This is a genomic window from Amycolatopsis sp. NPDC004368, from assembly GCF_053602515.1.
Window position 1 is genome coordinate 1 of sequence record NZ_JBSGDT010000035.1, and the last position, 55560, is coordinate 55560.

General features: G+C 68.6%; 58 protein-coding genes, 3 tRNA genes and 1 pseudogene (1 of these 62 only partly in view). 27 read left to right on the plus strand and 35 right to left on the minus strand.

Going from position 1 to position 55560, the window contains the following annotated elements; genetic code table 11:
• Positions 1-118 precede the first annotated feature (118 nt).
• Both ACWEOE_RS33820 and rpoB read right to left on the minus strand, forming a co-directional pair.
• Entirely contained in the window at positions 119-4030 is a 3912-nt protein-coding gene (locus tag ACWEOE_RS33820; RefSeq protein WP_452016438.1) for a DNA-directed RNA polymerase subunit beta', read from the minus strand.
• Between the two features lie 89 nt (positions 4031-4119).
• A complete protein-coding gene (rpoB, locus tag ACWEOE_RS33825; RefSeq protein ID WP_452016440.1) occupies positions 4120-7623 on the minus strand; it encodes a DNA-directed RNA polymerase subunit beta in 3504 nt (1167 codons plus the stop codon).
• Between the two features lie 723 nt (positions 7624-8346).
• On the opposite strand from rpoB, the gene aroQ reads away from it, so the two are divergent.
• On the plus strand, positions 8347-8970 hold the full coding sequence (gene aroQ / locus ACWEOE_RS33830; RefSeq protein ID WP_452016442.1) for a gamma subclass chorismate mutase AroQ: 624 nt from the start codon (positions 8347-8349) through the stop codon (positions 8968-8970).
• Between the two features lie 79 nt (positions 8971-9049).
• Here aroQ and ACWEOE_RS33835 read toward each other — a convergent pair whose 3' ends face one another.
• From ACWEOE_RS33835 to rplJ, 13 genes are all read right to left on the minus strand, one after another.
• Positions 9050-10114 carry a hypothetical protein gene (locus ACWEOE_RS33835; protein ID WP_452016444.1) on the minus strand — a complete coding sequence of 355 codons (1065 nt, stop codon included), beginning with the start codon at positions 10112-10114 and terminating at the stop codon, positions 9050-9052.
• 27 nt (positions 10115-10141) lie between these two features.
• Entirely contained in the window at positions 10142-10783 is a 642-nt protein-coding gene (locus ACWEOE_RS33840) for a hypothetical protein (protein ID WP_452016446.1), read from the minus strand.
• Positions 10784-10826: 43 nt separating this feature from the next.
• Positions 10827-12092 (minus strand): MCE family protein, encoded by a 1266-nt coding sequence (locus ACWEOE_RS33845; protein ID WP_452016448.1) that lies wholly within the window; start codon positions 12090-12092, stop codon positions 10827-10829.
• Positions 12092-13318, minus strand: coding sequence for an MCE family protein (locus ACWEOE_RS33850; RefSeq protein WP_452016450.1), 1227 nt, complete (start codon positions 13316-13318; stop codon positions 12092-12094). The genes ACWEOE_RS33845 and ACWEOE_RS33850 overlap by 1 nt, the downstream gene beginning before the upstream one ends.
• Positions 13319-13320: 2 nt before the next feature.
• Entirely contained in the window at positions 13321-14499 is a 1179-nt protein-coding gene (locus ACWEOE_RS33855; protein ID WP_452016452.1) for an MCE family protein, read from the minus strand.
• The gene (locus ACWEOE_RS33860; RefSeq protein WP_452016454.1) at positions 14496-15482 is read right to left on the minus strand and encodes an MCE family protein; all 987 of its coding nucleotides are present in this window, start codon (positions 15480-15482) and stop codon (positions 14496-14498) included. The genes ACWEOE_RS33855 and ACWEOE_RS33860 overlap by 4 nt, the downstream gene beginning before the upstream one ends.
• The gene (locus ACWEOE_RS33865; protein ID WP_452016456.1) at positions 15479-16510 is read right to left on the minus strand and encodes an MCE family protein; all 1032 of its coding nucleotides are present in this window, start codon (positions 16508-16510) and stop codon (positions 15479-15481) included. The genes ACWEOE_RS33860 and ACWEOE_RS33865 overlap by 4 nt, the downstream gene beginning before the upstream one ends.
• Positions 16507-17838, minus strand: coding sequence for an MCE family protein (locus ACWEOE_RS33870; protein ID WP_452016458.1), 1332 nt, complete (start codon positions 17836-17838; stop codon positions 16507-16509). The genes ACWEOE_RS33865 and ACWEOE_RS33870 overlap by 4 nt, the downstream gene beginning before the upstream one ends.
• Entirely contained in the window at positions 17835-18671 is an 837-nt protein-coding gene (locus ACWEOE_RS33875) for an MlaE family ABC transporter permease (RefSeq protein ID WP_220246059.1), read from the minus strand. Before ACWEOE_RS33875 ends, ACWEOE_RS33870 begins: the two co-directional genes overlap by 4 nt.
• A 1-nt stretch (position 18672) precedes the next feature.
• Positions 18673-19425, minus strand: a complete 753-nt coding sequence (locus ACWEOE_RS33880) for an MlaE family ABC transporter permease (protein ID WP_452016589.1) — start codon at positions 19423-19425, stop codon at positions 18673-18675.
• A gap of 38 nt (positions 19426-19463) precedes the next feature.
• Positions 19464-20672, minus strand: coding sequence for an ABC transporter ATP-binding protein (locus ACWEOE_RS33885; protein ID WP_452016460.1), 1209 nt, complete (start codon positions 20670-20672; stop codon positions 19464-19466).
• 388 nt (positions 20673-21060) lie between these two features.
• On the minus strand, positions 21061-21450 hold the full coding sequence (rplL, locus tag ACWEOE_RS33890; protein ID WP_452016462.1) for a 50S ribosomal protein L7/L12: 390 nt from the start codon (positions 21448-21450) through the stop codon (positions 21061-21063).
• A gap of 49 nt (positions 21451-21499) precedes the next feature.
• Entirely contained in the window at positions 21500-22054 is a 555-nt protein-coding gene (gene rplJ, locus ACWEOE_RS33895; protein ID WP_452016464.1) for a 50S ribosomal protein L10, read from the minus strand.
• Positions 22055-22382: 328 nt separating this feature from the next.
• Between rplJ and ACWEOE_RS33900 the strand changes: the two genes are divergently transcribed.
• Positions 22383-23336 carry a hypothetical protein gene (locus ACWEOE_RS33900; protein WP_452016466.1) on the plus strand — a complete coding sequence of 318 codons (954 nt, stop codon included), beginning with the start codon at positions 22383-22385 and terminating at the stop codon, positions 23334-23336.
• 401 nt (positions 23337-23737) lie between these two features.
• On the opposite strand, the gene ACWEOE_RS33905 is transcribed toward ACWEOE_RS33900, so the two are convergent.
• The 6 genes from ACWEOE_RS33905 to ACWEOE_RS33930 all read right to left on the minus strand — a co-directional run bounded on the left by ACWEOE_RS33905 (position 23738) and on the right by ACWEOE_RS33930 (position 27459).
• Positions 23738-24550, minus strand: coding sequence for an alpha/beta fold hydrolase (locus ACWEOE_RS33905; RefSeq protein ID WP_452016468.1), 813 nt, complete (start codon positions 24548-24550; stop codon positions 23738-23740).
• A gap of 69 nt (positions 24551-24619) precedes the next feature.
• On the minus strand, positions 24620-25339 hold the full coding sequence (rplA, locus tag ACWEOE_RS33910) for a 50S ribosomal protein L1 (protein ID WP_452016470.1): 720 nt from the start codon (positions 25337-25339) through the stop codon (positions 24620-24622).
• A gap of 86 nt (positions 25340-25425) precedes the next feature.
• Complete coding sequence (gene rplK / locus ACWEOE_RS33915; protein WP_204091731.1) at positions 25426-25860, minus strand: 50S ribosomal protein L11; 435 nt, start codon at positions 25858-25860, stop codon at positions 25426-25428.
• Positions 25861-25940: 80 nt separating this feature from the next.
• Positions 25941-26837 carry a transcription termination/antitermination protein NusG gene (gene nusG, locus ACWEOE_RS33920; protein WP_452016472.1) on the minus strand — a complete coding sequence of 299 codons (897 nt, stop codon included), beginning with the start codon at positions 26835-26837 and terminating at the stop codon, positions 25941-25943.
• Positions 26838-26916: 79 nt separating this feature from the next.
• Positions 26917-27354 (minus strand): preprotein translocase subunit SecE, encoded by a 438-nt coding sequence (gene secE / locus ACWEOE_RS33925; protein ID WP_452016474.1) that lies wholly within the window; start codon positions 27352-27354, stop codon positions 26917-26919.
• A 32-nt stretch (positions 27355-27386) separates the two neighbouring features.
• Positions 27387-27459: transfer RNA gene (locus ACWEOE_RS33930), tRNA-Trp, on the minus strand.
• A 459-nt stretch (positions 27460-27918) separates the two neighbouring features.
• Between ACWEOE_RS33930 and ACWEOE_RS33935 the strand changes: the two genes are divergently transcribed.
• From ACWEOE_RS33935 to ACWEOE_RS33945, 3 genes are all read left to right on the plus strand, one after another.
• Entirely contained in the window at positions 27919-28824 is a 906-nt protein-coding gene (locus ACWEOE_RS33935) for a TIGR03619 family F420-dependent LLM class oxidoreductase (RefSeq protein ID WP_452016476.1), read from the plus strand.
• Positions 28825-28878: 54 nt separating this feature from the next.
• Positions 28879-29781 (plus strand): SGNH/GDSL hydrolase family protein, encoded by a 903-nt coding sequence (locus ACWEOE_RS33940; protein WP_452016478.1) that lies wholly within the window; start codon positions 28879-28881, stop codon positions 29779-29781.
• Positions 29782-29918: 137 nt separating this feature from the next.
• A complete protein-coding gene (locus ACWEOE_RS33945; protein ID WP_452016480.1) occupies positions 29919-30359 on the plus strand; it encodes a hypothetical protein in 441 nt (146 codons plus the stop codon).
• Here the strand turns inward: ACWEOE_RS33945 and ACWEOE_RS33950 are convergent.
• From ACWEOE_RS33950 to ACWEOE_RS33975, 6 genes are all read right to left on the minus strand, one after another.
• Positions 30346-30744 carry a MaoC family dehydratase gene (locus ACWEOE_RS33950; RefSeq protein WP_452016482.1) on the minus strand — a complete coding sequence of 133 codons (399 nt, stop codon included), beginning with the start codon at positions 30742-30744 and terminating at the stop codon, positions 30346-30348. The two genes, ACWEOE_RS33945 and ACWEOE_RS33950, sit on opposite strands and share 14 nt — an antisense overlap.
• Positions 30741-31190 (minus strand): MaoC family dehydratase N-terminal domain-containing protein, encoded by a 450-nt coding sequence (locus ACWEOE_RS33955; protein WP_452016484.1) that lies wholly within the window; start codon positions 31188-31190, stop codon positions 30741-30743. The genes ACWEOE_RS33950 and ACWEOE_RS33955 overlap by 4 nt, the downstream gene beginning before the upstream one ends.
• Positions 31191-31303: 113 nt before the next feature.
• Complete coding sequence (gene rpmG / locus ACWEOE_RS33960) at positions 31304-31468, minus strand: 50S ribosomal protein L33 (RefSeq protein ID WP_020668467.1); 165 nt, start codon at positions 31466-31468, stop codon at positions 31304-31306.
• Between the two features lie 167 nt (positions 31469-31635).
• Positions 31636-31708: transfer RNA gene (locus ACWEOE_RS33965), tRNA-Met, on the minus strand.
• A 148-nt stretch (positions 31709-31856) separates the two neighbouring features.
• A tRNA-Thr gene (locus tag ACWEOE_RS33970) sits at positions 31857-31929 on the minus strand.
• A 78-nt stretch (positions 31930-32007) separates the two neighbouring features.
• Complete coding sequence (locus tag ACWEOE_RS33975; RefSeq protein ID WP_452016486.1) at positions 32008-34641, minus strand: putative bifunctional diguanylate cyclase/phosphodiesterase; 2634 nt, start codon at positions 34639-34641, stop codon at positions 32008-32010.
• 252 nt (positions 34642-34893) lie between these two features.
• Here ACWEOE_RS33975 and ACWEOE_RS33980 point away from each other — a divergent pair, with 252 nt between their 5' ends.
• From ACWEOE_RS33980 to lon, 3 genes are all read left to right on the plus strand, one after another.
• Entirely contained in the window at positions 34894-35832 is a 939-nt protein-coding gene (locus tag ACWEOE_RS33980; RefSeq protein WP_452016488.1) for a GNAT family N-acetyltransferase, read from the plus strand.
• Between the two features lie 79 nt (positions 35833-35911).
• Complete coding sequence (locus ACWEOE_RS33985) at positions 35912-36760, plus strand: SAM-dependent methyltransferase (RefSeq protein WP_452016490.1); 849 nt, start codon at positions 35912-35914, stop codon at positions 36758-36760.
• A gap of 121 nt (positions 36761-36881) precedes the next feature.
• Positions 36882-39284, plus strand: coding sequence for an endopeptidase La (gene lon, locus ACWEOE_RS33990; protein WP_452016492.1), 2403 nt, complete (start codon positions 36882-36884; stop codon positions 39282-39284).
• An 87-nt stretch (positions 39285-39371) separates the two neighbouring features.
• Here the strand turns inward: lon and ACWEOE_RS33995 are convergent, their stop codons facing one another.
• Positions 39372-39629 carry a hypothetical protein gene (locus tag ACWEOE_RS33995; protein ID WP_452016494.1) on the minus strand — a complete coding sequence of 86 codons (258 nt, stop codon included), beginning with the start codon at positions 39627-39629 and terminating at the stop codon, positions 39372-39374.
• A gap of 101 nt (positions 39630-39730) precedes the next feature.
• Here ACWEOE_RS33995 and ACWEOE_RS34000 point away from each other — a divergent pair, with 101 nt between their 5' ends.
• The gene (locus tag ACWEOE_RS34000; protein WP_452016496.1) at positions 39731-40513 is read left to right on the plus strand and encodes a hypothetical protein; all 783 of its coding nucleotides are present in this window, start codon (positions 39731-39733) and stop codon (positions 40511-40513) included.
• Between the two features lie 70 nt (positions 40514-40583).
• Here the strand turns inward: ACWEOE_RS34000 and ACWEOE_RS34005 are convergent, their stop codons facing one another.
• From ACWEOE_RS34005 to ACWEOE_RS34020, 4 genes are all read right to left on the minus strand, one after another.
• Positions 40584-41249 (minus strand): hypothetical protein, encoded by a 666-nt coding sequence (locus ACWEOE_RS34005; RefSeq protein ID WP_452016498.1) that lies wholly within the window; start codon positions 41247-41249, stop codon positions 40584-40586.
• Between the two features lie 257 nt (positions 41250-41506).
• Positions 41507-41782 carry an HNH endonuclease gene (locus ACWEOE_RS34010; protein ID WP_452016591.1) on the minus strand — a complete coding sequence of 92 codons (276 nt, stop codon included), beginning with the start codon at positions 41780-41782 and terminating at the stop codon, positions 41507-41509.
• Positions 41667-42197 (minus strand): YDG/SRA domain-containing protein, encoded by a 531-nt coding sequence (locus ACWEOE_RS34015; RefSeq protein WP_452016500.1) that lies wholly within the window; start codon positions 42195-42197, stop codon positions 41667-41669. The genes ACWEOE_RS34010 and ACWEOE_RS34015 overlap by 116 nt, the downstream gene beginning before the upstream one ends.
• Positions 42148-42363 (minus strand): YDG/SRA domain-containing protein, encoded by a 216-nt coding sequence (locus tag ACWEOE_RS34020; protein WP_452016502.1) that lies wholly within the window; start codon positions 42361-42363, stop codon positions 42148-42150. The genes ACWEOE_RS34015 and ACWEOE_RS34020 overlap by 50 nt, the downstream gene beginning before the upstream one ends.
• 222 nt (positions 42364-42585) lie before the next feature.
• Between ACWEOE_RS34020 and ACWEOE_RS34025 the strand changes: the two genes are divergently transcribed.
• Positions 42586-43821, plus strand: coding sequence for a hypothetical protein (locus ACWEOE_RS34025; protein WP_452016503.1), 1236 nt, complete (start codon positions 42586-42588; stop codon positions 43819-43821).
• Between the two features lie 77 nt (positions 43822-43898).
• Positions 43899-44438, plus strand: coding sequence for an HD domain-containing protein (locus ACWEOE_RS34030; RefSeq protein ID WP_452016505.1), 540 nt, complete (start codon positions 43899-43901; stop codon positions 44436-44438).
• Here ACWEOE_RS34030 and ACWEOE_RS34035 read toward each other — a convergent pair.
• Positions 44435-44911, minus strand: coding sequence for an NUDIX domain-containing protein (locus tag ACWEOE_RS34035; protein ID WP_452016507.1), 477 nt, complete (start codon positions 44909-44911; stop codon positions 44435-44437). The genes ACWEOE_RS34030 and ACWEOE_RS34035 overlap by 4 nt on opposite strands.
• A gap of 5 nt (positions 44912-44916) precedes the next feature.
• The gene (locus ACWEOE_RS34040) at positions 44917-45654 is read right to left on the minus strand and encodes a helix-turn-helix domain-containing protein (protein WP_452016509.1); all 738 of its coding nucleotides are present in this window, start codon (positions 45652-45654) and stop codon (positions 44917-44919) included.
• Between the two features lie 173 nt (positions 45655-45827).
• Here ACWEOE_RS34040 and ACWEOE_RS34045 point away from each other — a divergent pair, with 173 nt between their 5' ends.
• On the plus strand, positions 45828-46031 hold the full coding sequence (locus ACWEOE_RS34045) for a hypothetical protein (RefSeq protein WP_452016511.1): 204 nt from the start codon (positions 45828-45830) through the stop codon (positions 46029-46031).
• Here ACWEOE_RS34045 and ACWEOE_RS34050 read toward each other — a convergent pair.
• Positions 46024-46347, minus strand: a complete 324-nt coding sequence (locus ACWEOE_RS34050; RefSeq protein WP_452016513.1) for a GntR family transcriptional regulator — start codon at positions 46345-46347, stop codon at positions 46024-46026. The genes ACWEOE_RS34045 and ACWEOE_RS34050 overlap by 8 nt on opposite strands.
• Positions 46348-46459: 112 nt before the next feature.
• Between ACWEOE_RS34050 and ACWEOE_RS34055 the strand changes: the two genes are divergently transcribed.
• The 15 genes and pseudogenes from ACWEOE_RS34055 to ACWEOE_RS34125 all read left to right on the plus strand — a co-directional run.
• Positions 46460-46753: a hypothetical protein gene (locus ACWEOE_RS34055; protein ID WP_452016515.1), complete on the plus strand. Its 294-nt coding sequence runs from the start codon at positions 46460-46462 to the stop codon at positions 46751-46753.
• Between the two features lie 59 nt (positions 46754-46812).
• The gene (locus ACWEOE_RS34060) at positions 46813-47145 is read left to right on the plus strand and encodes a hypothetical protein (RefSeq protein ID WP_452016517.1); all 333 of its coding nucleotides are present in this window, start codon (positions 46813-46815) and stop codon (positions 47143-47145) included.
• Positions 47146-47157: 12 nt separating this feature from the next.
• A complete protein-coding gene (locus ACWEOE_RS34065) occupies positions 47158-47565 on the plus strand; it encodes a hypothetical protein (protein WP_452016519.1) in 408 nt (135 codons plus the stop codon).
• Positions 47562-47990 (plus strand): RRQRL motif-containing zinc-binding protein, encoded by a 429-nt coding sequence (locus ACWEOE_RS34070; RefSeq protein WP_452016521.1) that lies wholly within the window; start codon positions 47562-47564, stop codon positions 47988-47990. The genes ACWEOE_RS34065 and ACWEOE_RS34070 overlap by 4 nt, the downstream gene beginning before the upstream one ends.
• 91 nt (positions 47991-48081) lie before the next feature.
• Positions 48082-48465 carry a hypothetical protein gene (locus ACWEOE_RS34075; RefSeq protein WP_452016523.1) on the plus strand — a complete coding sequence of 128 codons (384 nt, stop codon included), beginning with the start codon at positions 48082-48084 and terminating at the stop codon, positions 48463-48465.
• Positions 48462-48704 (plus strand): hypothetical protein, encoded by a 243-nt coding sequence (locus tag ACWEOE_RS34080; RefSeq protein WP_452016525.1) that lies wholly within the window; start codon positions 48462-48464, stop codon positions 48702-48704. The genes ACWEOE_RS34075 and ACWEOE_RS34080 overlap by 4 nt, the downstream gene beginning before the upstream one ends.
• On the plus strand, positions 48697-48957 hold the full coding sequence (locus ACWEOE_RS34085) for a hypothetical protein (RefSeq protein WP_452016527.1): 261 nt from the start codon (positions 48697-48699) through the stop codon (positions 48955-48957). The genes ACWEOE_RS34080 and ACWEOE_RS34085 overlap by 8 nt, the downstream gene beginning before the upstream one ends.
• A gap of 15 nt (positions 48958-48972) precedes the next feature.
• A complete protein-coding gene (locus ACWEOE_RS34090) occupies positions 48973-49263 on the plus strand; it encodes a hypothetical protein (RefSeq protein WP_452016529.1) in 291 nt (96 codons plus the stop codon).
• Positions 49263-50387 (plus strand): hypothetical protein, encoded by a 1125-nt coding sequence (locus tag ACWEOE_RS34095; RefSeq protein ID WP_452016531.1) that lies wholly within the window; start codon positions 49263-49265, stop codon positions 50385-50387. Before ACWEOE_RS34090 ends, ACWEOE_RS34095 begins: the two co-directional genes overlap by 1 nt.
• Before the next feature lie 17 nt (positions 50388-50404).
• Positions 50405-52603 (plus strand): FtsK/SpoIIIE domain-containing protein, encoded by a 2199-nt coding sequence (locus ACWEOE_RS34100; RefSeq protein WP_452016533.1) that lies wholly within the window; start codon positions 50405-50407, stop codon positions 52601-52603.
• A gap of 236 nt (positions 52604-52839) precedes the next feature.
• Positions 52840-53316, plus strand: coding sequence for an NUDIX domain-containing protein (locus ACWEOE_RS34105; RefSeq protein ID WP_452016535.1), 477 nt, complete (start codon positions 52840-52842; stop codon positions 53314-53316).
• Positions 53313-53477: a hypothetical protein gene (locus ACWEOE_RS34110; protein ID WP_452016537.1), complete on the plus strand. Its 165-nt coding sequence runs from the start codon at positions 53313-53315 to the stop codon at positions 53475-53477. The genes ACWEOE_RS34105 and ACWEOE_RS34110 overlap by 4 nt, the downstream gene beginning before the upstream one ends.
• Positions 53474-54349 (plus strand): bifunctional DNA primase/polymerase, encoded by an 876-nt coding sequence (locus ACWEOE_RS34115; protein ID WP_452016539.1) that lies wholly within the window; start codon positions 53474-53476, stop codon positions 54347-54349. Before ACWEOE_RS34110 ends, ACWEOE_RS34115 begins: the two co-directional genes overlap by 4 nt.
• Positions 54349-54870: pseudogene (locus tag ACWEOE_RS34120) on the plus strand (DNA cytosine methyltransferase); the annotation flags it as partial. The gene ACWEOE_RS34115 and the pseudogene ACWEOE_RS34120, both read left to right, overlap by 1 nt.
• A 474-nt stretch (positions 54871-55344) precedes the next feature.
• Positions 55345-55560 carry the 5' portion of a hypothetical protein gene (locus ACWEOE_RS34125; protein ID WP_452016595.1) on the plus strand. Its footprint extends 45 nt past the window's final position, so 216 of the gene's 261 nt are visible here — the first part of the coding sequence; the start codon lies at positions 55345-55347; its stop codon lies off the right edge, out of view.

Below are 55560 nucleotides of genomic sequence, written 5' to 3' on the forward strand. Positions count from 1 at the left end.
GCGAACTACGTCCATCCATACAACTGCTCCCCGGAAGCCGGAACTGAATTTCTCAGTCCAACTTCCGGGGAGCAGTTCAGGGAACGGGGGCCTTCTCAGCTACTGGCTACGAAACGGCTCAGCGGAAGTCGCGGCCGAAGTCGTAGTCGTCGAGCGGAACGGCAGCGCCGGTGCCCGACCCGAAGACGTCCGGCGTGTAGTAGCCGTCGTCGTAGGACGGGATGGCGTACGCCGCGACGCGCGCCTCCTCGGTCGGCTGGACCTGGATGTTCCGGTACTTGTTGATGCCGGTACCGGCCGGGATCAGCTTACCGATGATCACGTTCTCCTTGAGGCCCACGAGCTTGTCCGAGCGGCCGTTGATGGCCGCGTCGGTCAGGACCCGCGTGGTCTCCTGGAACGAGGCCGCCGACAGCCACGAGTCCGTGGTCAGCGAGGCCTTCGTGATCCCCATCAGCACCGGGCGACCCGAAGCCGGCTCGCCACCCTCGGCGACCGCGGCGCGGTTCGTCGCCTCGAACTTCGTGCGCTCGGGCAGCTCGCCCGGCAGGAAGTCCGTGGCACCGGAGTCGATGATCGTCACGCGGCGCAGCATCTGCCGCACGATGACCTCGATGTGCTTGTCGTGGATCGACACACCCTGAGCGCGGTACACCTTCTGGACCTCGTCGGTGAGGTGCATCTGCGCCTCACGCGGGCCCATCACGCGGAGCACCTCGTGCGGGTCGGGCGTGCCCTCGAGCAGCTGCTGCCCCACGTTGACGTGGTCACCGTCGCCCAGCGGACCGTTCGGGGTGTTGGCGAGCCGCTGCCGCTTGGACAGCTTGTCGAAGACGATCTCCTCCGACCCGTCGTCCGGGATCAGGGTGATCTTCCAGAACCGCTCGCTCTCCTCGATCCGCACACGGCCGTCGACGTCCGCGATCGGCGCCTTGCCCTTCGGGACCCGGGCCTCGAAGAGCTCGGTCACACGGGGCAGACCGGTCGTGATGTCGTCACCGGCGACACCACCCTGGTGGAACGTACGCATCGTCAGCTGCGTACCCGGCTCACCGATCGACTGGGCGGCGACGATGCCGACGGCCTCGCCGACGTCGACGAGCTGGCCCGTCGCCATCGAGCGGCCGTAGCAGGTCGCGCACACACCGACCGCCGACTCACAGGTCAGGACCGAGCGGACCTTGACCTTCGAGATGCCGCTGGAGAGCAGCTTCTCGATGGCCGGGTCGCCCACGTCGTCACCCGCGTTGAGCACGACGTTGCCCTTGGCGTCCACCGCGTCCGTCGCGAGGTTCCGCGCGTACACGCTGGTCTCCACGTGCTGGTCGCGGATCACCTTGCCGTCGCCGACGTCCTCGCCGACGACCATCATGATGCCGCGCGTGGTGCCGCAGTCGACCTCGCGGACGATGACGTCCTGCGACACGTCCACCAGACGACGGGTCAGGTAACCCGAGTCGGCGGTACGGAGCGCCGTGTCCGCCAGACCCTTCCGGGCACCGTGCGTCGCGATGAAGTACTCCGCCACCGACAGGCCTTCACGGAAGTTGGCCTTGATCGGACGCGGGATGTACTCACCCTTCGGGTTCGACACCAGGCCACGCATACCGGCCAGCGACCGGACCTGCGTCATGTTGCCCGCCGCACCCGACTTCACGATCATGGCGATCGGGTTGTCGTCCGGCAGCGCCGTCTCCATGATCTTGTGGACTTCTTCGGTGGCCTGCGTCCACACCTTGACGAGCTCGTTGTTGCGCTCGGTGTGGGACAGCTGACCACGCTGGTACCGCTTCTCGACCTGGTCGGCCTTGCCCTCGTACTCGTCGAGAATAGCCTTCTTGCCCTCGGGCACGAGCACGTCGGAGATGGCCACCGTGACGCCCGAGCGGGTCGCCCAGAAGAAGCCGGCGTCCTTGAGCTTGTCCAGCGTCTGCGCCACCTGCGTCATCGAGTACCGCTCGGCGAGGTCGTTCACGATCGCGGCCTGACGCTTCTTCGGCATCGGCTCGTTCACGAACGGGTAGTCCGCCGGGAGCAGGTCGTTGAACAGCACGCGGCCCAGGGTCGTCTCGGCCAGCCACATCTTGCCCGGCTCCCAGCCCGCCTCGGCCAGGCGCGCTTCGTCGGCCTTGGCCGGCTGGCGGTCCGTGACGCGGATCTTGATGGGAGCGTGCAGGCTCAGCGCCTTGCGGTCGAACGCCATGATCGCCTCGGCCGGCGAGGAGTACGCGTTGCCCGCGCCCTCGGCGTTCTCGTTGAGGCGCGTCAGGTGGAACAGGCCCGTGACCATGTCCAGACGCGGCATGGCCAGCGGGCGGCCCGACGCCGGCGACAGGATGTTGTTCGCCGACAGCATCAGGATCCGGGCCTCGGCCTGCGCCTCGGCCGACAGCGGCAGGTGCACCGCCATCTGGTCACCGTCGAAGTCCGCGTTGAACGCCTCGCAGACCAGCGGGTGCAGCTGGATGGCCTTGCCTTCCACCAGCTGCGGCTCGAAGGCCTGGATGCCGAGGCGGTGCAGGGTCGGCGCGCGGTTCAGCATCACCGGGTGGCCGGTGATGACCTCTTCGAGCACGTCCCACACCTGCGGGCGCGAACGCTCCACCATCCGCTTGGCGGACTTGATGTTCTGGGCGTGGTTCAGGTCGACCAGCCGCTTCATGACGAACGGCTTGAACAGCTCGAGCGCCATGTCCTTCGGCAGACCGCACTGGTGCAGCTTCAGCTGCGGACCGACGATGATGACCGAACGGCCCGAGTAGTCCACGCGCTTGCCGAGCAGGTTCTGGCGGAACCGGCCCTGCTTGCCCTTGAGCAGGTCGGACAGCGACTTCAGCGGCCGGTTGCCCGGGCCGGTGACGGGACGACCGCGGCGGCCGTTGTCGAACAGCGCGTCGACGGCCTCCTGCAGCATCCGCTTCTCGTTGTTGACGATGATCTCGGGCGCGCCGAGGTCGATCAGTCGCTTGAGGCGGTTGTTGCGGTTGATCACGCGGCGGTACAGGTCGTTCAGGTCCGACGTCGCGAAGCGGCCACCGTCGAGCTGCACCATCGGGCGCAGGTCCGGCGGGATGACCGGCACGGCGTCGAGCACCATGCCGCGCGGGTCGTTGCCGGTGGCCTGGAAGGCGGCCACGACCTTGAGGCGCTTGAGCGCGCGAAGCTTCTTCTGGCCCTTGCCGTTGCGGATGGTGTCGCGCAGGCTGTCGGCTTCCGCGGCCACGTCGAACTCGGTGGCCAGCTTCTGGATGGCCTCCGCGCCCATGCCGCCGGTGAAGTACTCGCCGTAGCGGTCGACCAGCTCGCGGTAGAGCAGCTCGTCGGCGATCAGCTGGCGGGTGTCGAGCTTCGTGAAGGTCGTCCAGACCTCCTCGAGGCGGTCGAGCTCGCGGCCGGCGCGGTCGCGCAGCTGACGCATCTCGCGCTCGCCGCCCTCCTTGACCTTGCGGCGCACGTCGGACTTGGCGCCCTCCGCCTCCAGCTCGGCCAGGTCGGCTTCCAGCTTCTGCGCGCGAGCCTCGATGTCCGCGTCACGCTTCGTCTCGAGGTTCTTGCGCTCGACGCCGATCTCGTTCTCGAGGGTCGGCAGGTCGTTGTGGCGCAGCTCCGTGTTCACGCCCGTGATGACGTAAGCAGCGAAGTAGATGATCTTCTCGAGGTCCTTCGGCGCCAGGTCCAGCAGGTAGCCCAGGCGGGAAGGAACACCCTTGAAGTACCAGATGTGGGTGACCGGCGCGGCCAGCTCGATGTGGCCCATCCGCTCACGGCGCACCTTGGCGCGGGTCACCTCGACGCCGCAGCGCTCACAGATGATGCCCTTGAAGCGCACGCGCTTGTACTTGCCGCAGTAGCACTCCCAGTCCCGGGTCGGGCCGAAGATCTTCTCGCAGAAAAGACCGTCCTTCTCGGGCTTGAGAGTCCGGTAGTTGATGGTCTCCGGCTTCTTGACCTCGCCGTAGGACCACTGACGGATGTCGTCAGCAGTGGCCAGGCCAATGCGGAGCTCATCGAAGAAATTGACGTCCAGCACGTCTAAGTCCCCTTGGGGTTGATTCGGCTAGATGAGGGGTCGGCGGGCGAGGCGGGACCCACGGGAGGCAGGTCCCGCCTCAGCTCCGGTCAGTGCACGACGTCGTCCACCGAGGGCGACTCGTTGCGGGACAGGTTGATGCCGAGGTTGGCCGCGGCGCGCTCGAGGTCCTCGTCGTCGGAGTCGCGCATCTCGATGGCCGCACCGTCGCTGGAGAGCACCTCGACGTTGAGGCACAGCGACTGGAGCTCCTTCAGGAGCACCTTGAACGACTCCGGGATGCCCGGCTCGGGGATGTTCTCCCCCTTGACGATGGCCTCGTACACCTTCACGCGGCCGACCACGTCGTCCGACTTGATCGTGAGCAGCTCCTGCAGCGTGTAGGCAGCGCCGTACGCCTGCATCGCCCAGCACTCCATCTCACCGAAGCGCTGGCCACCGAACTGCGCCTTACCACCCAGCGGCTGCTGCGTGATCATCGAGTACGGGCCGGTGGAGCGGGCGTGGATCTTGTCGTCGACCAGGTGGTGCAGCTTCAGGATGTACATGTAGCCGACCGACACCGGGTACGGGTACGGCTCGCCGGAGCGGCCGTCGAACAGCGTGGCCTTGCCGTTCTCCTTGACCATGCGCTCGCCGTCGCGGTTCGGCTTGGTCGAGCCGAGCAGCCCGGTCAGCTCCTCTTCCTTGGCGCCGTCGAACACCGGGGTGGCGGTGTTCGTGTTCGGCGCGACGTCGTAGAGCTCCTCGGAGAGGTTCTTCGCCCACTCCGGGTTGCCCTCGATCGTCCAGCCCTGCGACGCCAGCCAGCCCAGGTGCAGCTCGAGGATCTGGCCGATGTTCATCCGTCGCGGCACACCGTGCGTGTTCAGGATGATGTCGACCGGGGTGCCGTCCTCCATGAACGGCATGTCCTCGGCCGGCAGGATCTTGCCGATGACGCCCTTGTTGCCGTGGCGGCCGGCGAGCTTGTCGCCCGGCTGGATCTTGCGCTTCTGGGCCACGTAGACGCGGACCAGCTCGTTGACGCCCGGGGGCAGCTCGTCGTCGTCCTCACGCGAGAACACGCGGATGCCGATGACCTTGCCGGTCTCGCCGTGCGGCACCTTCAGCGAGGTATCGCGGACTTCGCGGGCCTTCTCACCGAAGATCGCGCGCAGCAGGCGCTCTTCCGGCGTCAGCTCGGTCTCGCCCTTCGGCGTGACCTTGCCGACCAGGATGTCGCCGTCGCGGACCTCGGCACCGATGCGGATGATGCCGCGCTCGTCGAGGTCGGCCAGGACCTCCTCGGAGACGTTCGGGATGTCCCGGGTGATCTCCTCGGCGCCCAGCTTGGTGTCGCGGGCGTCGATCTCGTGCTCCTCGATGTGGATCGACGTGAGCACGTCGTCCTGCACCAGGCGCTCGGAGAGGATGATCGCGTCCTCGTAGTTGTGGCCCTCCCACGGCATGACCGCCACGAGCAGGTTCTTGCCGAGCGCCATCTCACCGTTCTCGGTGGACGGGCCGTCGGCGATGACCTGGCCCTTTTCGACCCGGTCACCCTCGTTGACGATCGGGCGGTGGTTGAAGCACGTGCCGTGGTTGGAGCGGCGGAACTTGTACAGTCCGTAGCTCTTCCGCGTGCCGTCGTCGTGCATGATCGTGATGATGTCCGCGGACAGCTCCTCGACCACGCCGGCCTGCTCGGCCACGAGGACGTCACCGGCGTCGACCGCGGCGCGCAGCTCCACACCCGTGCCCACGTACGGGGCCTGGTTGCGCAGCAGCGGCACGGCCTGGCGCTGCATGTTCGCGCCCATCAGCGCGCGGTTCGCGTCGTCGTGCTCGAGGAACGGGATCATCGCCGTCGCGACGGAGACCATCTGCCGCGGCGACACGTCCATGTAGTCGATCTCGAGCGGGTCGATCAGCTCGACCTCGCCGCCCTTGCGCCGGCCCAGGACCTTGCTCTCGACGAAGTGGCCGTCGTCGGTGATCGGCGCGTTGGCCTGCGCCTTGACGAAGCGGTCTTCCTCGTCCGCGGTCAGGTAGTCGACCTGGTCGGTGACCTGGCCCTCGACGACCTTGCGGTACGGCGTCTCGATGAAGCCGAACGGGTTGACCCGCGCGTAGGAGCACAGCGAGCCGATCAGGCCGATGTTCGGGCCTTCCGGCGTCTCGATCGGGCACATGCGGCCGTAGTGCGACGGGTGGACGTCGCGGACCTCCATGCCGGCGCGCTCACGGGACAGACCACCGGGGCCCAGCGCCGAGAGGCGGCGCTTGTGGGTCAGGCCCGACAGCGGGTTGTTCTGGTCCATGAACTGCGACAGCTGCGAGGTGCCGAAGAACTCCTTGATCGCCGCGCCGATCGGGCGGATGTTGATCAGGGTCTGCGGCGTGATCGCCTCGACGTCCTGCGTGGTCATGCGCTCGCGCACGACGCGCTCGGTGCGGGAGAGGCCGACCCGGATCTGGTTCTGGATCAGCTCACCCACCGTGCGCAGGCGGCGGTTGCCGAAGTGGTCGATGTCGTCGGTCTCGACCGGCACCTCGACGTTCGACACGCTGGTCATCTTGTCCTCGCCGGCGTGGAGCCGGACCAGGTACTCGATGGCCGAGACGATGTCCTCTTCGGTCAGCGTGCCGGTGTCGTACGGGGTGTCGAGACCGAGCTTCTTGTTGACCTTGTAGCGGCCGACCTTGGCCAGGTCGTAGCGCTTCGGCTTGAAGAACAGGTTCTCCAGCAGCGTCTGCGCGCTCTCCTTCGTGGGCGGCTCGCCCGGACGGAGCTTGCGGTAGATGTCGAGCAGCGCCTCGTCGGTGCCGGCGGTGTGGTCCTTCTCGAGGGTGGCCAGAAGCGTCTCCGAGAAGGAGAAGCGCTCGCGGATCGCCTCGGTGGTCCAGCCCAGCGCCTTCAGCAGCACGGTGACCGGCTGGCGGCGCTTGCGGTCGATGCGGACGCCGACGGTGTCGCGCTTGTCGACGTCGAACTCGAGCCACGCGCCGCGGCTCGGGATCACGCGCACGCTGAAGACGTCCTTGTCGGTCGTCTTGTCGACACTGCTGTCGAAGTACACACCCGGAGAACGCACGAGCTGGGACACGACGACCCGCTCGGTGCCGTTGATGATGAAGGTGCCCTTGTCCGTCATCACGGGGAAGTCACCCAGGAAGACCGTCTGGCTCTTGATCTCACCGGTGTTGTTGTTGACGAACTCCGCCGTGACGAACAGCGGGGCCGCGTAGGTCATGTCCTTGTCCTTGCACTCCTCGATCGAGGCCTTGACCTCGTCGAAGCGCGGAGCGGAGAAAGACAGGGACATGGAGCCCGAGAAGTCCTCGATCGGGGAGATCTCGTTGAGGACCTCTTCCAGACCGCCGACCGGGTTCTCTTCACCTTCGTTGACGCGGCGCTCGAACCACGCCTCGTCGCCGGTGAACCACTGGAACGACTGGAGCTGCACGTCGAGCAGGTTGGGGGTACTGAGGGGTTCGCGAATCTTTGCGAAAGAGACCCGCACGGGCGCGCCGGGGATACCCGTGGACTCCGAGCGAGATACAGCCGAGGTGGTCGCAGCAGTGGCCTGGTTCGCGGGAGAGACTGCCAAGATGCGTCCTTCCGGGGACAATGAGCGGTGAGCAGCCGTTATGGCAACAGGTGCCATCGCGACTGTCAGGGGTGCCGTGTGCCCACTATCCTAACTACCGGCTCCGGGCAGCCTGAAAGAGGGCAGCGCAAAGAGGCAGTCTAGCCCGAACGACGCGGTCTGTCCAGGGGGCGCTCCCGATGGGGCCCAGCCTGCCTCGCGGCGTTGTAGCAATGCCTCCGGCCCGCCCGGGTTCTGCGTCCCTCCCGCAAGGTTCGCGCTCCCGGCCGTGACCGTTGGCAGTAAGCCTGAACCCAGAGGGCGTCCGAGTCAAGATGCCACACGGTGGTTCAAGATGCCACACGGTGGTCCGACCGGTTGGCGCAGCGTCGACCAGGGGGTGCGGAGGGTGACAAGCGGGATGATCATCCCGGTTACCCGCCGGTACCTGCGGAATCGCGACCGCGGGGCGGATCATGAGCCGGGTCAAACGGTGTTTTGCGTCACGAACCGGGGTCGTGGAGCGAGTGGTCCGCTCGGCGCAGGACGCCCCTGAACAGCGATGCTCACGTCCGCGGGAAGGCGTTGCCCGGCCCCCGGAGCCGGATCGGGCGGCACATCCGGGCAGACAAATCCGGCATCGGAACGATTGACCGCCCATTCGGCGAGATTGTCCGGGTTTCGTGAATTCCCCACCGCTAACATCGGATCCGATCCTGGTCGCCGGCCCATGACGGAGTGCTCATGTTCGGGAACAAAACCGCTCGCCGTTCCACCGTGGTGCTCGCCGTCGCACTGGCCGCAGTCACCGTCGGAGGCACTCAGGCCATGGCCTCATCCGAGAAGACCGCCATGAACACCGCCGGCAACCCCGGCACCGGCCACGCGTTCGGGCGGCTCGGGCCGCTCGCCGACCTCGTGGTCGAGCGCCTGCGGGTGGGCGATCGCGTGGCGGCGTCGAAGTTCGGCACCGACAAGCCCATCGACGACCCGGGGCGCGAGCAGCAGGAGCTGGCCGCGGTGCGCACGCGGGCGTTCGCGCTGGGCCTGGACCCCGAGCGCACGGCCGCGTTCTTCTCCGACCAGATCACGGCCAGCAAAGTCGTGCAGCGGGGCCTGTTCGACCGCTGGACCGCGCACCCCGAGCAAGCGCCCACCACGCGCCCGGACCTCACGGAGATCCGCGCCGAGCTGGACGAGCTCACCACCTCGCTGCTGACCGAGCTGGTGGCAACGAACGACATCCGCGAGCCGGGCGCCCCGTGCCGCGTCGACGTGGTCCAGGCCCAGATCTCGGCCGACATCGTCGACCACCTCGACGAGCTGCACCGCACCGCGCTGCGCACGGCCCTGCAGTCGCTCTGCTGAGGACCGCGCACCGAGGGCACGAAGCAGGAGGCCCGGCACCCGCTCAAGCGGGCACCGGGCCTCCTGTGCTGTCCGGGCCCTACTTCGAGGGCGGCGGCGAGGCCGGGGCCGATGAAGCGGGCGCCTTGGCCGCGGGCGGCGCCGGGGCCTTGTACGTGTCGAGGTCGGTGATCTTCCACGTGTCGCCCTGCAGCTGGGCGTCAACGTGGAGCTGGGCCGAGCCGGCGGTGGTCTGCTTGGTGTCGGTGCGCGTGGACGTCTGGTCGACGAACACCATCACGCGCGCGAGGTCGCCGTTGAGCATGATCACGGCGCTGCGAGTGACCTTGCAGGTCACCACCATCTTCTGCTGCGGCGCGAGGCGCTTCACCTCGCCCATGAGCGAGTTGTACTTGCCCTTGACCTCGTCGTTGGCGAGCAGGTTGCCGGCAGCGTCCTCGGTCTTCTTGATGTTGTTGTAGTCGTAGGAGAACAGGGTCTCGGTGGCCTTGGAGACCTGGTCCTTGACCTGCGCGGTCTTCGCGACGTCGAGCAGGGCGGCGTTGCTCGTGGAATCGGAGACGTCGTCGTACTGGAGCTTGAAGAACACCGCTCCCCCGGCGAACACCAGGCCCACCACGAGCAGCACGACGATCAGCGCGACCGAGCGGTCCTGCCTCTGCTGCCGCGCCCACGGCGGCGGCACATCGGCCACCGAGGCCTCCTGCTCGGCCTCGTCGACGTCGGTGGGCTTCGCGCGGCCCGAGTCCCGGTGCTTGCGGCGGGGCGCCTGGCGAACGGGGGCGTCCTCGACGACCTCGCCGGTGAGCGCGTCGACCTCCTCGACCGGCTCTTCGGGCCCCGTGTTCAGCGGTTCGGGGTCGACGGGCTCGGGGTCGAGCCCCCGCGTCCGCGAGATCCCCGAACTCCTCGGGAACCGGATCTCCTGTGTAACCTCGGACGGATCGGCGCTGGTCAGCGGGCCCGGCCGCGGCACCGGACGTGGGCGCGGCTTGGCCGGCGCGGGCGTGGCGGCAGGTGCCGGGCGCTCGTCGGTGGACGCAGGTGCCGCGTCCGCGCTCGACGGCTTGCGCAGGCCGGCAACCCTCGGCCGGCGGGCCGGCGGGGTGCTGCTGCGGGGCGGCTGGCGGCGGGAGGGCGGCATTGGGGGGAACTCCGTTCTGCGGTGAAGCTACTGGCCGGAGGCGACGAGGGGGACGCTGTCGATGCCGGACAGCTTCCACTCGCTCCCGACGCGGGTCATCGAGGCCTCCAGGCGCAGCGCCTTGGAACTGGTCTGGCCGCCCGCGCTGTTCGTCGTGGTGATCGCGGCCAGGAAGCTCGCCTTGCCCTCGTGGTCGTCGAGCTCCTCGACGGCGATGTCCTGCACCGTCGCGGTGACCTTGACCTTCGCGTCGGTCAGCGCCTTCGAGTAGGTCGCCCGGCCCGCGTCGATCTGCTGGGACATGTTCGTGTCCGAGACGGCCTTCTGGTGGTCGAAGTACTCGTTGAGGTTCGTGTAGTCGACCGTGGTGTAGGCGGTGACCGCGGCGGCACCCGCCTGCATGACCTCGTCGCGTGACTTCGCGAGATCGGCGTTCTCGCCGGTGCCGGCGACCCACCACATGATCCCGAAGACCACCGCCACCACGAAGGCGGCGAGCGCGAACGCGCCGGCGCCGAAGAGCCACACGCGCGGCGAGCCCGGCAGCGACCGCTTGGCCGAAGACCCCGAAGACCCCGAAGACTCGGAAGACACCGGAGCGTCCGACGAGACGTCGGAGGAAACCGCGGCGGTCACCTCTTCCTCGCCGGCGGCCTGTTCGGAACTCATATCACTCCAGGGTAGGTAACGGTCATCGATCGCGGCGCGGGCCTCAGCCGGCCAGGCCGAGCAACGCGCCCAGGCTGTTCAACGAGACACCCGGGCTTCCGGCTACGCCCGGCACGGAAGCGTCGCGCATGTCCTGCAGCTCCTGGGCCGGCCGGCCCGCGTTGGCGTCCACGTCGGCCTGCGAGGGCGCGACCGGCGCCCCGCCGTAGGGCGCGTTCTGCGCCCCGCGGACGTTGATGGGGCTGCCCTTGGGCTCGGCACAGTACACGTTGTCATCGGCCGGACGCGGTGACGTGTCGGCGCCCGTGCGGTACTGGCTGTAGGGCAGGTAACCCTTCGTGCAGGCGGGCGGGTTGAACAGGTTGAGCACGAGCCCGAGGTGCGCGGTGCCGTCACCCGGCGCCACGCTGTTGGCGGCCGCCGCGAGCGCCGGGTAGGTCACCAGGCCCTGCTCGATGCCGTCGAGGCGGGTCACGGTGAGGTTGGAGGTGGTCAGCAGGTTCGCGGTGAGCGCGCCGAGGCCCGGTCCGGTCTCGTTGATTAGCTGGTCGATCTGCGTCGCGAGCTGCGGGGTGATGCCGATGAGCTTGCGCAGGTCGCCGTCGGAGTTCTTCAGCGTGCCGGTGAGCTCGTTGAGGTTCTTCGAGAAGTCCGCGAAGTTCGAGGCCTCGTGGTTCTGCGTGTCCAGCGCCCGGCCGCCGGCGTCGAGCAGCTGCACGGTCTGGGGCAGGTACTGCTGGGCCGTGGCGGTGAAGCTCTGCGCGGTGTCGAGCAGCTGCTGCAGGTCGCCGCCGGTGCCGCGGAACGCGTCGTAGGACTCGTCCACGACCGTGCGCAGCGAGTCGGTGGGCACCGAGGCGGCGAGCGAGTCGAGGTCGGCCAGCAGCCGGTCGGTGCTGACCGGCACGGTGGTCTTCGACGCCGGGATCACCGAACCGCCCGCGAGGTACGGGCCCTTGTCGTTCTTCGGCCGCAGGTCCACGTACTGCTCACCGACGGCCGAGCGGTTGGCGACCACGGCGTCGAGGTCCGCGGGCACCTGCGGAGCCGACGGGTCGATGTTCAGGTCGGCCTCGAGCCCGTTCTGGGTCAGCCGCAGCTGGCCCACGCGCCCGATGTTGAAGCCGCGGTAGGTCACCTCGGCGTTGGTGAAGATGCCGCCCGACTCGTTGAGCTGCAGCTTCACCGTGTAGCCGCTGTCGCCGAACACCGTGCCGAGGCCGGCGAAGCGGACCAGGGCGTAGACGAGCGCCACGATCGAGATGATCGCGAAGGCCACGAGCTGGATCTTCGTCTTGCGCAGCAACATCAGCCCGCACCTCCCGAGAGGATCCCGAAGAGCCCCGACAGCCCGCCCTGCGACGGCTGCCCGCCACCCTGGCCACCGGTCGAGCTCGGCTTCTTCGTGCCCGAGCCGGAGTCACTGGGGAACGACAGCGGCGGCGGCTGGTCACCCGGCGTGCCGCTCACGCCGCCTGTCAGGCCCGGCACCGGCAGCAGGTTCGACAGCGGGTTGTCCCGGCTGCGGCCCAGGTTGTCGATGATGTCCTTGAGGTTCAGGTCGACCTTCGCGAAGAGGTTGAAGTAGTCGCCCTTCACGTCGTCGTAGGCCTGGTCGGTGAACGGGAAGGTCAGCAGGATCTGCAGCGCCTGCGGCAGGTCGTTGCCCGCTTCGCCGAGCTTCTGCAACGTCGGCGTGAGGGCCTTGAGGTCGGCCACGAGGTCCGCCTTGCTCTTGTTCACCGTGTCGGTGGCGACGCCGGAGAGGTTGTTCAGCGCGTTGAGCATGGTCACGAGCTGGCCGCGCTGCTGCTCCAGCACCCCGATGCCGGGGCCGAGGTTGTCGACGGCGCCCACCAGCTTGTCCTTCTGGTCCTTGAGGGTCATCGACAGCCGGTCGAGCCCGTCGAGCGCGCGGGTGATGTTGCGCGACTGCTCGTCGAGGTTCGTCACGAGCTCGTTGGCGTTGTCCAGCAACGCCTTGATGTCGGGCTCCTTGCCCGACGTCGCGTTGTTGAGCTCCTCGGTGATGGTGTTGAGCTGGTCGACGCCACCGCCGTTGAGCAGCAGCGACAGCGCGCCGAGCACCTCTTCGACCTCGACGTCGCGGCCGGTGCGCGCGAGCGGGATCGTGGCGTCGTTCGCGAGCGTGCCCTGCGCCTGGCCGTCGCCGGGTGAGGACAGCTCCACGTACTTCTCGCCGAGCAGGCTCGACTGCTTCACGTTGGCCAGCGCGTTGGCCGGCAGTTTCACGTCGCCGTTGATCTCCACGGTGACCTCGGCGTGCCAGCCGTCGGGGGTGAGGCCGACGGACTCGACCTGCCCGACCGGCACCTCGTTGACCTTCACGCCGGCCTGCGGCACGAGGTCGAGCACGTCGGAGAACTGCACCTTGACCTTGTACGGGTGGCTGCCGAGATCGGCGCCGCCCGGCAGCGGAACGTCGTAGATGCCGGTGAATCCACAGCCCGACAGCACCAGCGCGGACACCGTGGTGACCACGCCGGCGGCGGCGAACCTCCTGAGGCGCTTCATGCTCAGCTCCCCGTCCCGTAGACCTGGCCCGCGAGCGGGAGCGGCAGTGGCGGCAGCTTGCCGTTCTGCAGTGACTGCACCACCTGGGCGGTGGACGGCAGCGGCACGAGGCCGTCGACCACACCGGCGATCGAGCCGCAGGTGTCACCGAGCAGCTTGAGCGCGTCGGGCGTCTGCTTGAGCAGGTTGCACACCATCACCAGCGGCGGCTGCGTGAGCTCGTTGAGGTTCGGCCGCGCGTCGAGCGTGCCGGAGGAACCGTTGTAGACGTTGACGAGGTTCGACAGCGCCACCGGCGCCACGTCGAGGATCTCGGCGAGCGCGCTGCGCTGGTCCACGAGCACCTTGGTCACGCCGGCCAGTTTGTCCACATTGGACTTCAACCGGCCGCGGTTCTGCTCGATGAACGTCTGCACCGACTGCAGCGTGGTGCTCAGCTGCTGCACGGTGGCGGCGAGGTCGTCCTTTTCCCCCGCCAGGTACCCGCTCACGTCGGCGAGCTGGCTTTCGAACTGGCGCACCTGGCCGTCGCTGTTGACCAGCGTCTGGGAGAACTGGCCGAGGTTCTGCACGGTCTGGAACAGGTCGTCCTTGTTGCCGGCGAGCGTGCCGGACGCCTGGCCGAGCTTGGCGATCGTGTCGTGCAGGGCCTGGCCGTTGCCGTCCACGTTCTTCGCGACCGTGTTGAGCAGGTCCGACAGCGAGCCGTTCTTGTTGGCGCCGTTGGGTCCGAGCGTCTCGCTCACCTTCGCGAGGCTGGCGGCGAGCTGGTCGACCTCGAGCGGCACCTCGGTGCGGTCGAGCGGGATCACGGCGCCGTCGGAGATCTTCGGGCCGCCGGTGTAGGCGGGGGCGAGCTGGATGTAGCGGTCGCTGACCAGCGACGGCGCCACGATCAGCGCCTTCGCGTCGGCGGGCACCGGCACCGAACGGTCGTACTCGAAGTCCACGCGGACCTGGTTGCCCATGGGCTGGACCTTGGTGACCGTGCCGAGGTCGACGCCGAGCATCCGCACGCTGTTGCCCTCGTAGAGGCCGACGGCGCCGGAGAAGTAGGCGGTCAGGTGCGTGCGGCCGGCGTCCTTGAGCGTCCACCAGATGCCGCCGGCGACCACGAGCGCGAGCACGACGGCGATCGAGGCGCCCCTCAGGAGCGACTGGCCGAACCGGGTGTCACTCATTTCGTGTAGCACCCCTCTTGGTTGAGCGGGCCGAACGACGGCGCCACCAGGCCGCAGATGTAGTTGTCGAACCAGTGCCCGGTGCCGATGGTGTTGGTGAACACACGCACGAACGGCGCGAACTTCGCGATGCCCTGCGCGAGCGAGTCCTGGTTGCGCTGCAGCATCGACGTGAGCTGGTCGAGCTGCGTGAGCACGGGGTCGAGCTGCTTGTCGTTGTCGTCGACCAGGCCCTGCAGCTGCGTGGCGAGCTCCTTGGAGCCGTCGAGCAGCGCGGTGATGGCCTGCTCGCGCTTCGAGATCTCGTCGAGCAGCTGGTTGCCGTCGGTGATCAGCTTCTGCACCTCGGCGTCGCGGTCGACCAGCGTCTGCGACACCTCACGGGTGTTGGCCAGCAGGTTCGACAGCTGCGCGTCGCGCGAGGCGATGGTGTCCGACAGCTTGGAGAGGCCCGAGAGCGCGCCCTTCACGTCTTCCGGCGTGTTGGCGAACGTCTGCGTGATCGTGTCGAAGCTCTTCGCGAGCTGGTCGGTGTTGATGTCGTCGACGGTCTGCGAGAGGCCGCGGAACGCGTCGAGCACGTCATAAGGCGACATCGTGCGGTCGCGCGGGATGGTCTGGCTCGGGTTGAGCGTGCCCGCACCCTGCGGGTCGAGCGACAGGTACTTCTGGCCCAGCAGCGTCTTGATCTTGATGGCTGCCGTGGTCTTGTCGCCGAGCCAGGCGTCCTTGACCTTGAAGGAAACCTTGACGCTGGCGCCGTCGAGCTTGATCTGCGACACCTTGCCGACCTTCACGCCGGCGATGCGCACGTCGTTGTCGGTCGTGAGGCCGGCGGCCTCGGAGAAGTCGGCGCTGTAGGTGGTGCCGCCGCCGATCACCGGCAGGTCGTCGGAGTTGAGCGCGGCGACAAAGCCGAGCACGAGCACCGCGAGCCCGATCAGCGCGATCGGGACGGGGTTGCGCTTCTGGAACGACTTCATCCGCTGCACCTCTCCCGGTTGGACGGCAGCAGCGGCACGTCGATCGGTTCGTTGATCAGCGGCGGCAGGGCGACGCTGCCCTTGACCTCGCAGGCGTAGAAGTTGAACCAGGAGCCGTAGTCGGCGGTGCGCGTCAGCGTACTCACCTTCGTCGGCAGGAACTGGAGGAAGTGCTCCAGCGTCGGCTCGTTCTTGTTGAGCTTGCCCGCCAGGTCGCCGAGCGCGCCGATGTCGTCCTTCAAGGGCTGGCGCGCGTCGCCGAGGAGGCCTGCGGTGGTCTGGGCCAGCGTGCCGAGGCTGTCGATCGCGTCTCCGATCGGCTTGCGGTCCTGGGCGAGGCCCGACACCAGCTGCTGCAGCTTCACGATCAGGTCGCTCAGCTGCGGCGTGTGGGCGTTGACCGTGTCGAGCACCGAGTTGAGGTTGTCGATGACCTCGCCGATCACCTTGTCCTTGTCGGCGATCGTGGTGGCCAGCGACGCCGTGTGCGACAGCAAGCTCTCGACGGTGCCGCCCTCGCCCTGCAGGACCTGGATGACCTCGTAGGAGAGCTTGTTGACGTCGTCGGGGTTCAGCGCGGTGAACAGCGGCTTGAACCCGTTGAACAGCTCGGTCAGGTCCAGTGCCGGCGTGGTGCGCTCCAGCGGGATCGAGCCGCCCGGCGGAAGCGTCTTGCCGGAGGTGTCCGTGCCCTCGCCGAGCGAGAGGTAGCGCTGGCCGACGAGGTTGCGGAACTTGATCTGCGCGGTGACACCCGCCGGCAGCCGCCGCCCGGCGTCGACCTCGAAGTCGACCTGCGCCTGGCGCTTGTCGACGATCTTCACGTCCTTCACCGTGCCCACGCGGACGCCGGCGATGCGCACGTCGTCGCCGCCCAGCAGCAGCGTCGCGTCGGTGAAGCGAGCCGAGTAGTCCTTCGTGCTGGTCGTGTCGATGTTCGCGATGCTCACGCCGAGCACGGCCGTGAACAGCACGGTGATCACCACGAAGATCGACAGCTTGATCAGCGGTGCGGCCAGTCCCCTCACTTCACCGTCACCTCCGCTCCGCGGTAGAGCGGGCCGACGAGCAGCGAGCCCCAGCCGGGGAAGTCACCTTCGCCCATGCCGACCTGCGGGCCCACGAGCTGGCCGAGGAAGTCGTTCTCCGCGCCCGAGTACGCCGGGTCGCCCCCGCTCGTGCCGCCACCGAGACCGGTGGCGTCGGCGAGGAAGTTGGCCGGGTTGAGGCCGGTGCTGTGGGAGTTCGAGCCCGAGGTGGGTTTGGTGCCGTCCTTGAACGCACCGTCGGGCGGTTGCTGCGGGAACGGGTTCGGCAGGTTCTTGAGGTCGTAGCAGCGCGGACCGCGCTTGTCCTCGAACCTCGGCTCGTCCTGACCGGCCTTGTACGGACCGCGGTTCACGACCACTTCGATCGTCGCGTGCAGGCCGGGCTCCTTCGACCCCTTGCCCAGTGCCTTGTCCACGACCGGCACGAGCTTCGCCATCTGCCCGATCACGCACGGGTACTCCGGCGCGTACTTGGCGAGCAGCTCGGCCGTGGGCCGCGCGGTGTCGGCGAGGCTGATGATGTTCTTCGAGTTGGCTTCCAGGAACGACTGCAGGTCCTGCGAAGCCGTCGTGAGGTTGCCGTAGAGGCTCGCCAGGTTCTGCTGCTCGTCCACCACGGTGCGGGTGGTCGTGCTCAGGTTGTCGAGGCTCTGCACCAGATCCGGCGCCGACGCGCTCAGGTTGTCGGAGAACTCCGCCAGTGCCTTGAGGTTGTGCTGCAGCTGCGGTTCGTGCGGGTTGAGCTTGCCGATGTAGTCGCCCAGCTGCGAAAGCGTCTCGCCGAGCGGTTTGCCGCGGCCCTGCAGTGCGGTGGAGATCGCGGTGAGCGTGCTCGAGAGCTTCTGCGGCTGCACGGCTTGAAGCACCGGCAGGAGGTGCTGCAGCGCCTGCTCCAGCTCGATCGCGCCCGACGTGCGGTCCTGCGGGATCACGTCGCCGTCGGAGAGCGTCTTGGCGGAGGGGTTCTTCGGGATCTCCAGCGACACGTACCGCTCGCCGAAGAGCGTCTTGGGCAGGAAGCGCGCGGAGACGTTCTCCGGGATCAGCTTCACGTAGTCGGGCTGCAGGTCCAGCGTGAGCTCGGCGCCCTCGGGAGTGGCGGCGATGGTCTTGACCGACCCCACGATCAGGCCGCGCACCTTCACGTCCGACTGCTCCAGCAGCTGGTTGCCGATGCTGTCGGCGTCGAGCTTCACCGTCACGAACTTGGTGAACGCCTTGTTGTACAAGGCGATGCTCAGGGCCACACCCCCCACGAGCAGCGCCACGAGCAGCAGACCCAAGAGCCTCCGCCGTAGTGTGATCATCCCGCAATCCTCACCGTGACGTCGGTTCCCCAGATCGCGAAACCGATGAAGAAGTTCACGATCGAAACCGTGACGATGGAAAGGCGCACCGCGCGGCCCACGGCCACACCCACGCCCGCCGGCCCACCGGAGGCGCGGTAGCCGAAGTAGCAGTGCGAGAGAATGATCAAGATGCTGAAGATGAGCACCTTGATGAACGAGTACAAGACGTCTTGCGGTGGTAGGAAAAGATCGAAGTAGTGGTCGTAGGTGCCCGCCGACTGGCCGTAGATGTAGATGACCACCAGCCGCGACGCGAGGTAGCTGCTCAGCAGCCCGATGATGTAGAGCGGGATCACGGCCACGAACCCGGCGATGATCCGCGTGGTCACCAGGTACGGCAGGCTCGGCACGCCCATCACTTCCAGCGCGTCGATCTCCTCGGAGATGCGCATGGCGCCCAGCTGCGCCGTGAAGCCGGCGCCGACGGTGGCGCTCAGCGCGAGACCGGCGACCAGCGGCGCGATCTCGCGGGTGTTGAAGAACGCCGTGAGGAAGCCGGTGAACGCACTCGTGCCGATCGAGTTCAGGGCCGAGTAGCCCTGCAGGCCCACGAGGACACCCGTGAAGAGCGTGAGGCCGACCATCACGCCGACGGTGCCGCCGATGACCGCGAGCGAGCCGGAGCCGAAGCTGACCTCGGCGAGCAGGCGCAGGACTTCCTTCATGTAGCGGCGCAGCGTGCGCGGCGTCCACAGCAGCGCGCGGCCGTAGAAGGACATCTGGTCGCCCAGGGTGTCCAGGGTCTCCAGCGGACGGTGGGCGACGCGCTTGGCACCCGAGATGAACGTCATGTCAGTCCAGCTTTCCGGGCACGATCTGCAGGTAGATCAGCGTGATCACGAAGTTCACGACGAACAGCAGCAGGAACGTGATGACCACCGACTGGTTCACCGCGTCGCCCACGCCCTTCGGGCCACCACTGGGGTGCAGGCCCCGGTACGCGGCCACGACCGCGGCGATGAAGCCGAAGATCAAGGCCTTCAGCTCACCGACCCAGAGGTCGGACTCCTGTGCCAGCGCCGAAAAGCTCGCCAGGTAGGCGCCCGGCGTGCCGCCCTGGAGGATGACGTTGAAGAAGTAGCCGCCGAGCACGCCGATGACGCTGACCATGCCGTTGAGCAGGAGGGCCACGAGCATCATGGCGAGTGTGCGCGGCACGATCAGGCGCTGGACCGCGGAGACGCCCAGCACCTCCATCGCGTCGATCTCCTCGCGGATGGTGCGGGCGCCGATGTCCGCGCAGACCGCGCTGCCGCCGGCGCCGGCCACCAGCAGCGCCGTGACGAGCGGGCTCGCCTGCTGCACGGTGGCGAGCACGGAACCGGCGCCGGTGTAGGACTGCGCGCCGAGCTGCCGGGCCAGCGCGCCGAACTGCAGCGAGATGACCGCACCGAACGGGATCGCGACCAGCGCCGTCGGCAGGATCGTGACGCTGGCGACGAACCAGGCCTGCTGGATGAACTCCCGCAGCTGGAACGGGCGCTGGAACATGCCGCGGATGATCTCGAGACCGAGGGCGAACAGGTTTCCGGTCTCGCGGAGCATGCCCGCCCCGGGGATCTTCGCCGGTGCTGCGTTCGAGCTCACGCGCCACCCGGCCCGTTCTGCCGCGGGCCGAAGCCGCCGGGCCTCGGGGTGCCGCCGGGGATGCGGGCGACCTGGTCGGCGGGCAGCTGGCCCTGGTGCTGGTTCGGCACCGGCCCGCGGTCTTGGATCCGGGGGAACTGCTGCGTGTCCTCGGATCCGGGTCGGTTGTGCATGTTCGGGGTGGTCGCGTGCACGTTCGCTTGGACGTTGTAGTGACGCTGCTCTTCTGGCGTGAGGGACTCGATGATGCCCTCCTGCGCGTTGGCCGGGAGCGTGTGCAGGATCCGCATCACGCGGTCCATCCGCCGCCGCGCGCCCGCCCGCTCGGGCAGGCCGGGGCTCGGCTGCATCTGCGGCACGACCCCGCGCACGTCCTCGTCGGGCGACCCGTCGGAGTGCCCCGCGGCGGCTTCGGCTTCCTCGCGCGCCATCGTGGCCGTGTCCTTCTCCTCGGACATGCCGATGGGTCCGCGCTTGCGGCCGTTGAGAAACTGCTCGACCACGGGCTCGTCGCTCGTGAGCAGCACCTCGCGGGGGCCGAACATCACGAGCTCCTTGCGGAACAGCATGCCCAGGTTGTCGGGCACGGTGCGCGCGAGGTTGATGTTGTGGGAGACGATGAGGATCGTCGCGTCGATCTGGGTGTTGAGGTCGATCAGCAGCTGCGAGATGTACGCGGTGCGCACGGGGTCCAGACCGGAGTCGGGTTCGTCGACGAGGATGATCTGCGGGTCGAGCACCAGCGCCCGCGCGAGGCCCGCGCGCTTGCGCATACCGCCGGAGATCTCGCCGGGCAGCTTCTTGTCCGCACCGGCCAGGCCCGTCATCTCCAGCTTTTCACCGACGATGCGGCGGATCTCGGTCTCGGACTTCTTCGTGTGCTCCCGCAGCGGGAAGGCCACGTTGTCGTAGAGGTTCATCGAGCCGAACAGCGCACCGTCCTGGAACAGGACGCCGAAGAGCTTCCGGATCTCGTAGAGCTTGTGCTCGGAACACGTGACGATGTCCACGCCGTTGATCACGCAGCGGCCCTTGTCGGGCTTCAGCAGGCCGATCATGGACTTGAGGAACACCGACTTGCCGGTTCCCGACGGGCCGAGCATCGCGGACACCTCACCCGGCGGGAGGGTCAGCGTCACGTCCCGCCAGATGGTCTGCCTGCCGAAGGACTTCGTCAGACCTTCGATGACCACCTCGGCGCCCATCACACCTCCAGGAGCTGTTCCGCGTCGTCGCGCATCGCCGCCCCGCCGCCACTGCAGCGGAGCCCGCGCCGATGCGCGCCGCGATCTCCGCGTCAACCAGGTGCAACGAGCTGAGTGCGAACAGGTTACTCACCAGTTTTCGACCCTGCCGAGGCCGGTGAGCACCTCACCCGTTCGTGGCGTTGTCAGGTGACCGCTGGCAGCACGGTAGTGCACGTCACTTCCGGGCGCAGATCCAGATGGCCCAAACCAACGGGTGACGCCTGCTCCAACCGGGCGAACCGGCCACTGTGTGTGCAAGGGGGCCGATCAAAAGGAAAGGGGCGGGCACCCTGTCGGATGCCCGCCCCTTCACGAGGTGGTGCGGTAGGCGCCAACGCGCCCGGGATCACTTGATGGTGATCTTGGCGCCGGCGGCCTCGAGCTTCTCCTTGGCGGCGTCGGCGGCCTCCTTGTCGACCTTCTCCAGGAGGGCCTTGGGAGCGGCCTCGACCAGCTCCTTGGCCTCCTTCAGGCCCAGGCCCGAGACGACCTCACGGACGACCTTGATGACCTGGATCTTCTTGTCACCGGCGGACTCGAGGACGACGTCGAACTCGTCCTGCTCCTCGGCGGCGGCCGGGGCGGCACCGGCGGGGCCGGCGGCGGCGGCCACGGCGACCGGGGCGGCGGCGGTGACGTCGAAGGTGGTCTCGAACTCCTTCACGAAGTCCGACAGCTCAAGAAGGGTGAGCTCCTTGAAGGCGTCGATCAGCTCGGCGGTGCTCAGCTTCGCCATGATGGCTTCCTCTCAGAAAAACGAACTCGAGGTTCGGGGTGGGGGTGGATCAGCTCTCGGCGGGTGCTTCGGCTGCTTCGGTACCGGCGGCGTCGCCCTGCTTCTCCTGCAGGGCAGCAGCCAGGCGGGCGACCTGGGACGCCGGCGCCTGGAACAGCGCGGCGGCCTGGGACAGCTTCGCCTTGAACGCGCCCGCGGCCTTGGCGAGCAGGACCTCACGGCTGTCGAGATCGGCGATCTTGGTGATCTCGTCCACGGACAGCGGCTTGCCGTCCATGTAGCCGCCCTTGATGACAAGCGCGTTGTTGTCCTTCGCGAAGTCGCGAAGCGCCTTCGCGGCGTCGACCGGCTCACCTTCGACGAAGGCGATCGCGGTGGCGCCCACGAACAGGTCGTCCAGACCCTGAACGCCGGCGTCCTCGGCGGCACGCTTCACGAGGGTGTTCTTCGCGACCCGGTACTTGGCACTGGTGCCGAGAGCGCGGCGCAGCTGGGACAGCTGGGACACGGAGAGGCCGGTGTACTGGGTAACGACGGTGGCCGAGCTGCTGCGGAAGCTCTCCGCGATCTCGGCGACGGCCGCCACCTTGTCGGGCTTCGCCATGGTCGCCTCCTCTCTTGGCTAGTGGATTCCACTGGTCCGTCGAGAGGCCCGCTCGAAACGACAAAAAACGCCCACGCGCAGTCAGCACGGGGCGTCACGCTTCTCCTGGGAGAAGGCCGAACCTCGTTCCTCCTGCGCGGGCCGCCCGCCGTGTTTCGCGGGACCTTCGTTCCGAGTGCCGTGGGGCAGCCGGAAAACCAGCGGTCTTCGGTAGAACCGTCGTCAAGCCTACCTTGCTCTCTCGGCAGGGTTCACGGGCCCCCTCCCTTGACCAGCGACAAGCCTCCCGGACTCGGCCTTTCCCCGGCGAGCGGGCATCATTGGTGACGTGGCGGAGCAGCGTGATCACGGACAGCCGGACCTCCCACCCGGCCCCGGCCCCCAACCCGGCGACGGCACGCAACCGGTACCGGCGTGGTTGCCGCAGCCCTCCGGGAAGCCGCAGCAGGAGAACCTCCCCGCGCTGCCCTCCTCAGGCGAGCAGCCTCCGCTGGACCCGGCGCAGCTGGAGCAGTTCCGCCAGTTCCAGCAGTTCCAGGACTACCTGCGCTTCACCCAAGCCCAGCAAGGCAACCAGCCGGCCCCCGCACCCGACGCCGGGCTCGTCCCCACGGGGTCGCGGCAGCCGCAAACCCAGGCCGGCCGGCAGCCCCCCATGCCCCCGCACGACCGGGGCGAACTCGAACCCTACGAACGGCCCCGCCGCAAACGCCCGGTCCCCCGCTGGCTGAAGCGTCTCGGCGGCAAGATCCTGGGCTGGATCATCGTGCTGGTGATCCTCGGCATCGCCGCCACGTGGGCCTACCGCCACTTCTTCCCGAGCGACGAGGGCAAGTCCTCGGCCCAGATCGCCGCCGAGGGCGGCGGGACGTACCACACGAACCACATCTTCTCGACCAACCCGTACGAGGCCGTCCGCTTCGTCTTCCACAACATCGCCCAGGGGCGGGTCGAAGACGCGTGCGGTCGGTTCGACGAGCCCGTGCAGACGAAGTTCGCCCAGGACGTCGGCCAGCCCGACTGCAAGGTGGCCGTGGAGAAGCTGCACGCCCAGGTCACCAACCAGAACGACTACGCCGAGTCACTGCCCTCCTACGTCTCCGGCGCGCCGCCCGCGGGCACGGTGACCATCGACTCGTGCGACTACCCCATCGCGGGCGGGCCGGCGCTCGGCGTGTTCACCGTGACCCAAGTGGACAAGGGCCAGTGGCTGATCACGGGCCACTCCCCGGGTCCGGAGCAATGCGGACCCGCGTCGAGTTCCACTCCCCCCACGTCCTGAGCAAGCCGGGCAGCCGCGCGCCGACCACTTCGGACGGTGCGACGAGGCCGCCACCACCCCGACTCCCCGACGGACACGGCCACCGCGGCCATCGTCTCCATGACGTGCCCGGAGTCGACCACCGCACACCCTGCTCACGAATCCGACCCGATTCGGCGAGCAGCTCCACCCCACCCGGGTGTCGGGCTCCTTCGCGTGCCCGCGCGACGGCTGCCCCCGGGCTGCCCCCGCCCTCCTCGGGGGGCTGCCCTGTTCCAGTTTACCGAGCTCAGCGGCCCGAAAACGCCCGACAGGCAATCTGTGGACAACCAGCGCTCACCCCAACCGCCTGTGGACAACTCAGGTCAGTCCACCCACGCTCGCGGCGAGCAGTCCAGCCACGACCACGCCCAGCTGAGCGGTTACACCGGCGAGGAGATCGCGAACCGCGTCTCCCCGGTGTCCGAATAGGCGAAGAAGTCCGCCAGCGCGCGGGCGAACGCGGGGTCCGCCACCGCCGTCATGTGGTCGCCCGGGACGCGGACCAGGCGGGCGCCCGCGATGCCGATGGCGAGGCGCTCGGGCTGGGCCGCGAGCTGGTCGCGTTCGCCGGCGAGGATCAAGGTGGGCACGGTGATCTCCGTGAGCGGGATGGACGTGCGGCGGGAGGCGCGCAGCACCGCGGCGAGGGCCTCGACGTCGGCGCCGGTGCGGCGGGCCAGGCGGCGGAAGGGGCGGACCTCGGCGGGGACGTCGGCGTGGTTCTCGACCACCAGGCCTTCGGCGAGCTGCTCGGGGCTGACCACGCGCGCGTCCACGCCGCCGAAGTCGATGATGCCCGCGCCGATGCCGCCGGTGGCGAGGCAGCGGACGCGTTTGTCCGCGGTGGCGGTGATGAGGGCGACGATGGCGCCCATCGAGTAGCCGGCCAGGGAGACTTCTTCGAGGTCGAGCTCGTCGAGCAGCGCGGAGATGTCGCGGGCCATCACGTCCTGGCCGTAGCGGGCGGGGTCGTGCGGTTTGTCGGAGGCGCCGTGGCCACGAGCGTCGAGGCCGATGACGGTGAACCCGGCGTCGACCAGGGTGCGGACGACGCCGGTGCCGACCCAGTTCACATGCGCGTCCGCGGCGAAGCCGTGTTGCAGCACGACCGGGCGACGGTGCCGGCCGTCGCCCTCCCACACCGTGTAGCTCAGGCGGAGCCCGTCGGGAGCGGTGAACGTCGTCGTCGGCATGGCTCCATGAGACACGAAAAAAGGGCGGTCACGCACGTTGCGTGACCGCCCTTTCGCGTGATGTGCGACTCAGACGGCCGCGTCCTCGCTCAGGAGGTTGCGCGTCCGCAGCGGGTCGACCGGGATGCCCGGGCCCATCGTGGTGGTGAAGGTGATCTTCTTGACGTAACGGCCCTTGGCCGACGACGGCTTGGCGCGCAGGATCTCGTCCAGCGCGGCCGCGTAGTTCTCCACCAGCTTCTCGGTGTCGAACGACGCCTTGCCGATCACCAGGTGCAGGTTGGCCTGCTTGTCGACGCGGAAGTTGATCTTACCGCCCTTGATGTCCTGAACCGCCTTCGCGACCGCGGGGGTCACGGTGCCGGTCTTCGGGTTCGGCATCAGGCCACGCGGGCCGAGGATGCGGGCGATGCGACCGACCTTGGCCATCTGGTCGGGCGTCGCGATGGCGGCGTCGAAGTCGAGCCAGCCACCCTGGATGCGCTCGATCAGCTCGTCCGTGCCGACCGCGTCCGCGCCGGCGGCCTCGGCCTCGGCGGCCTTGTCACCGACGGCGAACACGATGACACGAGCGGTCTTACCGGTACCGTGCGGCAGGTTCACGGTGCCGCGGACCATCTGGTCGGCCTTGCGCGGGTCGACGCCCAGACGCATCGCGACCTCGACGGTCGCGTCCATCTTGGTCTTCGAGGTCTCCTTCGCCAGCTTCGCGGCCTCGAGCGGAGCGTAGAGACGCTCCTTGTCGATGAGCTCCGCAGCCTGGCGGTAAGCCTTGCTGTGCTTGGTCATGCTTCTGTCCTTAACTTCGAAAACGGATCAGTGTGGTGATCAGAGCCAGCACTGGCTCTCCCACGGGGTGTTGCTCGCGGAGAAACTCAGCCCTCGACCGTGATGCCCATGGAGCGGGCGGTGCCGGCGATGATCTTCGCCGCCTGGTCGATGTCGTGGGCGTTGAGGTCGGTCTCCTTGGTCTTGGCGATCTCGCGGACCTGGTCCCAGGTGACCTTGGCGACCTTGGTCTTGTGCGGCTCGCCGGAGCCCTTCTCCACGCCCGCGGCCTTGAGCAGCAGCTTGGCGGCCGGCGGCGTCTTCAGCTTGAAGTCGAACGACCGGTCTTCGTACACGGAGATCTCGACCGGGACGACGTCCCCGCGCTGCGACTCGGTCGCGGCGTTGTAGGCCTTGCAGAACTCCATGATGTTGACGCCGTGCTGGCCCAGCGCCGGGCCGACCGGCGGGGCCGGGTTGGCCTGGCCCGCCTTGATCTGCAGCTTGATGATCGCCGCAAGCTTCTTCTTCTTGGGAGGCATTACCTTGTGTCCTTCTTACTGACGTGAGTCCCCCGCACACCTGCCAGTACGCGGGGACTGCCGGTCGGTGTTCCCGACCGTCAGATCTTGGAGACCTGGTTGAACGACAGCTCGACCGGGGTCTCCCGGCCGAAGATCGACACCAGGACCTTCAGCTTCTGTCCGTCGACGTTGACCTCGGAGATCGTCGCGGGCAGCGTGGCGAACGGGCCGTCCATGACGGTGACCGACTCGCCGACCTCGAAGTCGACCTCGACGGCACCGCCGGCCGACGGCGTGGCGGCCGCGGCGGTCTCGCCCTTGCCGGCCTTCGCCGGGGCTTCCTTCTCGACCTGCGGGGCGAGGAACTTCAGCACCTCGTCCACGGTCAGCGGCGACGGACGCGAGGTCGCGCCGACGAACCCGGTGACGCCGGGCGTGTTGCGCACCGCGCTCCACGACGCGTCGTTCAGGTCCATCCGGACCAGGATGTAGCCGGGCAGCACCTTGCGCTGCACCTGCTTGCGCTGGCCGTTCTTGATCTCGGTGACCTCTTCGGTCGGCACCTCGATCTGGAAGATGTAGTCCTCGACGTCGAGCGTCGTGGTGCGGGTCTCGAGGTTCGTCTTGACCTTGTTCTCGTAGCCGGCGTAGCTGTGCACGACGTACCACTCGCCCGGCGCGGCCATCAGCTCGGCGCGCAGCGCGGCGACCGGGTCGCCGGATTCGGCGGCCGGCTCGGTCTCGTCGACGACGACATCCGCGGAGTCTCCGGAGTCCTCATCGGCCGAGTCCTCGTCAGCCGTGTCCTCGTCGGCCGCTTCGGTCTCGTCAGCCTCGTCGGCGCCGTCTTCCGCGCCTTCTTCGACGGCGTCGACCTCGGGCACCTCGACGGGCTCGAGGTGAGCGGACTCCTCGTCGCCGAGTGCCGCGTGCACCTGCTCGTCGGAAAGCTCGGTCAGGTCGCGACCGGCTCCTGTGCCGTTGTCGGAGGTCACGTTCCGTCCTCTCAGTTGATCATTTGCCGGGCTCGGGCAGGCCGGCCCGCGCGGCGCACGGTGGCGCGCGCCTCCGGCGTCAGCCGAAGACCAGCCCGATGACCTGCTTGAAGGCCAGGTCGAGGCCGCTCACGAGGGCCACCATGAACACCACGAACACCAGCACGACTGCGGTGTAGGTGACCATCTGCTTGCGGTTGGGCCAGATGACCTTGCGCAGCTCCGCCCAGACCTCGCGGATGAACCGCATGATCCGCGCGAAGACCGACGCCTTCTTCGGCTTCTGGTCACGCTTCGGGGTCGGCGCGCCCTTGGCGTCGGCGGCGGGCTTCGCGACCTTGTCGCCCGCCTTGCCGGACGGACGCGTGCCGCCCGATCGCGCCTCGGACTTGCCGGACGGGCGGGCGGAAGCGCGGCGCTCGCGCCGAGCCGCGGCGGTCGCCGGGCGGGACTCGACCCCGGGCGTCTTGCCCGACTCGTCCTGCTCGTGCTCGCCGCTGGCGTCGCTGTCGCTCACGACCACTCCTCCGCTCCACCAGTACCCGTACGCAGGGGTGACAGGACTTGAACCTGCAACCTGCGGTTTTGGAGACCGCTGCTCTGCCAATTGAGCTACACCCCTGTGGAGCCTGGTTTCCCATGCTCCGGAGGACGCATTCCATCGTCCCCACCATCCGGCGGGGATGACCGTAGTGCGTTCCGAGTTCCGAAGTCTACGGCAAGCCTGATCGGGGCCCGCAACCGCGCCCCCCTCGTTCGTCGGGTGGGCCCGCACCGGCCCCCCGGCGCCCTGGTCGAGCGAGCCGGGAACGTGACCGGCACGCGCCGCCGCGCCGTGCCAGGATGGCCGCATGCGCCCGTCCGCGATTAATCGGGAAACGACCGTCCGCCCGGTGGTCGAAGCCCATTCCGCGGTCGGTGAACGCGGCATCGAGCCGCACTCGCGAGGCCACCGGAAATCCTTGCCCCACCAGTTAAATCCCGGCGGCGACGGGAAAATTCCCACGCGGCACAGCGAGGGCCGCGAGCCGGTGCGTGATCTTCGTTGTCCCCCAAGGAAAGTCGTCCCCGAGGAGGCCCGGTGACCGCGTTGCGACTCGGACTCGCCCTGCCGCAGTACGGCAAGCTCGCCGATCCCACCGCCATCGCCGGATTCGCCGCCGCGGCCGAGGAGCTCGGCTACGCTTCGCTGTGGGTCGGTGACCGGGTGCTCACGCCGGTCGAGCCGTCGGACCTGTACCCGGGCGGCGGGACACCCGAGCGCCCGTACCCGCCGGAGTTCATCCACTTCGTCGATCCGTTCGTCGCGCTGACCGCCGCCGCCGGCGCCACGCGCACCGCGCGGCTGGGCATGAGCACGCTCTCGGCGCCCGTCTACTCGCCCGTGCTGCTCGCCCGCACGCTCACGTCGCTCGACCTGCTCTCGGGCGGCCGCCTCGACGCCGGGTTCGGCCTCGGCTGGCTGCGCGACGAGTACACCGCGGCCGGCGCACCGTGGGCCGGGCGCGGTGGCCGCCTCGACGAGCTCATCGAGGCCGTGCGCGCGCTCTGGACCGCCGACCCGGCCGGCCACGACGGCGAGCGCTGGCAGATTCCCGACTCCCACCTCGGCCTGCGGCCCGCGCAGAACCCGCATCCGCCCATCCTGGTCGGCGGCTGGTCCGAACGGTCCCTGCGCCGCGTCGGCACGACCGCCGACGGATGGCTGCCCACGCTGATGCCGCCGCAGTACCTGCACCGGATGTGGTCCGTGATCAGCGCGGCCGCCACCGAGGCCGGGCGCGATCCGGCGGCGCTGCGCCGCCCGTTGCGGATCAACCCGCGCGAGGGCACGCCCGTGGTGACCTTGACGGATGTCGCATCCGCGGTGAAGGGCGTGGCCGACGAGGGGTTCACCGAGGTGTTCGTGGACCTGCACTACATCGCCGACAGCCCGGACCACGCGCTGGAGCTCGCCGCCGAGCTGCGCGCCGCCGTCGACCGGTAGGGGTCACCCGGATACCCGTCGTCACGCGGGTCGCGGACCGGTAGAAACGATCAGGTGGCGGCGAAGAAGAGCGGCGGGTGCGGACTGCTGATCCTGGTGGTCGTGGTCGCGCTGCTCGGCGTGGGGTACTACAAGTCGAGGCACGGGTCGTCGACCGAGCCGCCGTCGGGCGCGGCCACCGGGGGCGGCACGGGCCGCTACGTGGCACTCGGCGACTCCTACACCTCGGCCCCGCGCACGGGCCGCGCGGCGGGCACGCCCGCGGGCTGCGACCGTTCGGACAACAACTACCCGCACCTGGTGGCCGCGAAGATCAAGCCGGCGCAGTTCGTGGACGTCAGCTGCAGCGGCGCCACCACGTCGGACCTCACGGGCTCCCAGTCGACCCACAACGGCACGAACCCGCCGCAGCTGGATTCCGTGACGTCGGCCACCACGCTGGTGACGCTCGGGATCGGCGGCAACGACGTCGGCTTCATCGCGCTGGCGCCCAGCTGCGCGACCACGAACCGCGACGGCGCGCCCTGCCACGACCGCCTCACCGCGGGCGGCCACGACCAGCTCGCCGACCGCATCGACGCGGTGGCGGGCAAGGTCGGCGCGGTGCTCGACAAGATCCACGCCCAGGCCCCGAAGGCCCGCGTCGTGGTGGTGGGCTACCCGACCGTGCTGCCCGACGGCGGCGTCTGCTGGCCCGCGCTGCCCGTCGGCTCCGGCGATGTGGCGTACCTGCGGGATTCGCTGAAGCACCTCAACGACGTGCTCGAAGACCAGGCCAAGGCCCACGACGCCGGGTACGCCGACACGGCGGACCCGAGCAAGGGCCACGACGTGTGCACGGGCTCGGGCACGCGCTGGGTCGAGGGCCTGGTGCCGACGTCGGCCGCCGCCCCGCTGCACCCCAACGCGCGGGGCGAGGCGGGCATGGCGGCGGCCGTCGAGTCGGTGGTGAGCTGAGGCAGCCCGGCCTGGCCTTTCGGGCAGCGGGCGGTGAACCGGTCTGGCGCACCGACCGTGTCACGCTCGTCCGCAGTCCCGGCTCACAGAGGTGAGATGACGCCAAGGCGGAAGAGATCGGCTACGCGTCCCCGTGGGTGAGCGACCGCGTGATCAAGCCGCTCGCGCCGTCGGACCACTACCCCGGCTCCGGCACCGCGGAGAACCCCTTCCCCCAGGAGCTCCTGCACTTCGGCGACCCGTTCGTCGCCCTCGCCGCGGCGAGCGCCGGGAGGAGCAGATCGAAGTCCTGCGCAAGATCTGGACCGACGGCCCGGTCGGGCACGAAAGCGCGCGATGGCACATCCCGGAAGTCCACCTTTTCGCTGACCTCGGCGCAGCGGCCGGGCCCGCCGATCCGGCTCGGTGCGGCGGCACCGGCGGCCCTGCACCGCGTCGGCCGGATCGCCGACGGCTGGCTGCCGGCGTACTTCCCCGACATGGACGAAGTGCTGACCGGGATGTGGACGACCAGCACGCAGGCGGCCGGCGAAGCGGGCCGTGACCCGGCGGCGCTGCGCCGCGTCAGACGCGGATGAGCGCCTGCGGCTTGCCCAGCACGGCCTTGCCGTCGTACTTCACGACCAGGTCCACGCGGGCGACACCGTCCTCCGAGATCGCGCCGACCTTGCCGCTGAGCTGCACGAAGGCGCCCTCGGCGTCGTCGGGCACCACGACGGGGCGGGTGAAGCGGGCGCTGAAGTCCAGTAGGCGCGAGGGGTCGCCGAGCCAGTCGCTGACGACGCGGCCCGCGAGCGCCATGGTGAGCATGCCGTGGGCGATCACGTCGGGCAGGCCGACTTCCTTGGCGAAGCGCTCGTTCCAGTGGATCGGGTTGAAGTCGAGCGCGGCGCCCGCGTAGCGGACCAGCTGCTCGCGCGTGACGCGGACCTCGATCGGGGGCAGTTCGTCGCCGACGTTCACGCGTCCTCCCCTCGCACCACGAGCTGGGCCCGGGTGGTGCAGACCAGTTTGCCGTCGGCGTCGGTGATCCGGGCGCTGACGGTGAGGAAGTCGTTGCCGGCGCGCGCCATGATGTTCTCGATCTTCGCGCCGATTTCCAGCACGTCGCCCGCGTACACCGGGCGCTCGTAGGTGAAGCCCTGGTCGCCGTGGACCATGCGCGAGTAGTCGAGCCCGAGCTCCGGGTCCGCGACGATCCCGTTGACCTTGGGCAGGTTCAGGATCGTGAGGAACGTCGGGGGCGCGACCACGTCCGGGTGGCCGGCCGCGCGGGCCGCCTCCGGGTCGCGGTAGAGGGGGTTGGGGTCACCGATCGCGTCGGCGAACTCCAGGATCTTCTCGCGGCTCACCGCGTACTGGCCGGCGGGCGGGTAGCTCCGTCCGGTGAACGACTGGTCCAAAGGCACCCGCCGAGGCTAGCCGACGCTCGGCGCGCCCCTGAAAGGTCGCCCCGAACAGCGAAAAGCCGTCCCGGCGGGAGGCCGGGACGGCTGTTCGAAGCTGGACGAGAACCGCTACGTCAGCGGGTCTCTTTGTGAGTCCGGTGCGTACCGCAGTTCGGGCAGAACTTCTTCATCTCCAAGCGGTCCGGGTCGTTGCGCCGGTTCTTCTTGGTGATGTAGTTGCGGTGCTTGCACTCTTCGCACGCCAGCGTGATCTTGGGTCGCACGTCGGTGGCAGCCACAGCGTTTCCTTCTCTCTCAGTACCGAACCCGCACCCGCGCCGCTAACCGCGCGGTGCGGGGGTCCAGGGGGCTTGCCCCCTGGCGGGGGTCTGGGGGTTCGACCCCCAGGGTTCAAGCGGAGCGGCTGTGGCTCGCGCGTTCTGCGAGCACAATCCCCTCAGCTGCGTAGCGGTGGCCGGACTTGAACCGGCGACACAGCGATTATGAGCCGCTTGCTCTGCCAACTGAGCTACACCGCCGTAACCAACGCCCACCCTGCCTAACTCAACCCACTGGGGTCCAGGGGGCGGAGCCCCTTGGCGGGGGCCTGGGGGTTCGACCCCCAGATGGACGCCGCGAAGCGAGCTAGGCTTGCGTTTCCCGCAAGCATAGCTCGCCCAACTCGCGAGCCCCTTTACGGAATCGAACCGTAGACCTTCTCCTTACCATGGAGACGCTCTGCCGACTGAGCTAAAGGGGCCTGCCTCTCGCGAGGACTTGGAAAGATTAGCAAGGGGGTTCACCCGGCTGTGCACCCGGGTCCCCTTAAAGCAAAACCTCAGGTCAACAGGGTCAGCACCGTCTCCGAGTGGCGGCCGGGCGACCGTGCCGTGCGGGCCTGCAGCCACGCCTCCAGCCGGTCCTCCGGCAGCGGACGCGAGATCAGGTACCCCTGGGCAACGTCACACCCCATGGCCTCGAGCTGATCCCGCGCGACGTCCTCCTCGACGCCTTCGGCGACCACCGTGAGGCCCAGCGAGTGCCCCAGCTCGACGATCGACCGCACCACGGCCAGGTCGCCGAGATCGGTGCCCATGCCCAGCACGAAGCTCTTGTCGATCTTCACCTGGTCCACCGGCAGCTGGCGCAGGTACGCCAGTGACGAGTACCCCGTGCCGAAGTCGTCCACGGCGAGCACGATGCCCAGCGAGTGCAGCTCCCGCAGGATCGGCAGGGCCTTCTGCGGGTCGGACATCACGCCGGACTCCGTGAGCTCGAACGTGAGCAGCTCGGGCGGCACGTCGTAGCGCTCCAGCTCGCGCTGCACCTTCGCCGGGAAGTCCTCGTCGGCCAAGTTGCGCACGGACAGGTTCACGGCCGCGGAGATGCGCAGGCCCTCGTCCAGCCACTTGCGCACGCGCTTGAGCGACGCCTCCAGCACGAACGACGTCAGCACCCCGATCAGGCCGGCCGCCTCGATGGCGGGCACGAACTCGTCCGGCCCGAGCCGGCCGAACTCCGGGTGCACCCAGCGCACCAGCGCCTCGACGCCCTGCACCTGACGGTTGGGCAGCGTGATCTTCGGCTGGTAGTGCACGGAGACGTGGCCGTCTTCCAGCGACTGGCGGAACTGCGTGACCATCTGGAAGCGGCGCAGGAAGATCTGGCCCATGCTGGGTACGTAGCCGCGCACCTCTTCGCCGCCGCGGGTGGCGCGCACGGCGACGTCGGCGCGCTGCAGCAGGCCGTCGACGTCCACGGGCTCGCCGCCCTCCTCGGCCGACGCGGTGGCGTAGCCGATCATCGCGTTGGCCTCGACCGAAAGGCGGTCGACGGGGTAGGGCGCCGAGAGCTGCACGCGCAGGCGTTCGGCCGCGGCGTGGGCGTTTTCCGGCGTGCAGCCCACGAGCAGGGCCGCGAAGGAGGCGCCTTCGAGGCGGGCGAGCGGCACGTCCGGGCCCAGCGCGTCGCGGATCCGGCGGCCCGCGGCGATCACCATGCGGTCGGCCCACGAGTAGCCCAGCGCGTCGCTGACGGTGGAGAAGACGTCGAGGTCGATGCGCAGCACCACGGCGTTGGCGAAGTCGCGCAGCGGCTCCTTGGCGACCTGCTGGAAGCCCGGCCGGTTGAGGTGGCCGGTGAGCGGGTCGTGGTAGGCGTCGTGGCGCAGGGTCGCGAGCAGCCGGCGGTTGTCGAGCGACGTGGCGAGGTGGCTGGCCATCGTGCCGAGCAGCTGCACGTCGTACTTGCCGAAGCCGCGCCAGCGGGAGAGCCGGTCGTGGGCCTCGACGACACCCAGCAGCTGGTTGGCACTGCGCAGCGGCACCACGAGCGCTTCCTGCGCGCCGCGGTTGAGCAGCGCCGCGCGGACGTCGGGGTTGGCCTCGGTGATGCGGAAGTGGCGCACGTGGGCGCCGGGCAGGCGCTGCAGCGGGTCGTCCGCACCCGGGTCGACGGGCGGCAGCTCGTCGCCCGCCACGACCACGCGCATGGTGTCCTTGGCCTCCAGGCGCAGCCGCAGCACGACGCGGCCGGCGGCCAGCTGGTCCTTGATGCGCTCGGCGATCGTGGCCCACTCGCGCACGTCGACGCCGCCCACGAGCTCGTCGGCGCGCCCGGCCGGACGCGCGGCGGCCTGTTGGCCCGACCGCGCGACCATGAGGCTCACGTCGGACAGCGCCTCCATGTCCCGCTGCTCGCGCAGGAGGTCGGAGTAGGCCCAGTACAGCGCGGTGAGACCGAGGAACACGGCCAGCACCAGCGGCCACGCCTGCGGGGTGCTCGCGATCACGAGGTAACCGCTCAGGCCCACCGACGCGTTCACGAAGCCCACCACGAGGATGCGGCCGGTGAGGCGGATGGCGGTGCTCACGCGCATGCGGCGGCGCAGCACGCGCACGGCGGCCAGCGCCAGCAGCGTGCTGACCAGCGGCGCGGTGAGCGTGCCGGCGAGCGCGGCGACCCACGGCATGGCCTCGTCGCCGCCCACCGCCTGCTTCACGAGCCCGGCGACGGCGAACGCACCGGTGATCTCGAGCAGGAACGCGCCCGCGTTGTAGAGGACCCGTCCGGCGACCTTGCGGGCCAGCAGGGTGCCGATGCCCGCGACCAGGTGCGCAGCCAGCACGACCTCGAACGGCGCGACGAAGAAACCGATTACCAGGGGAATTTCTGTGAACGAGATCGTCCACGAAATGCCGCTTCGGACGTCGACGTTGATGCCCAGCTGTTCGGCGAGCAGGAACGCGAGCGCGAGGACCGGGCCGATCCACCAGAGCTTGGCCGAACCGTGGAAGGGCAACCAGGAACCGACCGCGAACGCGGTGACCAGACCCAGGCCGAGAACGGCGAAGGTGTAGATGCGGAACCGGCGTTCGTCCGTTCGGGCCTCGGTGAAGGTCCCGGAAACGGCGCCCCCCTTGCCCTGCTTCGCCCGTGGGGCGGCATCAGGCCTGCCGTTGCTGTCCGGCATCCGACCTTCCTTCCCGGCTGCCCACCGGTCGCGCTCGTCCGTGACGTCAGGTGTGGACAAGGGCCATACCGTACCCCGGAGGGCGTACCCGTGTCCCTTTCGAGACAGTAGGAGATCACCCCAGGGTTAACAATGGGCGTGTGGCGCTGACCTGCGTGGACCAAGGAGTGAAACTCCCCGTTCGTGCCTGATCTGTCGTCCTGGGGTGTGTTCAGGGGTTCTGCCGAGTCCTGCGGGGCGACAATGAAGTACATGCACAACGACGTGACAGCCACCGGGCACGCGGCACGCATCGCCACGGTGGACGCGCTGCTCCCCGCGCCACTCCCCTTCGAAGTCCACGACGACGCCACCCTCCTGTCGGTGCAGGTCGGGGACACGACGGCCGCCGGTCTGGCCACCAGCACCGAGCTCGGCCCCGACAGCTCCCAGTCGATCTGGCGGGCGCTGACCGAGCACCGGCTCGAGGTCCAGCTCGCCGGCCCGGACCCCGCCGCGGGCCTCGACGCCCTGCTCACTCGATGGGATGAACACCTGTCGACCATCGCCCGCCCGGGGGATCCCGAGTGCTCGGCCGTGGTCTCCCGGCCCAGCCGTGACACCGCCGGGGTGACCGAAATGCTGCGCCACGGCTTCGCGCCCGTCGGCGTGATCGCGGTGCGGCCCGCCCAGCGCATGGCCGCCTCCGGCCCCGCGACGACCCCCGGCGTCTGCATCCGCCACGCGACGCCCGACGACCTCGAAACGGCCGTGCGCCTGATGCTGGAACTGCAGCAATACGACTCGCAGTTCGGCCGGGTCACCGTGCGCCCGGGCATCGACGAGCTCGTGGGCAAGGAGCTGCTGCGGCTGCTGGAGCGACCGGAGCCGCAGGTGTGGATCGCCGAGCTGTACGGGAAGGCGCTCGGCCTGGCCGTGCTGCAGATGCCCGACGAGACGGCGTGGATCCAGCACCGCGTGGCCGCGTCGAGGATCGGCTACCTCTCTTCGCTGGCGGTGGCCGGGGCGGCGCGGTCGGCCGGTGTCGGCACGGCGCTGGCGGCCCACGCTCACCAGGTCTTCGACGAAGCCGGCGCGGACGTCGTGTTGTTGCACACAGCCGCGGCGAATCCGCGGTCGACACCGTTCTGGTACGCGCAGGGGTACCGGCCGTTGTGGACGGGCTGGCAGCGTCGACCGGCCCTGCGGTAGTTCTCGGTCCGCGCGGCCGTCGGGGGCTCGTCGGGCGTGCTCGCTAGGCTTGGCGTTCCGTGACGAGGGGAGTTCCGACGTGAGCGAGCAGCCGGCGGCCGCGCCGAAGGCGCCCGAGGGCGTGGACACCGAGAAGCCCTCGGCGGCGCGGATCTACGACTGGTACCTCGGCGGCACGCAGAACTGGGCCGTCGACCGCGAGTTCGGCCGGCGCGTGGAACAGCAGTGGCCGCTCGTGCGCCCGGGCGCGAAGCAGAACCGCGAGTTCATGAACCGCACGGTTCGCGCCGCGCTGGCCGCCGGGATCCGGCAGTTCGTGGACCTCGGCTCGGGCGTGCCCACCGCGGGCAACGTCCACGAGGTCATCGACGCCGAACTGGGCGACGACGACCGCGCGACCGTGTTGTACGTGGATTACGAGCCCGTGGCCGTCGCCCACGCGACGCTGATCCTCGAAGAAGAGGCCGCCACCGACTGGGCCGGCATCCTGCAGGCCGACATGCGCGACCCGAAGTCCGTGCTGCGCGCCCCCGTCACCCGCGAGTTCATCGACTTCTCGCGGCCGGTGTGCCTGCTGATGATGGCGGTCCTGCACTTCGTCGGCCCGGACGACGACCCCGAGGGCCTCGTCAAGCAGTACCGCGACGCCCTCGCACCGGGCAGCTGGCTCTCCATCTCCCAGATGAGCGAGGGCGACGGCTCCGGCGCCGCCCTGGAGGGACTGCGCTGGTTCGTGGAGCAGTACCGCAAGACCAGCAACCCCGTGTGGATGCGCGACCGCGACGACATCGTCCCGTTCTTCGGCGGGTGGCCGTTGCTGGAGCCGGGGATCGTGCACCTGCCGGACTGGCGGCCGGAGCGTGAGCTGAACGCGGTGGAGGCGGAAGCGCGGCCGTTCGCCTGGTGTGGGGTGGCCGAGAAGCCGTGACCCGGCCCACGTGCCCCTGACCAGCACGAAGGCGTGATCGCTGCCAGCGAACACTCCGTCGGAAACAAACCCGCCCCTTGGTTAGTTGAGCAAGGCAGACTCAACTAATCGAGGAGTGCACATGTCAGATCCCCGCCTCCTGCCCGTTCTCCCGCTCGATGACGACGTCGTGCTGCCGGGCATGGTTGTCCCGCTCGACCTCACCGACGCCGAGACCCGGGGCGCGGTGGAGTCCGCTCAGGCCAAGACGCCGGCGACGGCGTCGTTCCCCGGCATCCGCTCCGGCGTGGCCAGCAAGGCCGAAGTGCTGATCGTCCCCCGCATCCACGGCGAGTACGCCGAGATGGGCACGGTCGCCACCGTCGAGCGCATCGGCCGGGTTCCCGGCGGCAAGGCCGCCGTTCTGCTGCGCGGCACCGGCCGCGCCGTGGTGGGCCGCATCGCGGACGGCCCCGGCGCCGCGCGCTGGGTCCACGCCGACGAGGCCGTCGAGTTCACCGACGACCGTTCGACGCAGCTCGCGTCTGAGTACAAGGCCGTGGTCATCTCGCTGCTGCAGCAACGCGGTGGCTGGCAGATGATCGACGCCGTCCAGCAGGTGGAGGACCCGTCGGCGGTGGCCGACCTGTCCGGCAACGCGCCGTACCTGAAGGCGGAGCAGAAGATCGAGCTGCTCACCACGCTCGACGTGAGCACGCGGCTCGAGAAGGCCATGGAGTGGAGCAAGGAGTACCTCGCCGAGCTCGAGGTGACCGACACCATCCGCAAGGACGTCCAGGAGGGCATGGACAAGCAGCAGAAGGAATTCCTGCTGCGCCGCCAGCTCGAGGCGATCCGCAAGGAGCTCGGTGAGCTCGACGGCACCGCCGAGGACGACGACTACCGCGCCCGCGTCGAGGCCGCCGACCTGCCCGACAACGTGAAGAAGGCCGCGCTGGCCGAGGTCGACAAGCTGGAGCGCACCTCCGAGCAGTCGCCCGAGGGCGGCTGGATCCGCACGTGGCTCGACACGGTGCTGGAGCTGCCTTGGAACGAACGCACCGAGGACGTCTACGACATCGCCGCCGCGCGCGCCGTGCTCGACGCGGACCACGCGGGCCTCGACGACGTCAAGGAACGCATCATCGAGTACTTGGCCGTGCGCAAGCGTCGCGCGGAGTCGGGGCTCGGGCCGGTCGGCGGACGCCGGTCGGGTGCCGTGCTCGCCCTCGCGGGCCCTCCCGGGGTCGGCAAGACGTCGCTGGGCGAGTCCGTGGCGAAGGCCATGGGGCGCAAGTTCGTGCGCGTCGCCCTGGGCGGTATCCGGGACGAGGCGGAGATCCGCGGACACCGTCGGACGTACGTCGGCGCGCTGCCCGGCCGTCTCGTGCGGGCCATCAAGGAGGCCGGCTCGATGAACCCGGTCGTGCTGCTCGACGAGATCGACAAGGTCGGCGCCGACTACCGCGGCGACCCGACGGCGGCGTTGCTGGAGGTGCTGGACCCGGAGCAGAACCACACGTTCCGCGACCACTACCTCGAGGTGGAGCTCGACCTGTCCGACGTCGTGTTCCTCGCGACGGCCAATGCGCTGGAGACCATCCCCGGCCCGCTGCTCGACCGCATGGAACTCGTCACCCTCGACGGCTACACCGAGCACGAGAAGGTGACGATCGCCCGTGACCACCTGCTCCCGCGCGAGCTGGAGCGCGCCGGCCTCACGTCCGGCGACGTGGTGATCGCCGACGAGGCGTTCAGCCGGATCGCCGCCGAGTACACCCGCGAGGCGGGCGTGCGCGACGTGAACCGGACGATCGCCAAGCTGCTGCGCAAGATCGCGACGAAGGTGGCGCTGGACCAGGTTTCCCTGCCGGTGGCTGTTGGTGCTTCGGACCTGGAGACCTACCTGGGCCGCCCGCGCCACGTGCCGGAGTCGTCGCTGCCGACCTCGACCCAGCGCACGTCGATCCCCGGCGTGGCAACGGGCCTGGCCGTGACGGGCGCCGGCGGTGACGTGCTCTACATCGAGGCGTCGCTGAACGACCCCGAGAGCGGCTCGACGGGCCTGCAGCTCACCGGCCAGCTCGGCGACGTGATGAAGGAGTCGGTGCAGATCGCGCTCTCGTACCTGCGCTCGCACGGCGCGGAGCTCGAACTGCCCGTCAGCGACCTGAAGGACCGCGGCATCCACGTGCACGTCCCCGCGGGCGCGGTGCCGAAGGACGGCCCCTCGGCCGGCGTCACCATGACGACGGCGCTCGCCTCGCTGCTCTCGGGCCGCGTGGTCCGGGCGGACGTGGCGATGACCGGCGAGGTTTCGCTGACCGGTCGCGTGCTGCCGATCGGTGGGGTCAAGCAGAAGCTGCTTGCCGCGCACCGGGCGGGGATGAAGACCGTGATCATCCCGCAGCGCAACGAGCCGGATCTGGACGACGTGCCGGCGGAGGTGTTGTCGCAGCTGGACGTTCACGCTGTGGCGAACGTCCGTGAGGTGCTGGAGTTGGCGTTGACGCCGGCTTCGTCGGAAGTGCCCGCCGCCGCTTGATCATGGATGTCTGGCCCCCGTTTCCCTTGTGGAGACGGGGGCCTTTCACGTGTTTCGGTCCACTGTGGTCTGTCTGCTGTGGATCGATCAGAAGTCGAGCTTGCGCCACTCGAAGCCGGTGCGCCAGGTGGTGTCGCCGGTGGCGAAGCCGGTGAATGCCTCCGCGACGTCGTCGAGGGAGGGGACGTCGGTGCGGGTGGTGGCGGCGTCGGCTGCGCTCATGGTCGCGGGCGCGAACCACACGGCGAGACTGAAACTCATATCGGCCCCCTGGTCTCGGGGCGGCGCCTCCACGCGGCCGAGCATCGTTTGGTTTGGTCGTAATTGGATGTCGATGTCGATCACGACCTGACGGCGGCGCTCGAGGGCCTCCGGCAGGCGGGCGAGCCGCGTGAGTGCGGTGGTGCGGTCGTCGAGGGCGCCGGGCGTGCGCGAGAATCCCGGGCGTGGAGTCCGCGCAACTGCATTCGACGGCACGTCGGTACCTGATGGATCGGTACGCCGAGCTCGTCGACCGGTACGCCGGAATTCCCGACCAGGGCCGGGCGAGTGGCGGTTACTCCCTCGAAGCGAAGTGGGTTTTCCCGCAGTACAACGTGGTGGCCGCGATGCTGGTCGAGGTCGAGCGGCTTGATCCCGACGATCTCCCGCCCGCCCCCGCGCTTTCTGACGCCTTGGTGCGCGCGGCCGAGAAGGCACAATCGCCGTTCACCGATCCGCGGGGCAGCGACTTGGAGGCTGCGGAGCGCCGGCGGTTCGCTCGTACGGTCTCCAGCTGGATGTACGGCGCGCCCCTCACCGCCGAGCCGCTGGGGTACCGGCGGGTGCTGAGCCCGGACGAGTCCACCGATTGGCGCCGACGGCTGGCGTCGCGGTGGGGCCTCCCGAGCGACCTCGCTTGGCACCCCATGGTGGCCGGCCCCGTTCCGGCGGACGTGTTGGTCCTGCGCGCAGAAGTCATGTGGGACGGCCCGGGAGCCGACCTGGTCCGGCTCGCGCTCCGTCGGCTGGGCCGGCCGCGGGTGGTCGAGCTGCGCGAGCGCGGGCCCGAGTACCTGCTGGAACCCGACCTGCTCGAACTCACCTACACCGGCGCCGAGGGGACGTGGATCGACGAGACACTCGACTGGCTCGCTTACGCGTCCCATGAGGGCACGGTCGCCCTGGGTGGCACGGTGGCGGCGGAGCTTGCTCCGCATGTTGAGGAATGGCGTTGGGCCGGCTGGTAGCGGTGGCGTTAACAAATCTGCGGGGCTTGCGCCACGCACCAGGCGAAAAGGTTCGCGTTGCGGTGATTTGTCAGTACGACCATTCCCACCCGCCGGCTTGAAAGTAACCGGAGCTCTCGGTCACCAGGAGCTTGCCGCTCTTGTCCGGCGTTGCGAACGCGAGCTGCCCCGTGTACGTGTGGCCAGGCACATACAGCGACGGCAGCTCCTTGAGCGCCGTCACGCACCCGTCCGTGTCGATCCGTCTTACGTCCCCGGTGCGGCCAGTGGTCGAGAGCGAGAACGGGTTGATCCCGCCGGGCAGGGTTCTGAACGGGCTCAATCGCTGTCCCGCGACCTTGTCGGTGTGGGTCTTCACGGTGATGTCCAGGACGATCGTGTGCCTGCCGCCCACCTCACGCCGGCCGTCGGGGTCGCACTTCGGGTCCACGCTGATTTTCGTGATCCAGAAGTCGGCCGCTTCGCTGCCGTCCCTGGTGTTGATTCTGGCCGGCTGACCGAGCTTCGTCTCCAGGTGGGTGGGTGCCCCGGTCGCCGGTGCGGCGGCCGGCGGTGTGATGGGCGCGATCTCCGGGTGCACGCGGCCGGGGCCCGCGTTGGCGGGCGGCACGTTGGTGCCGCATGCGGTCAGGCCGAGCGCGGCAACGGCGGTGGCGGTGAGCAGGAGGAAGCGCTTGGACATGTGGTGACCCCCTGGGCAACTGTGCTGGAGAAAGCCCCGGTCGCCATCGGACAAGACGAGATCACCCCCGTGACCTGTTGACGCTGGTCACGGGGGTGATTTGGCTGGTGTGGCAGGTGAGGGATTCGAACCCCCGAAGGCTGAGCCGTCTGATTTACAGACGAGAGGCTCCGTAACCTGTGACCTGCGAACGAGCGGCCTACCTGGTCCCTCGGGGGGCAAATAGGGGGTACTGCGGTCTGGTCATTCTTCGAGGGCCCATCGCGCCCGAGCCGCTCGGTGGTGGTCATCTAGCGCAGTTCGGTCCGGCATCAGACATCCGGAACCGCAAGCGCAGCGCCAGCGAGCGCGCCGTACGTGGCGTTCGTCCGCAAGCTTGGCGCCACGACGACCGTGTTGTACGCCGTGTCGACCGCGAGGAGGCCAGCGTCGAACAGACCGTGGATGTCTATCCGGAGGAGAAGCCCCTCCCTACGCTTGTGGGTCCCATGCTCGGCGAACGCCCTCAGGTGGGCGGCTTGCAAGATCTGCTTGGGGCGCGGGGACAGTGACAGCGCAGTTAAGGCCGTACTTCTCCAGCAGGCCAGCCCGGAACTCCCGCTGACCGCGGCGGACCTTGACCAACGACGTCCGGTGTCCACCAGTCCACGAGACGTTGTCGTCTTCGGCCTCATCGGGATCCGACGTAGGCGCCGCCTCTGCCTCCGTTCCGAGCTTGACCAGCCGAAACCGCCAGATGCGGAAGCCGTCTTGCTCCCGGACCTCCGGCCACATCTCGGTGATGCCGAAGAGGCCTTCGTACCGGTAACCGGTCGGGGGCGAGAATCGCTCGTCGCCGTTTGAGCCGCGGATCACGCGGACAGGCTGGCGCTCTTCGTAGGCCCGCTTCAGCCCTGCATTGCCGAGTACCAGCTGTTGGTCCGCAACGTGGCGTGTACGCGAGTTTGGAGCTCTACCGTCCTGACCTGTGTAGATGATCTCGTCGCCCCTCGTCGTGATCATCGGGATACCCACCGTTCACAACGATTGAGTCAGCGCCGTCTCTGCCGCCTGAGATGCCCCCTTGGGATGCACGGTGGACGCCGGCAGCGTTCATCTCGTCGTAATTCGCGAACGTATCGCCAACAGACACGCTCGGGATCTCCCCGTAGCGAAGAGCATTTGCCATACCGCAAGGCTATGGCGCGCCGCCCGACGAAGGACACCGAACCCTCCCCGTACAGCAAGACCGTAAGGACGCGACACGGCGTCCCGCCGGCCATCCAGGTGTGCGACACAGCCAGGACACCGCGCTCGACTGTGGGCAAAGATCACTGTTTTATCTCATCCGTTACGAACAAGGGTCAACCAACGATCCCCTGGGAGGTTCGTTGTAGAAGAGGGGTCGCCCATGAGCGTCGCACGACGTAAGCAAGAATATGTTTCGCACGATATTTGGCGTTTTGTCGAGTCGATCAGAAAAACCGCATCTGAAGTAGAACCCCCGCTCAGCAACATCGGCGAAGACGGACTTGAGTACATCCGAGACGTGATTGCAAACTTGTCGGATCATCGAGAGAACTGGAACCCACTACTTCGCCCTCAACATTTACAGGCCCTACAGGGCCATATAATGAATGCAGATCAGAATCTCAAAAACTTTCAAAACAATCGAAACGACGCATACATAAATGAGGCCGTCTCCCAACTTGTTGAAGTAGCCAGAATCACACTTTCCTGGCCTCCACTGAAGGACTCCTACTTCAGGGGCGTCATGAGCACCTCTGAAGAATTCCAGCTGCAAGCACAAAAGAAGCTCGAAGAACTACTCGTCGAGGCGGGAGATTTCAAGCATGAAATCGAAATTCTAAAAGGTCAAGTCGAAGAAAATCGACTCGATTACGGAAATCACCTGAATGATGCTCAAAGTCAAGTTCAGCGGCTTAGTTCGACGATTGACAGCGAGATTCAGCGAATTGATGCCGCCGTCGGAGACATGTCAAGTCGTTTCTCGAATGAGATAGCAGATCGCCAGGAGAAGTTTTCAGAATCCCAGAAGATCAATGATGAGAAGTTTGAAGAACTCTACCTTGAAGAGTCAAAAAAAGGAAACGCTTCTCTTGACGAACTCACAGCCCTCAAGAAGAAGGCCGAGGAACTGGTTGGCGCCGTTGGGTGGACCGCAACGGCGACGGATTACGGAAAGTATGCGCAACAGGAGCGGGTGGCAGCAAACTGGCTTCGAGGACTTGCTCTCGTGTTCTTTTCTGGAAGTTTCATCTGGCTTCTCCTTGGGCACGTTGTACAGCCAGATCCATCAGGCGGGTTCTGGCAGCAAGCAGTTATTCGCATTGTTGGCGCCGTAGCGCTACTGGGCGGCGGCCTTTATTCAGCTCGTGAATCTGCACAACATCAGCGTCAATCGCGATTGGCGAAATCGAAACAGTTGGACCTAAAGGCACTCGACCCTTTCATTATTACACTTCCGGAATCCGAGCAAATGGCAATCAAAACTGAGGCGGCCCGTCGACTCTTTGTCGAAAAGGACGCCGACAACCCCGGTGAAACCTCAACAGGTCACCCCATCGAGGAGGTGGCGAAGGCATTGACCTCCCTCGTCCAGAACGCAACAAAAGAGAAGAACTGAGGAATTCGATTGGAGCAGACCACCGGGGTTTCAAGATTGTTCGCTGCGGGCGCACGGATCGCTGTAACGTAGAGCGCATGTTCACAGTCGCAGATGCAGCGCTCGTCGCAGAGGAGTTCGTGGCCCCGCTCGGGCGACGTTGGCTGCACGTTCAAAGTGTTGCGGAGCGCGCCAGCAGCTTCAAGCCGGCCGTGCCAGTCAACGAAGGCGACCACCTGGTCGCTGCCGCATGGCTGCACGACATCGGCTACGCACCCGAGATTGGTCACACCCATTTCCATCCGCTTGACGGGGCTCGATACCTCCGCAACCAGGGCTGGCCGGCCAGAGTCGTAAACCTCGTGGCACACCACTCCGGAGCGCGGTTCGAGGCAGAAGAACGTGGCCTGGCTGACGAACTGGCCGAGTTTCCGTTCGAGAATTCGCCCGCCTTGGATGCATTAGTGACAGCTGATCTAACGACCGGCCCTAGCGGTGAACGACTGACGTATGACGAGAGGATTGAGGAGATCCTCAAACGCTACCCACCCAACGACCCAGTACACCGAACGTGGGTTAAGGCCTCGCCGATACTCAGGGAATCAGTGAGGCGCACAGAGACTCGCCTAACCCATTAGCCTAGATACGGCGCTTTTCGGTTCGCTTCGAGAGCGTGATCAATCCTGAGCCGCATTGACGGGTGGATGTGCAGCGTATCCAGGTCAGCCGGGCGAACCCAGCGCACTGCCTTAGTCTCCGTGCCATCCTCCCTAGGCTGACCACCGACCCATCGGCCCTCGAAGCAAAGTGAGAACTGTTGGCGAACCTCGCCGTCGTCATACGCCATGACGTGCCGCGGATCCGTGTACGTGCCGACGAGGCGGACGATCTCGACGTCCACCCCGGTCTCTTCCTTGGCCTCGCGAACAGCTGTATCGGTGATCCTCTCCCCCACGTCGTGCCCGCCACCGGGGAGCGCCCACAAGTCGTTGTCGATCTTGTGGATGAGCAGCACCCGACCCTGCTCGTCGCGCACGACCACGGTCACGGACGGCACCACGCTATTGGCCGCCGGCGCGTTCGGGTCGTCGAAGTAGTCGATGCGAGCCATGATCCCTACGCCTTCTCCGGGACGCCCAGGTCCCAGGTTCGTTCGAACGACCGCATGTAGTGCTCCCACATGTGGCCATTCGGTCGTCGTTGCAGGTGCATCACCGGGCTTTGCCCCGCCAGGGCACCGAACGCGTGCCCGTTGACCAGCAGATCATCGTCAAACCGGTACAGCGAGTTGTAGAGGATCTCGCCGTGCGTGCGGACCTCGACGCCGTCCAAGTCGACCACGTCGGCAAGGTAACGACGCATCAGCTGCACGCGCCCTTCGAGTCCTCCCGGAGTGCGTTCCTCCACGGCTCGCTGGACAACCGCTGGCGCCGTCTCATCTCCGACGAGCAGCCGGAAGCGAACGCCCGCCTTGGCCTTCTGCCGCACCAACGGCACGAAGTTGTACTGCTCGACGAGGAAGGCACCCGAGAACACCAGCACGTCCATGCTGTGCTGCACGCTGTTCAGCAGCGCTTCCCACGCTGCGCCGGTGAGTGCAGAACGTGACTCGTACAGGCGCACGAGTTCAGATTCGCTCTGCGCGGGACGGCTGTCTGCGGCCAGCGAGGGCCACAGATCCTCTTCCCGTCCACCAAGTACCGCCACGACCTTTTGCCGCGTCGTGCGGTGTGGCACGCGTTCTTTGCCGATCCAGCGATCGACCGTCTTCCAGTCGACGCCGACCTTTCCGGCCAAGCTGTGGACGTCCAGGTTGGCGGCGAGCATGGCCGTCCGTAGGCGGTCATTGGCCACGTCGAACTCCCATCGAACGCGCGGACGTTTGGGACGTTTTCGCGGGACGCGCACGTGTCCGGGGACGTCTCGAAAGATCCCGGTAAGTGCGGTTCCGACGTCCCGTGAGCTGCGGTTTTCTTTGTATATGCCGCCGAACGGAGCGGCCGGGACTGGCCAAGAAGGAGATCACCATGGCTCGCAAGACGACGCCGGTTGTCCAGGAGAAGAGCGGCAGCGCACGAGGCAAGATCATCGGCACGTTGGTCTTGCTGGGCCTGCTCGTCGTCGTGATCAGGCAGCCCGCAGATGCCGCTAGCTTCGCCCGTGCAGCGTTCGGATGGCTGGGAAGCGTTGGAGATGCGCTCGCGTCGTTCGGACACGCCATCGCTAGCTAGCTCCGCCTTCGATGCGCTCAAGCCGAGCAGCGAGATCCGCGACTGTTGCTCGCAAATCGCGTAGCTGAGCCTCGACGCTGGCTGATTCGTCGGGAATGCCACTGACGAAGACGCCGACCGCCGGAGTGGTCGCCACCCACCCCTCGTCCTGCAACAACCGAACCGCTTTCTGAGCAGTCGCAAGAGCGACCCCGTGCTGTTCTGCAAGGTCTCGGTTGCCGGGAAGCTTGTCGCCCGTCTCCAAGACACCGCTTCGAATGTGCTCGCGGATTGCCTCAGCTACGCGCTGATATGCGGCCCCACCGATCGCGTCCATGTGATCAGGGTACCGCTCTGACACACACCGACATAGTTCACTCGAATGGCCGACTTACAACTGACACATGCTGACCTATGTTGGATTAGGTCAGCCAACGAGAGGAGATCAGATGAGGTCCACACACATCAACCGTCGCAAGCTCGACACCGCCGGCGTGTACGTCGACGAGGCCGCCGCCGAGGGCGTGTCCCCGGACGGCCTGACCGAAGCCGTGATCGACGCCCTGATCGAGCAGGTGGACCTGGACCTCTCCGCAGACGAGTTCGCGGCCGAGGCCGCGTTCCGCTGCGACTTCACCGACCAGCGCCGCGCGAGCCGCACCCGCCGCCGCGCCGGCCGCACCGTCCTGCGCTCGCTGCCCACCCGCGTCTCGTTCGCCGCGCTCGACGGCGAAGCCGCCTGACGAAAACCCCGCCACACCAGCACTTCCACCTGTTTCACCAACGAAAGGACGTACCCGCAATGTCGATCAACGAGCAGGCCGCCCAGCTGGGCGCCCTTACCGAAAGCCTCCCGTTCGGTGTCCTGGACGCGTTTGGGAACAACACCGAGGGGATCGCCACCCTGGCGCAGGCCGAGGAAGCCATTACGAGCGTGAGCGAACAGGCCGCGGCGATCCTGGGTTCGGGAAGCCACCTGGAGGAGATCCGCGCGTGGCTCAAGAGCGCCAAGGACACCGTCGAGCACGCCCGCCAGTACGCCGACATCGCCGCGGAGGACGCCCGTGACGCGGTGAGGCTGCTCGCGTCCGCCGGCGAGCACATCACCGCCGCGGCCCAGCACCACGCGTCCTGAGCGGGGTTGCTGATGACGACTCGCCTGTTCTTCCAGCCCGACGCGGCGGCTCACTCCGCCAAGAACGCGCACGCCGCGCCGGGTTCCACCATCCAGCCGCAAGACCGCACGGAGGAATCCCAGATGGTAGCCACGCACCAGGCCCCGCGCACCGCCGACGAAGCGCCGGCCGCGCCCGAGACCTACACCTACACGCCGCACGAGCTGAACCGGCTGATCTCCCGGGAGATCGCTGGCCGGTTGCAGGAGATCTCCGCGCAGCTGTGCCTGATGGCCCGGTTCCTGATCGTCAACAACGGGGCGCCGCTCGCGGTCAAGGGCCCCCGGGTGCGGACTTACCTCGACGTCGCCACGCAGCTGCGCCTGCTCGCCCAGCAGGAGATCGAAACCGCCCAGGTTCGCGAGGTGACCGCACGATGAACCCCCGCAACCGCCGCCAGCAGATCACGACGGTGTTCGACGGCCGCACCCACCACGCGTGCCTGTGCCGCGGCTTCCGCGACGGGCTGCCGGTATTCGGGTGGGGCGAGGCCCCCTCGACGCTGCTCACGAAGACCCAGCTGCGGGAGTCCGGGTTGCGGCCCAACGGACAGGACCCGGTGGCGCTGCTGGTGTTCCGCCACCTGAAGCCCTACGCCCGGGAGACCGTCGCGCCGCTGTTCTCAGTCGAGCGCGCCGCGCTCAAGGGCACCGCGGCGCCGGGGCAGATGGACCACGCGATGGAAGCCCGACGCACCTGCGTCGACTGCACCGAAGTGCAGGACTACTGCGTGCCGACCAGCACCCGCCAGTGCTGGACCTGCTTCGAGATCGAGCAGGCCGACCGGATCGAGGTGGCCGTGTGAGCGACTCCGGCGTGTTCCACGACGAGATCCAGACCCAGCAGGCAGAACTCGACCGCGCCCGGGCCGAAGCCGCCCGTCAGGAGGGGAACCGATGACCAACTACCTCAAGCTCGACAGCTACGTGTGCACCGGCAACGCCACCGTCGCGGTGAACTGCGAAATCACGGTCGGCGACACCGTGGTGTCGTTCGCCCGCCCGTTCGTCCAGATCGCCCCGAACCTCGCGGTGACACCGGCCCTGGAGATCGACGGAAACGCCCTCCGTGTCCGCCTGGACTCCTGGTGTCCGATGAACTTCGGCCACTCCGGACCGATCACCATCCTGCCGCTGACGATCTCCAACCAGGCCGCCGCCGTCGCCGCGGCCCGCGAATTCGACACCGACCCCACCATCGGATGGACCTCGCCGGCCGCGGACGTGCTGGCCTGGTGCCAGCACTGGGCCGACCGCCAGAACGGCGGTGGCCAGTCGTGAGCACCTTCGACGTCCTGTCCCGCTACGGCACGTTGACCCTGATCCGCCACGCGCTCACCGTGCTCCTGTTCCTGCTACTGCACCTGGTCCGGATCCCGATCGTGCTGCTCGCCCGAGTGCTGGAGGGCGTCATGGGCGAGCTGGACCGCTACGCCACCGCGCAGGCGTCCCGCCCGCCGCGCCGCCCGATCAACCAGTTCTTTCCGCACGAGAGCACCCGGGAGGCCCGCCATGCGTAACCGCCGCGAGAGCCGCACGTGGATGACCTGGCAGCACCAGGCGTACTGCGAGGCCGTGGCCTGGGACGCGCAGGCCACGCTGCGCGGGCATGTCTTGCAGGTCGGTGTGCTGGTCGCCCTGGTCGTGTTCTTCCCGACCGTGTGGGTGGTGCTGCCGGCCGGCGCATACGGCATCTGGCTGGCCGTGAGCGCCGTGAAGACCTCCTTCCTGCTCGCCAAGGCCCGCGCCGGCCGCATCTACCCGCCCCGCTGAACGGAGGTGACCGACATGACCACTCGGCACACCTGCACCCGCACCGAGACCGCCACGCAGTGGATCGCCTGGCACTTCGCGGAACTGCTCGCCGTGGCCGCCCCGCTGGTGCTCGGGTGGCTGGTCGCCGGCTGGCTGGCCCTCGGCTCCATCGGCGTCGGCGTGGCGTGGGGCGTGCACGAGCTGCACACCCGCCGCACCCGCACCGCCCTGCCCGCCGGGGCCGCGCCGCGGCAGATCACCAGCACCACCACCGAAAACGCGCCGGCCCCAGCCGACCGTGACGAGAACAGGGAGCGTGCGTGATGAGCACCTGGGCCGACGACCGGCGCGCCGACCGCGCCGCCAATGCCGCACAGCGCCGCGCCGACGCCGCGGCCAAGCTCGACCGGACCCTGACCGCCACCGCGGCGCGTGCCGAGCAGCGCCGCGCCGACCAGGACGCCGCCGCCGACCGCGCCGCCAAGCTCCGCACCCAGCGCAAGGCCGCCCGCGCCGCCGCGTTCGCCGCGGCCGGTGCATGGCTGTCCGAGCACCGAGTGAAGCTGCCCATCTACCTGCTCGCCCTGGTGTCCGCTGTGATGGCGATCCCGGCGATGGCCGACTACGGGCAGGGCACCTACGGCGACTGGACCGGCAACGCCCTGCCGGCCCTGTCGGAACTCGGGATGTGGGCGTTCGCCCTCGCGGTCGAGGTCTCGAGTCGCCGGCATCCCGAACGGCCGACGTGGGCGCTCAAGACCGGGGTGTGGGTGTTCGCCGGGGTCGGGTTCGCGCTCAACGTCCTGCACGGCCTGCACCGCGGCTGGGACGCCGCCGTGGTCATGGGCATCGTGTCCGTTGCCGGGGTGATCGCCCACCAGATCGCCGTAGCCGCCCCGCGCCGCTCTCGTGCCGAGCGAGACGACGCGAAGATCGCCCGGCAGGCTGCCCGCAAGATCGCGAAGGTTCGCACCGTCGCGGTACGCCACGCCGTCGCGGAGCTCGACCGGGACGGGGCCGCACGCCTGGTATTCGCTCCGGGCCGCTACACCCTGACCCGCCGCCACGGCCAGGCCCGGCTGGTCGCGGCGATCGAGCCGAGCGACTACGTCGGGGACGTGCTCGCCGACGAGGTCAGCGCGTGGCTCGCGGTGCAGGACCGGCCCGCCGACCCGGTCGAGCAGGCCGGGGACGACCCGATCGGCGACGCCCCAGTCCTGACCCTCGACCCGCCCGCTGACCAGGGCAAGTCGACCCCGCCGACGTCGACGCACCGGGCACCGAAACAGCGCACCTTCGAGCAGGCGCACGCCGACTTCACCGCGGCGCTGGCCGACCCGACGGTGTCGATCAACCCGAAGTCGGCGGAGTCGATCCGCAAAACCATCCACTGCAAGGCGGAGTGGGCCCGCAAGCTCCGCGACGACTACAAGGCCGACCACCAGTGACCCGGGAGGACACCACCATGGATACCGAGAACACGATCCCGGTCGCCGGCGAGCTTGCCACCGTGCACCGACTGCCCGTGCCGACCGAGCAGGGCGAGGCGCTCGAAGCCGACGAGGTGCTCACCGACGACGAGTACCGGGCCCGTATGTCGGAGAAGGAGCTGGCGCAAGCCCGCTGGGCCGCGTACCGCCGCGACGCCGTGGTCGCCTACCAGGTGAGCCGGAAGGTCGCCACGCACAACGCGACCAAGACCGCCGGGCGCGCGCTGGTCCGGCACACCTGCTACCCGTTCGCCGGGGCGTGGGTGATCTGCAAGCGCGTGTGGGAAGCCAAAACGAACTCCCGTTACGAGCGAATGTTGCGCGCGGCGGAAGCGGCGAACAACTGGGAGCTGTTGCAGGAGTGGGAAACCCGCGCCGAACAGGCCCGCGACCGGCGCCACCGCCGGCGCATGGAATGGCTCGACGCCCCCGGCAAGCTGATCAAGGCCGTGGTGATGGGCGCCGCGGCACTGGTCGCCGGGCTGCTCGCTCTCGGCATCGTGATCGCCATTGCGAACAAGGATCTCGCCGACGTGCTCGGGCCGATCAAGGCCCTGATGGACCTGGTCCAGTGGGTCGCGTGGGTGGTCACGATCTCGTGGACCCCGATCGTGGCTGTGGCGCCGTGGGCGATCCTGATCGCCCTGTGGAACGTCGGGCGCAAGCACACCACCCCGATGACCTGGGCCGCCCCGTCCGCCGACCGTGAGGGCCGTGAGCAGGTGCCGGACGAGGGCGCGATCCTCAACGCGCTGCGCAACCTCAACCTCGCCCCGCTCAACCGCAAGCTCAAAGAGGGCTGGACCCCGCGGTGGGTGCAAGGCACCGGCCGCGACGGCAAGGGCTGGCGCACCCAGCTCGAACTCCCGCCTGGCGTCACCGTCGAGATGATCAACGACAAGCGCAGCGTGCTCGCGCACAACCTCGTGCGCCTGCCGGTCGAGGTGTGGCCCACCGAGCCGAAAAACCAGCCCGGCGTGCTGGACCTGTGGGTCGCTGACCAGGGCATCCTCACCAAACCGGTCGACCCGTACCCGCTGCTCGCCGACGGCACCGCGGACTACTTCAAGGGCGTGCCGGTCGGCGTGGACCAGCGCGGACAGGAGGTCACCGGGCGGCTCATGGCCTCGAACTACGCCGCGGCGGGGATCATGGGCTCGGGCAAAACCTCATTGGTGCACAACATTTTGTGCGGCGCGATGCTCGACCCGCTGGTGTCCATTGAGGTCTATGTGATGGCGTTCAACGCCGACTACGACGCCATGGCCCCGGTCCTGGACGAGTTCGTCAAGGGCGACGAGAACGAGCAGGTCGAGGCCGCGATCGCCGCGTTGCAGAACCTGCGCAACGAGGTCACCGAGCGCGGCAAGATCCTCTCCGACCTCGGCGGCGACGAGACCAAGCTGACCCGCGAGATCGCCGAACGCGACCCGCGGATGCGCCCCAAGGTCGTCGTGTTCGACGAGTGCCAGGAGATGTTCCGCCACGACAAGCTCGGTGAGCAGGCCAAAGAGCTCGCGATCAAGGTCATGATGAAGGCCCGTAAGTGCGGCATCACCCTGATCTTCGTCACCCCCGCCCCCAGCGCCGACAGCCTGCCCCGCGACCTCGCCAAGACCGTGTCGCACCGGGTGTGTTTCGCGATCGGTGACCACCAGGGCAACGACGCGATCCTCGGCACCGGCGCCCACAAGCAGGGCATCACCGCGACCACCCTGGTCGCCGGCGAGGACATTGGCACCGCCATGGCCTCCGGGTTCGCCTCCCGGCCCGGCCTGCTGCGCACCCACCACATCCGCAAGGACAAGGCCGTCGACCAGATCACCCCGATCGTGGTGCGCGCCAAGGCGTTGCGCGAGCAGGCCGGGTACGCCAAGCCCGCGCCGACGCCGGCCGCCGCAGTGGTCGACCCGCTCGCCGATATCGCCACCGTCCTCGGGGGTGAGCCGCGGTTGCGCACGCAGGAGGTGTTGCAGCGCCTGACCGAACGCGACCGCGCGACCTATGTGGACTGGACCCCGCACAAGCTCACCGCGTTCCTGTCCGAGTACGGCGCCGCCCCGTACAAGTCCGGCGGCTCGATGAAGGTCAGCGCCGACCGCGTCCGCGAAGCCATCGCAGAGCGTGACGAAATCGCTGGCCTCGACGCCGACGACACCGAAGGATCCGAGTGAGGGAGGCACCGAATCCCGGGGAGTTCTCCCTCACCGACTCCCCGGGACCCGCCTCCCTCACCTGATCAGCGACGACAACCCCCGAGGGAGCCCGGGGAGTCGCTCCCCGAACCCCTGATCACCCACCGAAAACCCCACTTGAACACCCCGTGACGCGGGTCCCTCCCCGGACACCGCGCTACCCCACCCATGCCGAAAACAGGCACACACCGTAACCAACGAAGGGAACCGAATCGATGGCTGACACCCACGACACCGTTGAACTGGCTCGCCTCACCGGGGACGTCGTCGCGTTCGCCGAACGCTCCGGCATCTGGCACGTGCTCATGATCCAGCGCCGCTGGAATCCGTTCGAGGGCTACTGGGCGCTCCCGGGCGGGCACGTCGACCCCGGCGAAACCTTCCGCGACGCCGCGGTGCGTGAGTTCCACGAGGAAACAGGGCTGCTGGTCGAGCGGTTCGGCGAAGTCGGCGTCTACGACCAGCCCGACCGCGACCCCCGCGGCCGCTACGTCACCGGCGCATTCTGGACCATCCTGCACACCCTCATCCGCCCGACCGCCGGCGACGACGCACGGATCGCCCGCTGGCTCCCGCTCGCCTGGATTCTGCGCAACCGCGACCGGGTCGCGTTCGACCACGTCCGCATCCTCACCGACGCCGCTCGACGCGTCGACCTGCCCACCACCACCGACCCGGAAGGCACCCGATGAGCAGCAAACCCCTCGCCCACCGCGGCACCACCTCGTGGTGGAACGGCACCTTCACCACCCTCTGCGGCATCACCGTCCAGCGCAGCGGCACCAAGTCACCGCTGTTCCCGAACAAGTGCCCGGTCTGCGAAGCCATCCACAACGCCAAGAAGGGCCGGTGACCACAGTGGACGCCAGCAACCCGTTCCGGGAATGGGCGCTGTACCTCGCTGCGATGGGGTGGCCGGTGTTCCCGCTCGTTCCGCTGCGCAAGCAGCCGGCGGTGCGGGACTGGGAACACCGCGCCACCACCGATCCCGCCCGTATCCGCCGCTGTTGGGACACCGACCTGTGGAACGTGGCCGTGGCCACCGGCCCCGCCGGTCTCGTGGTGATCGACCTCGACCAGCCCAAGCCCGGTCAGCCCGGGCCGGACGGGGCGAGCGCGCTGGCCGAGCTTGCTGAGGAGCGCGGCGGCCCGCTGCCGGCGACCTACACCGTCACCACGCCGTCGGGCGGTCGGCACCTGTACTACCTCGCGCCAGCCGGAACTCACCTGCGCAGCAGTGCCGGTCAGCTCGCCCCGCGCGTCGACGTGCGAGCGCACGGCGGGTACGTGGTGGGGCCCGGGTCGGTCGCCGACGTCGGGGGCTGGGAGCTGTGCGACGAGACCGATCCGGTCGAGCTGCCGGGGTGGTTGGTCCAGGCGTGCACCGAACGCGCGTCTACGGCGATCTCAGCGCCCCGTGCGATCCGCGCTGTGGACCCGAACCGGTACGGGTTGGCCGCGCTCGCTGGTGAGTGCGATCGCGTCCGTACGGCCGCGCCAGAGCAGCACAACACGGTGCTCTCGTCCGCGGCCTACACGATTGGCCGCAAGCTCGGTGCCGAGTTGATCGACCACGCCACTGCGCGTACCGAGTTGATCGCCGCGGCCGGTCACATGGTCGCCGCGCCGTGCGAGTGCACCCCGCGCGAGGTCGCCCGCGTGGTCGATGCCGGGCTGACTGCCGGCGCCCGCAACCCCGTAGCCCGTGGAGGAGAGGCAGCGTGATGACCACCGTGGACGACGTTCTGCCGATCGGGTCGCTGTTCTCTGGTTATGGCGGGCTGTGCGAGCTCGCCGTCGCGCCGCTCCTCGGTGGCCGGGTGGTGTGGCACTGCGACATCGACCCGGGCGCGTCGAAGGCGCTCGCGCATCACTGGCCGGGCACGCCGAACCTCGGGGACATCACCACGGCGGACTTCGCGACCGTGCCACCGGTGCGCGTGCTCACCGGCGGGTTCCCCTGCACCGACGTGTCTGCCGCCGGACGGCAGGCCGGCATCCGGCCCGGCACCCGCTCCGGGCTGTGGTCGGTGATGCGCCACGCCACCGCCGCGCTCCGGCCGGAGCTCGTGCTCATCGAGAACGTGAGAGGACTGCTGCATGCCCCAGCCCATAGCGACGTGGAACCCTGCCCGTGGTGTCTGGGAGACGGACCGGATGGCCCTGCTGTGCGGGCACTCGGAGCCGTTCTCGCAGACCTGGCCGACCTCGGGTATGACGCGGTCTGGTGTGGCCTGCCCGCTTCCGCCGTGGGAGCTCCCCACACCCGGTACCGGATCTTCATCGCTGCTGCCGACACCCACCGCGAACCTTGGGACCAACGGCGGCTCGCAGCACCCGGACAAGCGCCGGGAGGGCGGGCACTCGGTGAGCCTGGACGACGTGGCGTCGCACCTGCTGCCCACCCCGACCGCGAGCCCGTACGGCCACAACCAGAGTGCCTCGCCCGGCGCGGCGGTCCGGCCGTCGCTGGACTCGCTGCTCCCGACGCCCAAAGCGACCGACGCGCGGCGTGGGGTCAGCGAAGCGGAGACCCGGCGCAACGACCCCTCCCTGACCGCGATCGAGTTCCTGTTGCTGCCCACGCCGAAGGCCAGCGACGGGGCGAAGGGCGGACCGAACCAGCGCGGCTCGAAAGGCGACCTCACCTTGCCCTCGGCAGCGACCCGGCTCCGGTCCAGTGGGGCGAGTACGAGCTCGCCATCCGCCGATGGGAGCGCGTGACCGGGCAGGCCGCGCCGGTGCCGACCGTGCTCGGCCGGCGCGGCGGCGCGGTGCTCAACCCGGCTCTGCCCGAATGGATGATGGGGCTGCCCACTGGCCACATCACGGCTGTGCCTGGTCTCACCCGCGCGGACATGCTCCGCCTCGCCGGTAACGGTGTCGTTCCCCAGCAAGCCACCGCCGCGCTGCGCTACCTGCTTCCGCTGCTCGGC

Bases quoted from the DNA above. Each gene is read 5' to 3' on its own strand.
- ACWEOE_RS33835 (WP_452016444.1), bottom strand. From the start codon at position 10,114: ATGCCGCCCTCCCGCCGCCAGCCGCCCCGCAGCAGCACCCCGCCGGCC.
- ACWEOE_RS34060 (WP_452016517.1), top strand. From the start codon at position 46,813: ATGTCGATCAACGAGCAGGCCGCCCAGCTGGGCGCCCTTACCGAAAGC.
- ACWEOE_RS34090 (WP_452016529.1), top strand. From the start codon at position 48,973: ATGACCACTCGGCACACCTGCACCCGCACCGAGACCGCCACGCAGTGG.
- rplA (WP_452016470.1), bottom strand. From the start codon at position 25,339: ATGACCAAGCACAGCAAGGCTTACCGCCAGGCTGCGGAGCTCATCGAC.
- ACWEOE_RS33855 (WP_452016452.1), bottom strand. From the start codon at position 14,499: ATGAGTGACACCCGGTTCGGCCAGTCGCTCCTGAGGGGCGCCTCGATC.
- ACWEOE_RS33870 (WP_452016458.1), bottom strand. From the start codon at position 17,838: ATGATCACACTACGGCGGAGGCTCTTGGGTCTGCTGCTCGTGGCGCTG.
- ACWEOE_RS33880 (WP_452016589.1), bottom strand. From the start codon at position 19,425: ATGCTCCGCGAGACCGGAAACCTGTTCGCCCTCGGTCTCGAGATCATC.
- ACWEOE_RS33840 (WP_452016446.1), bottom strand. From the start codon at position 10,783: ATGAGTTCCGAACAGGCCGCCGGCGAGGAAGAGGTGACCGCCGCGGTT.
- aroQ (WP_452016442.1), top strand. From the start codon at position 8,347: ATGTTCGGGAACAAAACCGCTCGCCGTTCCACCGTGGTGCTCGCCGTC.
- ACWEOE_RS34095 (WP_452016531.1), top strand. From the start codon at position 49,263: ATGAGCACCTGGGCCGACGACCGGCGCGCCGACCGCGCCGCCAATGCC.
- rplJ (WP_452016464.1), bottom strand. From the start codon at position 22,054: ATGGCGAAGCCCGACAAGGTGGCGGCCGTCGCCGAGATCGCGGAGAGC.
- rplK (WP_204091731.1), bottom strand. From the start codon at position 25,860: ATGCCTCCCAAGAAGAAGAAGCTTGCGGCGATCATCAAGCTGCAGATC.
- ACWEOE_RS34065 (WP_452016519.1), top strand. From the start codon at position 47,158: ATGACGACTCGCCTGTTCTTCCAGCCCGACGCGGCGGCTCACTCCGCC.
- ACWEOE_RS34110 (WP_452016537.1), top strand. From the start codon at position 53,313: ATGAGCAGCAAACCCCTCGCCCACCGCGGCACCACCTCGTGGTGGAAC.
- ACWEOE_RS34045 (WP_452016511.1), top strand. From the start codon at position 45,828: ATGGCTCGCAAGACGACGCCGGTTGTCCAGGAGAAGAGCGGCAGCGCA.
- ACWEOE_RS34105 (WP_452016535.1), top strand. From the start codon at position 52,840: ATGGCTGACACCCACGACACCGTTGAACTGGCTCGCCTCACCGGGGAC.
- lon (WP_452016492.1), top strand. From the start codon at position 36,882: ATGTCAGATCCCCGCCTCCTGCCCGTTCTCCCGCTCGATGACGACGTC.
- ACWEOE_RS34020 (WP_452016502.1), bottom strand. From the start codon at position 42,363: ATGGCAAATGCTCTTCGCTACGGGGAGATCCCGAGCGTGTCTGTTGGC.
- ACWEOE_RS34015 (WP_452016500.1), bottom strand. From the start codon at position 42,197: ATGATCACGACGAGGGGCGACGAGATCATCTACACAGGTCAGGACGGT.
- ACWEOE_RS34025 (WP_452016503.1), top strand. From the start codon at position 42,586: ATGAGCGTCGCACGACGTAAGCAAGAATATGTTTCGCACGATATTTGG.
- ACWEOE_RS34070 (WP_452016521.1), top strand. From the start codon at position 47,562: ATGAACCCCCGCAACCGCCGCCAGCAGATCACGACGGTGTTCGACGGC.
- ACWEOE_RS34030 (WP_452016505.1), top strand. From the start codon at position 43,899: ATGTTCACAGTCGCAGATGCAGCGCTCGTCGCAGAGGAGTTCGTGGCC.
- ACWEOE_RS34100 (WP_452016533.1), top strand. From the start codon at position 50,405: ATGGATACCGAGAACACGATCCCGGTCGCCGGCGAGCTTGCCACCGTG.
- ACWEOE_RS34085 (WP_452016527.1), top strand. From the start codon at position 48,697: ATGCGTAACCGCCGCGAGAGCCGCACGTGGATGACCTGGCAGCACCAG.
- ACWEOE_RS33845 (WP_452016448.1), bottom strand. From the start codon at position 12,092: ATGTTGCTGCGCAAGACGAAGATCCAGCTCGTGGCCTTCGCGATCATC.
- rplL (WP_452016462.1), bottom strand. From the start codon at position 21,450: ATGGCGAAGCTGAGCACCGCCGAGCTGATCGACGCCTTCAAGGAGCTC.
- ACWEOE_RS33905 (WP_452016468.1), bottom strand. From the start codon at position 24,550: ATGCCGACGACGACGTTCACCGCTCCCGACGGGCTCCGCCTGAGCTAC.
- ACWEOE_RS33875 (WP_220246059.1), bottom strand. From the start codon at position 18,671: ATGACGTTCATCTCGGGTGCCAAGCGCGTCGCCCACCGTCCGCTGGAG.
- ACWEOE_RS33980 (WP_452016488.1), top strand. From the start codon at position 34,894: ATGCACAACGACGTGACAGCCACCGGGCACGCGGCACGCATCGCCACG.
- ACWEOE_RS34055 (WP_452016515.1), top strand. From the start codon at position 46,460: ATGAGGTCCACACACATCAACCGTCGCAAGCTCGACACCGCCGGCGTG.
- ACWEOE_RS33860 (WP_452016454.1), bottom strand. From the start codon at position 15,482: ATGAAGTCGTTCCAGAAGCGCAACCCCGTCCCGATCGCGCTGATCGGG.
- ACWEOE_RS33885 (WP_452016460.1), bottom strand. From the start codon at position 20,672: ATGGGCGCCGAGGTGGTCATCGAAGGTCTGACGAAGTCCTTCGGCAGG.
- ACWEOE_RS34075 (WP_452016523.1), top strand. From the start codon at position 48,082: ATGACCAACTACCTCAAGCTCGACAGCTACGTGTGCACCGGCAACGCC.
- ACWEOE_RS34035 (WP_452016507.1), bottom strand. From the start codon at position 44,911: ATGGCTCGCATCGACTACTTCGACGACCCGAACGCGCCGGCGGCCAAT.
- ACWEOE_RS33975 (WP_452016486.1), bottom strand. From the start codon at position 34,641: ATGCCGGACAGCAACGGCAGGCCTGATGCCGCCCCACGGGCGAAGCAG.
- ACWEOE_RS34050 (WP_452016513.1), bottom strand. From the start codon at position 46,347: ATGGACGCGATCGGTGGGGCCGCATATCAGCGCGTAGCTGAGGCAATC.
- ACWEOE_RS33850 (WP_452016450.1), bottom strand. From the start codon at position 13,318: ATGAAGCGCCTCAGGAGGTTCGCCGCCGCCGGCGTGGTCACCACGGTG.